General features: G+C 68.9%; 56 protein-coding genes (2 of these 56 running past the window's edge). 18 read left to right on the top strand and 38 right to left on the bottom strand.

The genetic code is table 11. The annotated features are described in order from the left end of the window. The 4 genes in view from IE302_RS19955 to IE302_RS19940 are tightly spaced (at most 39 nt apart) and all read right to left on the bottom strand, a layout consistent with a single transcriptional unit that may run on beyond the window. Window positions 1–212: the 5' portion of an epoxide hydrolase family protein gene (locus IE302_RS19955; protein WP_191256004.1), read on the bottom strand. Its footprint begins 898 nt before the window's first position; only the first 212 of its 1,110 coding nucleotides appear in the window; its start codon is at window positions 210–212; its stop codon lies off the left edge, out of view. Between the two features lie 39 nt (window positions 213–251). Next, complete coding sequence (locus IE302_RS19950) at window positions 252–1,829, bottom strand: DUF8728 domain-containing protein (RefSeq protein ID WP_191256003.1); 1,578 nt, start codon at window positions 1,827–1,829, stop codon at window positions 252–254. After that, on the bottom strand, window positions 1,826–2,797 hold the full coding sequence (locus IE302_RS19945; RefSeq protein WP_191256002.1) for a spore coat protein: 972 nt from the start codon (window positions 2,795–2,797) through the stop codon (window positions 1,826–1,828). The genes IE302_RS19950 and IE302_RS19945 overlap by 4 nt, the downstream gene beginning before the upstream one ends. Then, on the bottom strand, window positions 2,794–3,540 hold the full coding sequence (locus IE302_RS19940) for a cytidylyltransferase domain-containing protein (protein WP_191256001.1): 747 nt from the start codon (window positions 3,538–3,540) through the stop codon (window positions 2,794–2,796). Before IE302_RS19940 ends, IE302_RS19945 begins: the two co-directional genes overlap by 4 nt. 49 nt (window positions 3,541–3,589) lie before the next feature. On the opposite strand from IE302_RS19940, the gene pseB reads away from it, so the two are divergent. Together pseB and IE302_RS19930 are read left to right on the top strand one after the other, a co-directional pair. Then, window positions 3,590–4,573, top strand: coding sequence for a UDP-N-acetylglucosamine 4,6-dehydratase (inverting) (pseB, locus tag IE302_RS19935; protein ID WP_191256000.1), 984 nt, complete (start codon window positions 3,590–3,592; stop codon window positions 4,571–4,573). Continuing rightward, window positions 4,566–5,702, top strand: coding sequence for a DegT/DnrJ/EryC1/StrS family aminotransferase (locus IE302_RS19930; RefSeq protein WP_191255999.1), 1,137 nt, complete (start codon window positions 4,566–4,568; stop codon window positions 5,700–5,702). The genes pseB and IE302_RS19930 overlap by 8 nt, the downstream gene beginning before the upstream one ends. On the opposite strand, the gene pseI is transcribed toward IE302_RS19930, so the two are convergent. The 4 genes from pseI to IE302_RS19910 are packed head-to-tail and all read right to left on the bottom strand — an operon-like array spanning window position 5,699 to window position 8,349. Beyond that, complete coding sequence (gene pseI / locus IE302_RS19925) at window positions 5,699–6,754, bottom strand: pseudaminic acid synthase (RefSeq protein ID WP_191255998.1); 1,056 nt, start codon at window positions 6,752–6,754, stop codon at window positions 5,699–5,701. The genes IE302_RS19930 and pseI overlap by 4 nt on opposite strands. Window positions 6,755–6,784: 30 nt before the next feature. Further along, window positions 6,785–7,237: a GNAT family N-acetyltransferase gene (locus IE302_RS19920; RefSeq protein WP_191255997.1), complete on the bottom strand. Its 453-nt coding sequence runs from the start codon at window positions 7,235–7,237 to the stop codon at window positions 6,785–6,787. A 4-nt stretch (window positions 7,238–7,241) separates the two neighbouring features. Further along, window positions 7,242–7,682: a hypothetical protein gene (locus tag IE302_RS19915; RefSeq protein WP_191255996.1), complete on the bottom strand. Its 441-nt coding sequence runs from the start codon at window positions 7,680–7,682 to the stop codon at window positions 7,242–7,244. Window positions 7,683–7,719: 37 nt separating this feature from the next. Beyond that, entirely contained in the window at window positions 7,720–8,349 is a 630-nt protein-coding gene (locus tag IE302_RS19910; RefSeq protein WP_038507558.1) for a glycosyltransferase family 29 protein, read from the bottom strand. Window positions 8,350–8,494: 145 nt separating this feature from the next. Here IE302_RS19910 and wzm point away from each other — a divergent pair, with 145 nt between their 5' ends. The 4 genes from wzm (at window position 8,495) to IE302_RS19890 (ending at window position 13,065) form a co-directional block, all read left to right on the top strand. Beyond that, window positions 8,495–9,448, top strand: coding sequence for a galactan export ABC transporter permease subunit Wzm/RfbD (gene wzm / locus IE302_RS19905; protein WP_191255995.1), 954 nt, complete (start codon window positions 8,495–8,497; stop codon window positions 9,446–9,448). 3 nt (window positions 9,449–9,451) lie between these two features. Next, window positions 9,452–10,276, top strand: a complete 825-nt coding sequence (wzt, locus tag IE302_RS19900) for a galactan export ABC transporter ATP-binding subunit Wzt/RfbE (RefSeq protein WP_191255994.1) — start codon at window positions 9,452–9,454, stop codon at window positions 10,274–10,276. Next, window positions 10,273–11,181, top strand: a complete 909-nt coding sequence (gene glfT1 / locus IE302_RS19895; protein WP_191255993.1) for a galactofuranosyltransferase GlfT1 — start codon at window positions 10,273–10,275, stop codon at window positions 11,179–11,181. The genes wzt and glfT1 overlap by 4 nt, the downstream gene beginning before the upstream one ends. Window positions 11,182–11,343: 162 nt before the next feature. Continuing rightward, the gene (locus IE302_RS19890) at window positions 11,344–13,065 is read left to right on the top strand and encodes an arabinofuranosyltransferase AftB family protein (RefSeq protein ID WP_229907856.1); all 1,722 of its coding nucleotides are present in this window, start codon (window positions 11,344–11,346) and stop codon (window positions 13,063–13,065) included. A gap of 62 nt (window positions 13,066–13,127) precedes the next feature. On the opposite strand, the gene IE302_RS19885 is transcribed toward IE302_RS19890, so the two are convergent. The 4 genes from IE302_RS19885 to IE302_RS19870 form a co-directional block, all read right to left on the bottom strand. Further along, the gene (locus IE302_RS19885) at window positions 13,128–14,597 is read right to left on the bottom strand and encodes a hypothetical protein (protein WP_191255992.1); all 1,470 of its coding nucleotides are present in this window, start codon (window positions 14,595–14,597) and stop codon (window positions 13,128–13,130) included. A gap of 10 nt (window positions 14,598–14,607) precedes the next feature. Further along, a complete protein-coding gene (locus IE302_RS19880) occupies window positions 14,608–15,168 on the bottom strand; it encodes a DUF3558 family protein (protein WP_191255991.1) in 561 nt (186 codons plus the stop codon). Beyond that, window positions 15,168–15,650: a hypothetical protein gene (locus IE302_RS19875; protein WP_229907855.1), complete on the bottom strand. Its 483-nt coding sequence runs from the start codon at window positions 15,648–15,650 to the stop codon at window positions 15,168–15,170. The genes IE302_RS19880 and IE302_RS19875 overlap by 1 nt, the downstream gene beginning before the upstream one ends. A gap of 154 nt (window positions 15,651–15,804) precedes the next feature. Beyond that, on the bottom strand, window positions 15,805–16,569 hold the full coding sequence (locus IE302_RS19870; RefSeq protein ID WP_191255989.1) for an ESX secretion-associated protein EspG: 765 nt from the start codon (window positions 16,567–16,569) through the stop codon (window positions 15,805–15,807). A 114-nt stretch (window positions 16,570–16,683) separates the two neighbouring features. On the opposite strand from IE302_RS19870, the gene IE302_RS19865 reads away from it, so the two are divergent. Next, window positions 16,684–16,926: a hypothetical protein gene (locus IE302_RS19865; protein WP_191255988.1), complete on the top strand. Its 243-nt coding sequence runs from the start codon at window positions 16,684–16,686 to the stop codon at window positions 16,924–16,926. Between the two features lie 4 nt (window positions 16,927–16,930). On the opposite strand, the gene IE302_RS19860 is transcribed toward IE302_RS19865, so the two are convergent. From IE302_RS19860 to IE302_RS19850, 3 genes are all read right to left on the bottom strand, one after another. Next, on the bottom strand, window positions 16,931–17,944 hold the full coding sequence (locus IE302_RS19860; RefSeq protein ID WP_191255987.1) for an acyl-CoA dehydrogenase family protein: 1,014 nt from the start codon (window positions 17,942–17,944) through the stop codon (window positions 16,931–16,933). A gap of 124 nt (window positions 17,945–18,068) precedes the next feature. Continuing rightward, a complete protein-coding gene (locus tag IE302_RS19855) occupies window positions 18,069–19,994 on the bottom strand; it encodes a glycosyltransferase (protein WP_191255986.1) in 1,926 nt (641 codons plus the stop codon). 6 nt (window positions 19,995–20,000) lie between these two features. Then, window positions 20,001–20,495, bottom strand: a complete 495-nt coding sequence (locus IE302_RS19850; protein ID WP_191255985.1) for a GtrA family protein — start codon at window positions 20,493–20,495, stop codon at window positions 20,001–20,003. A 100-nt stretch (window positions 20,496–20,595) separates the two neighbouring features. Here IE302_RS19850 and dprE1 point away from each other — a divergent pair, with 100 nt between their 5' ends. From dprE1 to IE302_RS19820, 6 genes are all read left to right on the top strand, one after another. After that, complete coding sequence (gene dprE1, locus IE302_RS19845; RefSeq protein WP_308436895.1) at window positions 20,596–21,966, top strand: decaprenylphosphoryl-beta-D-ribose oxidase; 1,371 nt, start codon at window positions 20,596–20,598, stop codon at window positions 21,964–21,966. After that, the gene (gene dprE2 / locus IE302_RS19840; RefSeq protein ID WP_191255984.1) at window positions 21,963–22,718 is read left to right on the top strand and encodes a decaprenylphospho-beta-D-erythro-pentofuranosid-2-ulose 2-reductase; all 756 of its coding nucleotides are present in this window, start codon (window positions 21,963–21,965) and stop codon (window positions 22,716–22,718) included. Before dprE1 ends, dprE2 begins: the two co-directional genes overlap by 4 nt. An 83-nt stretch (window positions 22,719–22,801) precedes the next feature. After that, entirely contained in the window at window positions 22,802–23,293 is a 492-nt protein-coding gene (locus tag IE302_RS19835) for a YbaB/EbfC family nucleoid-associated protein (RefSeq protein WP_191255983.1), read from the top strand. Then, a complete protein-coding gene (locus IE302_RS19830) occupies window positions 23,290–24,780 on the top strand; it encodes a WXG100 family type VII secretion target (RefSeq protein ID WP_191255982.1) in 1,491 nt (496 codons plus the stop codon). Before IE302_RS19835 ends, IE302_RS19830 begins: the two co-directional genes overlap by 4 nt. After that, window positions 24,777–25,496 (top strand): hypothetical protein, encoded by a 720-nt coding sequence (locus IE302_RS19825; RefSeq protein WP_191255981.1) that lies wholly within the window; start codon window positions 24,777–24,779, stop codon window positions 25,494–25,496. The genes IE302_RS19830 and IE302_RS19825 overlap by 4 nt, the downstream gene beginning before the upstream one ends. Further along, entirely contained in the window at window positions 25,496–26,095 is a 600-nt protein-coding gene (locus IE302_RS19820; RefSeq protein ID WP_191255980.1) for a hypothetical protein, read from the top strand. The genes IE302_RS19825 and IE302_RS19820 overlap by 1 nt, the downstream gene beginning before the upstream one ends. A gap of 89 nt (window positions 26,096–26,184) precedes the next feature. On the opposite strand, the gene IE302_RS19815 is transcribed toward IE302_RS19820, so the two are convergent. The 5 genes from IE302_RS19815 to glf form a co-directional block, all read right to left on the bottom strand. After that, on the bottom strand, window positions 26,185–27,687 hold the full coding sequence (locus IE302_RS19815; RefSeq protein WP_191255979.1) for a hypothetical protein: 1,503 nt from the start codon (window positions 27,685–27,687) through the stop codon (window positions 26,185–26,187). A gap of 89 nt (window positions 27,688–27,776) precedes the next feature. Beyond that, a complete protein-coding gene (locus tag IE302_RS19810) occupies window positions 27,777–28,208 on the bottom strand; it encodes a hypothetical protein (protein ID WP_191255978.1) in 432 nt (143 codons plus the stop codon). Window positions 28,209–28,304: 96 nt separating this feature from the next. After that, window positions 28,305–29,264 (bottom strand): decaprenyl-phosphate phosphoribosyltransferase, encoded by a 960-nt coding sequence (locus tag IE302_RS19805; RefSeq protein WP_191255977.1) that lies wholly within the window; start codon window positions 29,262–29,264, stop codon window positions 28,305–28,307. After that, a complete protein-coding gene (locus IE302_RS19800) occupies window positions 29,261–29,827 on the bottom strand; it encodes a phosphatase PAP2 family protein (protein WP_229907854.1) in 567 nt (188 codons plus the stop codon). Before IE302_RS19800 ends, IE302_RS19805 begins: the two co-directional genes overlap by 4 nt. Then, window positions 29,820–31,046: a UDP-galactopyranose mutase gene (glf, locus tag IE302_RS19795; RefSeq protein ID WP_191255976.1), complete on the bottom strand. Its 1,227-nt coding sequence runs from the start codon at window positions 31,044–31,046 to the stop codon at window positions 29,820–29,822. Before glf ends, IE302_RS19800 begins: the two co-directional genes overlap by 8 nt. 81 nt (window positions 31,047–31,127) lie before the next feature. On the opposite strand from glf, the gene IE302_RS19790 reads away from it, so the two are divergent. Then, on the top strand, window positions 31,128–33,137 hold the full coding sequence (locus tag IE302_RS19790) for a DUF6541 family protein (RefSeq protein ID WP_191255975.1): 2,010 nt from the start codon (window positions 31,128–31,130) through the stop codon (window positions 33,135–33,137). Window positions 33,138–33,592: 455 nt separating this feature from the next. Here the strand turns inward: IE302_RS19790 and IE302_RS19785 are convergent, their stop codons facing one another. Then, window positions 33,593–34,486, bottom strand: coding sequence for an LLM class flavin-dependent oxidoreductase (locus IE302_RS19785; RefSeq protein WP_191255974.1), 894 nt, complete (start codon window positions 34,484–34,486; stop codon window positions 33,593–33,595). An 82-nt stretch (window positions 34,487–34,568) separates the two neighbouring features. Here IE302_RS19785 and IE302_RS19780 point away from each other — a divergent pair, with 82 nt between their 5' ends. After that, a complete protein-coding gene (locus tag IE302_RS19780; protein ID WP_191256302.1) occupies window positions 34,569–35,369 on the top strand; it encodes an HAD family hydrolase in 801 nt (266 codons plus the stop codon). Here IE302_RS19780 and IE302_RS19775 read toward each other — a convergent pair. The 3 genes from IE302_RS19775 to IE302_RS19765 are packed head-to-tail and all read right to left on the bottom strand — an operon-like array spanning window position 35,366 to window position 39,206. Next, window positions 35,366–36,100, bottom strand: coding sequence for a lysophospholipid acyltransferase family protein (locus IE302_RS19775; protein WP_191255973.1), 735 nt, complete (start codon window positions 36,098–36,100; stop codon window positions 35,366–35,368). The genes IE302_RS19780 and IE302_RS19775 overlap by 4 nt on opposite strands. Window positions 36,101–36,153: 53 nt before the next feature. Next, on the bottom strand, window positions 36,154–37,599 hold the full coding sequence (wsfD, locus tag IE302_RS19770) for a glycan biosynthesis hexose transferase WsfD (RefSeq protein WP_191255972.1): 1,446 nt from the start codon (window positions 37,597–37,599) through the stop codon (window positions 36,154–36,156). Further along, the gene (locus IE302_RS19765; RefSeq protein ID WP_191255971.1) at window positions 37,596–39,206 is read right to left on the bottom strand and encodes a DUF8728 domain-containing protein; all 1,611 of its coding nucleotides are present in this window, start codon (window positions 39,204–39,206) and stop codon (window positions 37,596–37,598) included. The genes wsfD and IE302_RS19765 overlap by 4 nt, the downstream gene beginning before the upstream one ends. Before the next feature lie 264 nt (window positions 39,207–39,470). Between IE302_RS19765 and IE302_RS19760 the strand changes: the two genes are divergently transcribed. Further along, window positions 39,471–41,414 (top strand): DUF6541 family protein, encoded by a 1,944-nt coding sequence (locus IE302_RS19760; protein ID WP_191255970.1) that lies wholly within the window; start codon window positions 39,471–39,473, stop codon window positions 41,412–41,414. A gap of 75 nt (window positions 41,415–41,489) precedes the next feature. On the opposite strand, the gene IE302_RS19755 is transcribed toward IE302_RS19760, so the two are convergent. Genes IE302_RS19755 through IE302_RS19725 form a run of 7 tightly spaced genes read right to left on the bottom strand, consistent with a single transcriptional unit; the run spans window position 41,490 to window position 47,948 of the window. Further along, entirely contained in the window at window positions 41,490–42,458 is a 969-nt protein-coding gene (locus IE302_RS19755) for a lysylphosphatidylglycerol synthase transmembrane domain-containing protein (protein WP_191255969.1), read from the bottom strand. 34 nt (window positions 42,459–42,492) lie between these two features. Then, window positions 42,493–43,734 carry an acyl-CoA reductase gene (locus IE302_RS19750; protein ID WP_191255968.1) on the bottom strand — a complete coding sequence of 414 codons (1,242 nt, stop codon included), beginning with the start codon at window positions 43,732–43,734 and terminating at the stop codon, window positions 42,493–42,495. Beyond that, window positions 43,731–44,783: a LuxE/PaaK family acyltransferase gene (locus tag IE302_RS19745; protein WP_191255967.1), complete on the bottom strand. Its 1,053-nt coding sequence runs from the start codon at window positions 44,781–44,783 to the stop codon at window positions 43,731–43,733. Before IE302_RS19745 ends, IE302_RS19750 begins: the two co-directional genes overlap by 4 nt. Next, complete coding sequence (locus IE302_RS19740) at window positions 44,780–46,189, bottom strand: AMP-binding protein (protein WP_191255966.1); 1,410 nt, start codon at window positions 46,187–46,189, stop codon at window positions 44,780–44,782. Before IE302_RS19740 ends, IE302_RS19745 begins: the two co-directional genes overlap by 4 nt. Beyond that, entirely contained in the window at window positions 46,189–46,926 is a 738-nt protein-coding gene (locus tag IE302_RS19735) for an SDR family NAD(P)-dependent oxidoreductase (protein WP_191255965.1), read from the bottom strand. The genes IE302_RS19740 and IE302_RS19735 overlap by 1 nt, the downstream gene beginning before the upstream one ends. Further along, complete coding sequence (locus tag IE302_RS19730) at window positions 46,926–47,165, bottom strand: acyl carrier protein (protein WP_005149592.1); 240 nt, start codon at window positions 47,163–47,165, stop codon at window positions 46,926–46,928. Before IE302_RS19730 ends, IE302_RS19735 begins: the two co-directional genes overlap by 1 nt. 57 nt (window positions 47,166–47,222) lie before the next feature. Then, on the bottom strand, window positions 47,223–47,948 hold the full coding sequence (locus tag IE302_RS19725; RefSeq protein WP_191255964.1) for an acyl-ACP--UDP-N-acetylglucosamine O-acyltransferase family protein: 726 nt from the start codon (window positions 47,946–47,948) through the stop codon (window positions 47,223–47,225). Window positions 47,949–48,106: 158 nt separating this feature from the next. Between IE302_RS19725 and IE302_RS19720 the strand changes: the two genes are divergently transcribed. Together IE302_RS19720 and IE302_RS19715 are read left to right on the top strand one after the other, a co-directional pair. Beyond that, complete coding sequence (locus tag IE302_RS19720) at window positions 48,107–49,213, top strand: DegT/DnrJ/EryC1/StrS family aminotransferase (RefSeq protein WP_191255963.1); 1,107 nt, start codon at window positions 48,107–48,109, stop codon at window positions 49,211–49,213. Beyond that, a complete protein-coding gene (locus IE302_RS19715; RefSeq protein WP_184898264.1) occupies window positions 49,210–50,169 on the top strand; it encodes a Gfo/Idh/MocA family protein in 960 nt (319 codons plus the stop codon). The genes IE302_RS19720 and IE302_RS19715 overlap by 4 nt, the downstream gene beginning before the upstream one ends. A gap of 70 nt (window positions 50,170–50,239) precedes the next feature. Here the strand turns inward: IE302_RS19715 and IE302_RS19710 are convergent, their stop codons facing one another. The 7 genes from IE302_RS19710 to IE302_RS19680 form a co-directional block, all read right to left on the bottom strand. Beyond that, window positions 50,240–50,989: a hypothetical protein gene (locus tag IE302_RS19710; RefSeq protein ID WP_191255962.1), complete on the bottom strand. Its 750-nt coding sequence runs from the start codon at window positions 50,987–50,989 to the stop codon at window positions 50,240–50,242. Next, window positions 50,986–51,495 carry a SigE family RNA polymerase sigma factor gene (locus tag IE302_RS19705; protein WP_191255961.1) on the bottom strand — a complete coding sequence of 170 codons (510 nt, stop codon included), beginning with the start codon at window positions 51,493–51,495 and terminating at the stop codon, window positions 50,986–50,988. The genes IE302_RS19710 and IE302_RS19705 overlap by 4 nt, the downstream gene beginning before the upstream one ends. A gap of 71 nt (window positions 51,496–51,566) precedes the next feature. Further along, window positions 51,567–52,151, bottom strand: a complete 585-nt coding sequence (locus tag IE302_RS19700; RefSeq protein ID WP_191255960.1) for a copper resistance CopC family protein — start codon at window positions 52,149–52,151, stop codon at window positions 51,567–51,569. Between the two features lie 242 nt (window positions 52,152–52,393). After that, window positions 52,394–53,020 carry an acyltransferase gene (locus IE302_RS19695; RefSeq protein ID WP_191255959.1) on the bottom strand — a complete coding sequence of 209 codons (627 nt, stop codon included), beginning with the start codon at window positions 53,018–53,020 and terminating at the stop codon, window positions 52,394–52,396. After that, window positions 53,007–54,203: a glycosyltransferase family 4 protein gene (locus IE302_RS19690; RefSeq protein WP_191255958.1), complete on the bottom strand. Its 1,197-nt coding sequence runs from the start codon at window positions 54,201–54,203 to the stop codon at window positions 53,007–53,009. Before IE302_RS19690 ends, IE302_RS19695 begins: the two co-directional genes overlap by 14 nt. Window positions 54,204–54,229: 26 nt before the next feature. After that, window positions 54,230–55,159, bottom strand: coding sequence for an NAD-dependent epimerase/dehydratase family protein (locus IE302_RS19685; protein ID WP_191255957.1), 930 nt, complete (start codon window positions 55,157–55,159; stop codon window positions 54,230–54,232). Between the two features lie 7 nt (window positions 55,160–55,166). Continuing rightward, window positions 55,167–56,137 carry the 3' portion of a DegT/DnrJ/EryC1/StrS family aminotransferase gene (locus tag IE302_RS19680; RefSeq protein ID WP_191255956.1) on the bottom strand. The gene runs 160 nt beyond the window's last position, so only the last 971 of its 1,131 coding nucleotides appear in the window; its start codon lies beyond the right edge, outside the window; the stop codon is at window positions 55,167–55,169.

The following is a 56,137-nucleotide window of genomic DNA, read 5'->3' as shown; positions in this document are numbered from 1 at the left end:
GGGAAACCGTTGAGGCGCTCCTCGTGGGCGCGCCAGTCGTAGCGGAGACGCCAATACTCGGCGAGCTCCTGGAGGTATCCGAGCGGCGTCCCGAGCCCCCAGCCGACGCCGTCGATCTCGTCGGGCCAGCGCGTGTTCGCCAGCCGGGCGGCGAGGTCGTCGAGGTCGCGCTGCGGGACGGCGATCGTGAACGGCGTGATTTCGTCGGTCATGCCGGCCACGGTAGGGACGATCGAGGACAGGAGCGGTCCTCAGCCTCCCGGCAGCTGGGCGCGCAGGCGATCGAGCCAGCGGTCGATGGTGTCCTCGTAGCGGCCGGGGTCGTTACGGCGCTGAGCCTCGTCGACGGACGCGGTGACGGCGGCCCGGATCCGCAGCGCGTGCTCGGGCAGCGCGAAGACCTCCTGGTAGTAGCCCTCGCGCATCTGGACGTCCGCGACCAGCTGGTAGTCCCGGGCCGCGTCGGGGACGACGAGACCGTACGCCCAGCCAGGGGTGGCGCCACGATCGCGAGCGGTGACGACGATGACCGTGGGGCGCGCGGCCTTGACGACGTCGGTCGGGTTGGCGCCGTGCGCGATGGCCTCGTCGTTCAGTCCGATGTAGTCGATCGACTTCCAGCCGCTGTAGTACGGGATGGCCCCCGCGTCCGAGACCGCGAGACTGCGCGCCGCCTCGGGCACCCCGGCGTTCGCGAGACCCTTCCCGATGGCGACGTGCGCGCGCTGCAGATCGGGACCGTAGTTGGCGATCACCGGCAGATCCGTGGATCCCGCGCCGGTGACGGCGACCCAGCCGACGGCGACGGCGCCCAGCGGGGCGGCCAGCCACCGGCTGCCGAGATGCGCCATGGCGAGCCCCGCTCCCAGGCACAGCACCGGGAACGCGTGGAAGGCGAACCGGTGCAGATAGTCCATGGTCGGCCCGGACACCGCGTAGGTCATGCCGGTCAGCAGGACGACGGAGCACAGCACCAGGCCCGCGCCGCGGCTCGCCTTCCGGAACAGCAGGAAAGCGGTCAGCACGAGTAGCGGGGCGACCAGCCAGACGGTCGCCTCCAGCCACGCCGAACCGGAGTCGAGATTGCCGAACTTGACGTAGAAGGTGTTCGGGAACAGATGCCCGAAGTACGTCCACCGCCAGCCGAAGTACGCGCCGCCGACGACGGCCACCCCGGCCACCAGCGCCCAGGTCCGGCCGCTTTTGCGCCCGAGCCACGCCCAGACGAGGAAGGCCGGGATCGTCGCGAGCACGCCTTCAGGCCGGATCATCCCGGCGAGGAGCAGCAGCACCGGCGGTTCCCAGGCCCGCACGGGGCGGCCTTGGACCAGGTTCACCCCGACGATCGCGGCACGCAGCACGACCGCGGCGAACGCGATGGTCTCCAGACCGGCGGTGACGTGGAAGTAGGACGGGACGAACAGCACCAGCGCGCCACCGGCCACGAGCGCGCCGAGCACGCCGGCGCCGCGGTACCCGGACCGGACCAGCATCACGACGATCCCGATCCCCAGTACGACGGACGTCACCTTCGCGACGGTCTCCAGCGGCACCCCGACGAGCGCGAAGGGCACGTGCCAGAGCATCCAGAGGAAGTTCGTGAAGCCTTCGATCGGGTCTTCGCCCACGTTCCACACCGGACCGTGGCCGTCGGCCATGTTCGCCGAGTACCGGAAGGTGATGAAGGCGTCGTCGATGGTGAGGAACCACGCCGCCCAGCAGCCGACGAGGAAGAGCGCGGCGAAGCCGAGCGCGACGACGAGCGGGGCCCGGCCCGATCGGGGCGACGGCGCCACGTTCAGTTCCTCTTGCTCCACCGTGGTCGTCATTTCCCCGCTTTCGCCCTCTCAACTCGGTCCAGCACTCGATCCACCCCGCGTCCGTCCACAAGAGCCATCGAAGTCGCGGAAAGACCGTTACGCACCGACGAGTCCGTCAGCAGGACTTCGAGTGTCCCGGTGGCCCGGTCGTCGAGCGCGCCCGCGCTCCCCAGCCCGGCCGCCAGCCCGAGGCCGAGTGCCGCGCGATAGCCCGCGTCCTGGTTCTCCACCAGGCGGACGACGGCGGTGGGGACGCCGAGACAGCACAGTTCGAGCAGGGTCACCCCGGCCGCGCTGATCGCGACGTCCGTGTCCACCAGCAGGTCGAGCAGCCCCGGCCCGGGCGGTGTCACCCGGAATCCCTGGCCCGGCAGCGGTTCGGGCACCACCGGCTCGCCGCGGACGAGCACGTCGGCGTCGAAAGGCAGCCTGGTGTCGCGCAGTGCGCGCAGGAGCGCGCTGACCGTTTCGGCCCATTCCGCGCCGCCGCCCAGCACCACGGTGATCCGCGGCCGCTCGCCGTCGGACCGGCCCTGGGACCGCTTCTCCCTCGCTTGCGAAACGGCCTCTCGAAGGGGCGCGTACTGCGGCCCGCGCAGCAGTTCCCCCGAGCCGTCCCCGGGCCGCGGCCCCGGTTCGAAAGCGCAGTCGACGACGATGTCCGCCTCGCGCCTGCCGAAGACGTCGTCCTCGATGGACACCAGCAGCGCTCCCGCGCCGTTGACCTCTTCACGCAGCTCACCGAGGCCGTAGTGATCGACGACCACCGCGTCGAACCCGGCGAAGGGCACGGACGGCAGCACCGGGACGGCCAGCTCGCCGAAGCGGCCGGCCAGCCATTCGGCGTTGTCCACCCGGCCCGAGAACACGACCTCCCAGCCGCGCGCGACGGCACGTTCGGCGTAGGCGACCATGCGCGAGACATGGCCGGCGCCGATCGACGGCGAGGCGTCGGCCCGGAGCAGCAGCCGGGTCATCGGGCGACCTTCTTCTGCTCGACGTGCGCGTTGAGCGCCGCCAGCTCTGGCCGCGCGCGCAGCATCGAGACCACTTCGCGCCAGTCGCCGACGCGGTCGCCGAGTTCGGCCACGAGTCCTTCGATGAGCGCCCAGTCCTCGGGGGTGTCCAAGGTCACGCGCAGGTCGTCGGCGGCCGGGCTGACGACGATCCCGGCGCAGGAGTACCGCTCCGGGTGCGCGTAGACGCCGGAGGTGACGTGTTCGCGATCGGCGCCCCGGGCCGTCTCGATCTGTTCGACGAGCACCCCGGTACGGACGAGTTCGGCGTCGAAACCGCGCGGCAGCGTGCGCAACAGCACGGTGCTCAGGTAGTCCAGCGAAGGCTGGGCACGCCACTGGGCGACGAGCTGCCCGATGAGCCGGGGGTCGAGCAGCGGGCAGTCCGCGGTGAGCCGCACCACGGCGTCGGCCGGATAGGCCTCGACGGCCACCGCGAACCGCGCGAGGACGTCGTCGAGCGGCCCTCGGGCGACCCGGGCGCCGTGGCGGGCGGCCTCTTCGGCCACCGCGTCGTCGTCGGCCTCCGTGGAGGTCGCGACCACGACGTCGTCGATTCCGGGCGTCTCGGCGGCGGCCCGGACGACCCAGCCGAGCACGCTCCGGCCCGCCAGGGGACGGAGCACCTTGCCGGGCAGCCGGGTCGACGACGCACGCGCCTGGATGACGGCGTTGACCACGTGGGGCCCGGGGGCTGGATCCATGGGTGACATGATGTCGTGCGGCAGTAGCACCGAAACGCGGAGGTCAACGATGTCCGAGCTGGATGGCTCCAGCATCCTGCTCACCGGCGGGACCGGTTCGTTCGGCAAGGCGTTCATCACCTACGCCCTGGCCGAGCTGAACCCGCGACGGCTGGTCGTGCTCTCCCGTGACGAGCTCAAGCAGTACGAAGCCCGGCAGCAGTTCGGCGACGACCCGCGGCTGCGCTGGTTCATCGGCGACATCCGGGACCGCCGCCGCCTCGAGCGCGCGATGCACGGGGTCGACTACGTGGTGCACGCCGCGGCCCTCAAGCAGGTCGACACGGGCGAGTACAACCCGTTCGAATTCGTGCAGACCAACGTCGTCGGCTCGCAGAACGTCATCGAGGCCGCGATCGACACGGGCGTGAAGAAGGTCGTCGCGCTGTCGACGGACAAGGCGTCCAGCCCGATCAACCTCTACGGCGCCACGAAGCTGTGCGCCGACCGGATGTTCATCAGCGCGAACCACTACGCCGCGACCCATCCGACCAGGTTCTCCGTGGTCCGCTACGGCAACGTGATGGGCTCGCGCGGCAGCGTGATCCCGTTCTTCCGCGCGCTCGCGGCCAAGGGCGAGTCGCTGCCGATCACGCACAAGGAGATGACCCGCTTCTGGATCACGCTCCCGCAGGCCGTGCAGTTCGTGGTCGACTCGTTCGACCAGATGAACGGCGGCGAGCTGTACGTGCCGCGGATCCCCAGCATGCGGCTGGTCGAGCTCGCGCAGGCCATCGCGCCCGGTTCGCCGATGCACGAGGTCGGCATCCGGCCCGGCGAGAAGCTGCACGAAGAGATGATCGCCCCCGACGACGCCCGCCGGACGGTGCGGCTCAGCGACCGCTACGTCGTCCAGCCGCACATCGCGGGCTGGGGCTACGAACCGCCGTCGGGTGGCGAAGCCGTGCCGGAGAACTTCGCGTACCGCTCGGACACCAACGACCTGTGGCTCGACGCGGACGAACTGCGCGACCTGGTCGAGCAGTATGGCTGAGCAGTTCCTTCCGTACGGCCGTCAGTCCGTTTCGGACGAGGACATCGCCGCCGTCACCGAGGTGCTGCGCGGCGACTGGCTGACCACCGGCCCCGCCGTCACGCGCTTCGAAGAAGACCTCGCCGAGCACACCGGCGGCACGCCCGCGGTGGCCGTCACCTCGGGCACGGCCGCGTTGCACGTCGCGTACGCGGCGGCCGGGATCGGCCCCGGTGACGAGGTCGTCACCTCGCCGATGACGTTCGTCGCGACCGCGGCGACGGCCGCGCTGCTCGGCGGCAAGGTCGTCTTCGCCGACGTCGAGGCGGACACCGGGAACCTCGATCCGGCGGCGGCTTCGGCGGCCGTCACCTCCCGGACCAAGGTCGTCGCGGCCGTGGACTACGCCGGCCACCCGGCCGAGCTGGACGCGCTGGGCGGTATCGCCCGCGACAACGGCGCGCTGCTGCTGGAGGACGCCGCGCACTCCGTCGGCGGGAGCTGGCAGGGCAAGCCCGTCGGCTCGCTCGCCGACCTCACGACGTTCTCCTTCTTCCCCACCAAGAACCTCACCACGGCCGAAGGCGGCGCGGTGATCGCCGGTTCGGACGAGCTGCTGGCGCGGGCCCGCGGTTTCCGCAACCACGGGCTGGTGCGGGACAAGGCGGCGCAGCGGTATCCGGACGAAGGCGCGTGGCACCAGGAAGTGCACGAGTTCGGCCTGAACTACCGGCTGCCGGATGTGTTGTGCGCCTTGGGAAGCAGCCAGCTCCGACGGCTCTCTGAGTTCAAGGAGCGGCGCGCGGAGATCCACGCGCGCTACACCGCCTCTCTGTCCTCTTTGGACGGCGTTTTGACACCTGCCGTGCGCGAAGGCGCGGACCCGGTGTGGCACCTGTACCCGCTGCGAGTCCTCGAAGGACGCCGTCGCGCGCTGTTCGATCACTTGCGCGCCAAGGGAATCGGCGTGCAGGTCAACTACATCCCCGCGTACTGGCACCCGGTGTTCGAAGACCTCGGATACCAGCGCGGGATGTGCCCGAACGCGGAGCTGTACTACAGCCAGGAGCTTTCGCTGCCGCTGTTCCCGGCGCTGACCGACGCCGACGTGGACCGCGTCATCGACGAGGTCCACGGCTTCTTCGGCTAGATCAGGCCCCAGGTGAGCGCGGTGCCCTTCGGGACGTCGGAAGCGAAGGTGCGGCCGAGCACGTTCACGATCTCGGCGGGTGCCAGCCCACCGGCGGGCCGGATCGAGCGGACGTTCTCCCGCGTCACCGTGTCCCCCGCGCGCACGTCCTCGACGACGTAGAGGGAACGCCGCAGCCGCAGTCCTTCCTTCTCGCTCTCGCGCGGCCCGATCACCGGCGCGCCCAGCGCCTCCCAGGCGCGGTGCGATTCGGTGACCAGCGCGGCCAGTTCGGCGGGCTCCAGGGAGAACTCGGAATCGACACCGCCGTCGGCCCTGGCCAGCGTGACGTGCTTCTCGATGGCGACGGCGCCGAGCGCGACGGCCGCCAGCGGTGCGCCGATGCCGGGCGTGTGGTCGGACAAACCGACGAGCGTCCCGGTCACGCCCGCCAGGACGGGCAGGCCGCGCAGGTTGCTCTCGGCAGGCGAGGCCGGGTAGCTGGCGGTGCAGCCGAGCACGATGAGCTGGTCGTTGCCCGCCTCACGCGCCGTCCGCACCGCGGCGTCGATCTCGGCGACGCTGGCCATCCCGGTCGAGATGATCAGCGGCTTGCCGGTCTTCGCGCACAGCTCGATCAGCGGCAGGTCGACGATCTCCGACGACGCGATCTTGTACGCGGGCGCGTCCAGCGACTCCAGCAGGTCGACGGCGGTGGGGTCGAACGGGCTGGAGAAGATCTCCAGTCCCCGGGCGCGAGCGCGCTCGAACAGCGGCTCGTGCCATTCCCACGGCGTGTGGGCCCGCTCGTAGAGCTTGTAGAGGTTCTCGCCGCCCCACAGCGAATGCGAGTCGCTGACCCGGAACGCGGGGGCATCGACGTCGATGGTGATCGTGTCCGGCCGGTACGTCTGGAGCTTCACGGCCTGGGCGCCGGTTTCGGCGATCGCGTCGACGATCTCCAGCGCCCGGTCCAGCTCACCGTTGTGGTTACCGGACATTTCGGCGATGACGAACGGCGGATGCCCGGCTCCGATGCGGTGCGCGCCGATCCGGACTTCCTGTGCGGCCATTGAACGAACGCCTCCCTGACGACGGTCTGGTCAGGACACAGTCTTACCCAACCGCCGGAAACCGTCGACGCCAGGCGCGGTCTCCGCGTAGCCGGCCCGGTCGAAGAGCGCGGCCGACGCCGCGTTGTCCTCGTGCACGGCGGCCACGACGACCCGCACCCGGTGACCGGCGGTGAAGGCTCGCTCGCCCTCCGCCAGAACAAGGCCCGACAACCCGCGGCCCCGGCTTTCCGGGGCGAGGGTGATGCTGACCTCCCAGACACCCTCGTCCTCACGATCGAACCGGACGGTGCCGACCGGGACCCCGTCGAGTTCGACGACGTACAGCACCCTCTCGGTCGATGCGAGCACGCCACGCAGCCAGGCCGAATGCTCGTCGAGTGTGATCACGCCGGTCGAGCGGGACGCCTGACGGGTACGAGGGTCGTTCCGCCAGGCGAGCAGCAACCCGGCGTCGGCCTCCGTGGCCTCGCGAGCCAGCACGGGATTACTGGGTCTGCTCGATGGTGTCGCGCTGACGGTCCTCGATCCGGCGCAGCCGGTCCTCGTACCGGGCGATCCCGGCGAGCCGGACCCGGATCTGGGCGTGCTGGCGCTGGATCTCCTGGATCAGGCTGCGTGCCTCGGCCAGTTCGGGCTTGTCGGCGTGCACCGGCAGCGAAAGCGACTCGCGCAGGTCCTCCAGCTGGGCCTCCTGGGCCGCGACGCTCGGGATCAGGCGGTCCAGCTCGGCGCGGGTCCAGCGCAGGTCGCCGCGCGCGTGCTCGAGACCGCTCTCGGCGCCGTCGAGCCTGCGGCGGTGGTCCGCGGTGGCGTGTTCGAGGTCGTTGACGCGCCCGTTGAGGTCGCGGAGCCGCTCGTCGATCCGGAAGTCGATGAGCCGGGCGATCCGGCCGATCACGCCGCTGCGGAGTTTCTGCACTGCCATGGGGTGGTTCCTTACTCGGGGTGAGCTGGGCTGCGGTTCAGCGCAGGAGTTCGGTTTCGCCGGTCTTCGTCCAGGAGTCCAGGAGCCTGCCCTCGGCGGCGATCCGGTGCTCCGGCCCGACGATGCAGGAGTCGCCGGCGGCGTGCTCCCAGTGGGTCTGGGCCGGGTCGTCGATGAACGAGAACCCGGACAGGACCAGCGTGGCGTGCGGGAAGGAGGTGCGCGCGATCCAGGCGGCCAGCGTCCCGGTCGTCGACCACAGGCCCTCTTCGCGGCTCGGCAGGCCGAGCGCATCGGAGAGCGGCAGGACGACCTCGCGGTTCGGCACCGGCACGTAGCCGAGGTCACCCGGCCACCAGCCCGGGATGTCTTCGGGCTCCCAGTGCATCCGCCCCGGCTCGACCAGCAGGTAGAGCCGTTTGCGGTAGTCGCGGAAGACGTGTTTGGTGGCGCGGACGGCGCGGTTGAACACGACGACGTGCACCCGGCTGCCGACCGTCTCGGGGCCGCCCGGCTCGTCGACCACGAAGCCGTTGACCCTGATCACGAGGTCGCAGGCGTCGATGGCCTTCGCCCGGCGAGGGTCCGGCGGCAGTGGCTGGTTCCCGACCACGGCCACCGAACGGGGCTCCGGCCGGTCGGCGTATGCGGCGAGCAGATTGACCATCAGGCTCGCGTCGCCGAGTGCAGCAGTCATGAGGGCAGAAAATACCAGCACACGCACCGCGTTCGGGTGCGAAGCCGACGGTAGCTTTCCGTGGTCGGGACGGGGTGTCCCAGCCACCATCGGCCCCATCGGTACCCTCGTTCCCGTGCATGCCACCAGCACGGTTCACGCCCCCGACGGTGCTGCGCCGACCTCGGTTCCGCCGATTTCGGACAGCAAGACCTTTTCGCGGGCGTTCGCCGACATCAAGACCGGGTTCGCCGCCAAAGAGCTGTGGGGACACCTCGGCTGGCAGGACATCAAGCAGCGCTATCGCCGCTCGGTGATCGGCCCGTTCTGGATCACGATCAGCCAGGGTGTCATCGCGCTGGGCCTGGGACTCCTGTACTCACAGTTGTTCCACATGCCGACGGCGACCTTCCTGCCCTACATCAGCACCGGGTTCATCATCTGGGGCTTCATCAGCGGCTGCCTGTCCGAGGGCATGGAGACGTTCATCTCCAACGAGGGGCTGATCAAACAGCTCCCGGCGCCGCTGTCGGTCTACGTGCTGCGGACGGTGTGGCGCCAGACCCTGATGCTCATGCACAACCTGATCGTCTACGTGATCGTCGTCGCGATCTTCTTCACCGCGCTCAACCATCCGTACTCGCTCAACACCGGCAACTGCGATCCGGGCTTCTCCGGCATCTGCCACCCCGGCATCGGCTGGTACTCGCTCACCGCGATCCCCGGCTTCTTCATGCTCGCGCTCAACGCCGGCTGGGTCACCCTGCTGCTGGGCATCATCTCGACCCGCTACCGCGACATCCCGCAGGTGATCAGCTCGATCATCCAGCTGCTGTTCTACATGACGCCGATCGTGTGGCCGGTCGACCAGCTGATGGCGGGCGGCGCCAGGGTCGACACCTCATGGGCGCTGCCGTTCGTCCACGGCAACCCGTTGTTCCACTTCATCCAGATCGTGCGCGCACCGCTGATCGGGCAGGAAGTCAGCATCAACAGCTGGTACGTGGTGATCGGCTTCACCGTCGTCGGCTGGATCCTCGCGCTGGTCGCGATGCGCAATTACCGTTCCCGCGTCTCTTATTGGGTGTGACAGATGGTCAGCATTGATGTGCACAACGCCTACGTCGACTTCCCCATTTTCGACGCGAAGACCCGCTCCATGAAGAAGAAGGTGCTGGGCAAGGTCGGTGGCAAGATCGGCACCGAGACCAAGGTGCCGATCATCGAAGCCCTGCACGACGTGACGCTCCAGCTGAAGGAGGGCGACCGCGTCGGCCTGGTCGGTCACAACGGCGCCGGGAAGTCGACGCTGCTGCGGCTGCTGTCCGGGATCTACGAGCCCACCCGCGGTTCGGCGCGGATCTCCGGCAAGATCGCGCCGGTCTTCGACCTCGGCATCGGCATGGACCCGGAGATCTCCGGGCTGGAGAACATCATCATCCGCGGCCTGTTCCTCGGGATGACCGCGAAGCAGATGGAAGCCCGCGTCGACGACATCGCGGAGTTCACCGAGCTCGGTGACTACCTGCAGATGCCGCTGCGGACGTACTCGACCGGTATGCGGGTGCGCCTCGCGCTGGGCGTGGTCACCTCGATCGACCCGGAGATCCTGATCCTCGACGAGGGCATCGGCGCGGTCGACGCGGCGTTCCTCAATAAGGCGAAGGACCGGCTGAAGGCCCTGGTGAAGCGGTCGGGCATCCTGGTGTTCGCCAGCCACTCGGACGAATTCCTCTTCGAGCTTTGCGATTCCGCGATCTGGATGGACGAGGGACACGTCAAGCAGCGCGGTTCGCTGCGCGACGTGCTCACCGGCTACAAGGGACGCGACCCGTTCGAGAACATGAGCAAGGAGACGCTGGAGCGCTTCGGCATCGAGCCGGAGACGGTGTCGACGACGAACGGCGGCCAAGGATGACCAGCGAGACCCGGCAGTTGCCCGAAGGCGCCGTCGTCGGCGTCGTCGTCACGCGCCATCGGCGGGAACTGCTCGCGGACTCGCTCAAGGTGATCGCCGCGCAGACGCGGCCGGTCGACCATCTCGTGGTGGTCGACAACGGGCCGGACAAGTCGGCTCGGGACATCGTCGAGAACTACCCGCTCCCCTTCACGTACCTGCCTTCGCACCGCAATCTCGGTGGCGCGGGCGGGTTCGCGCTCGGCATGCTGCACGCGCTCTCGCTGGGCGCGGACTGGGTCTGGCTGGCCGACGACGACGGCCGCCCGGCCGACGAGAACGTCCTCGCGATCCTGCTGGACGAGGCCGAAAAGCGGGGTCTGGCCGAGATCTCCCCCGTGGTGTCCAACATCGACGCGCCCGACAAGCTCGCGTTCCCGTTGCGGCGCGGGCTGACCTGGAAGCGGTCGTCGTCGGAACTGGGTGTCGACTTCCTGCCCGGCATCGCCTCGCTGATGAACGGCGCACTGTTCCGCGCGTCCACTTTGGACGTCGTCGGCGTGCCGGATCTGCGGCTGTTCTTCCGCGGCGACGAGGTCGAACTGCACCGGCGCCTGGCGCGTTCGGGGCTGCCGTTCGGCACCTCGCTCAAGACCGCGTACCTGCACCCGGACGGCTCGGACGAGTTCAAGCCGATGCTGGGCGGCCGGTTCCACGCGCAGGACCCGGAGAACGAGGTCAAGCGCTACTACACCTACCGCAACCGCGGCTACCTGCTCTCGCAGCCGGGCATGCGCAAGATCGGCGCGCTCGAAGTGGTGCGGTTCGGGCTGTACTTCGTCGGGGTGAAGCGGGACCCGAAGGCTTTCCTGCAGTGGCTGAAGCTGGTGCGCCAGGGCCGCAAGGAGAAGTTCTACCGCTACTGAGAGCCACAAAGGACCGAGAGTGGTCACCCTTGTGGGCGAGGAGACTCGCCGACAAGGGTGGCCATTTTTTTGTCGCACTACTCACGGCAACCTAAGTCGTCCTTCGGTCGTATTCCCGGAGACTGACCTTGCGCAAGGTCCAGACCCTTGGGGGATTTGCTCGTGGATACGACCCTGCTCGCTCCGGAAACGCCGGAAGCGAGACCCAGCCTCGGACTCAGACGTCGGTTCGACTGGAATTTCGTCAGCATCGGGCTGGTCGTGACGCTGTTCGCGGTGATCGCGTGGAACCGAAGATGGGTGTGTGACGATGGACTGATCGTGCTGCGGACCGTGCAGAACCTCTTGGACGGCAACGGTCCGACCTTCAACGCCGGTGAACGTGTCGAAGCGAACACCAGCACGCTCTGGACGTACATCGTCGCACTCGTCGGCTTCTTCGGCATAAGGCTCGAATGGGCGGCCGTCATCCTCGGGCTGCTCTTCGCGGTCGCCGGGATGGCGCTCGGCCTCGACGGCGCTCGCCGTCTGCACCCCTCGAAACTGATCGTTCCGGCCGGGGCACTCCTGCTCCTCGGCCTCTCGCCGTTCTGGGACTTCGCGACGTCGGGTCTCGAAACCGGCCTCGTCACCTGCTGGCTCGCGGGTGTGTGGTGGCTCCTGGTCCGCCACGCCACCCGTCCTGACACGCGACCGTGGGCCACGGTCTTCCTTCTCGGGCTCGGCCCGCTGGTCCGCCCCGAATTCGCACTGGTGACGGTGCTCGGGGGCGTCGCCTTGCTCATCATCGCCAAGCCGGGCTGGAAACGCGCCCTGCTCTGGATTCCCGTGGCCGGCGCTCTGCCGGTCGGCTATCAGATCTTCCGGATGGGCTACTACGGCCTGATCACGCCGAACACGGCGCTGGCGAAGGAAGCCTCGAAGGCCCGCTGGGACCGCGGCTTCTACTACATCGCCGACCTGCTCGACCCGTACCTGCTGGCGATCCCGCTGCTCACGCTGGTGGTCATCGCGGCGTTGGTGCTCCGGAAGCTGCCGCGTGCGACGACCGTCGTGGTCGTGCTGCCCGTCATCGCCGCGCTCTGCCTGCTCTTCTACGTCACCCGCGTCGGCGGTGACTACATGCACGGCCGCATGCTGCTTCCTCCGCTCTTGCTGCTGCTTCTCCCGGTGCTCGCCGTGCCGCTCAGCAAGTGGACCGCTGTGCCGCTGCTGGTGCTCGGGGTCTGGGCGCTGGTGAGCGGGGGCTGGTTGCGGGCGCCCTCGGCGGTCAACCACAAGATCGGCGCCCACTCCATCACCGATTCCCGCGTCTTCTGGCTCGACACCACGGGCAAGGCCCATCCGATCCTGGCCGAGGACGCCGCTCAAGTCCCCGGCTATCTGCCGGAACTGGCCGAGGCGAGGGCGGGCAAGGAGGGGCCTGTCGTCGCGGTGTCGCTCGGCCATCGATGGCTCGTCGTACCGGCACGGGAAGGGACCGTGGTCTCGTCTCCCGGCGCGCTCGGCTTCCCCGGCATGCTGCTGCCCTACGACACCAAGGTGGTCGACGACCTCGGGTTGGCGAGTCCGCTGGCGTCGCATTCGCTCTCGATCAAGGGCTGGCCGATGGGGCACGACAAGCTGCTCTCGGTCGCCTGGACCCTCGCGGACGCCGGCCGGGGTACTCCGGAAGAGCTGGCCGCGGCGACCGGCGGCGTGGTGGACGCGGAGGAGATCGCCTCCGCGAGGCGTTCCCTCGCGCGGCCCGAGATCCAGGAAATGCTGGCTTCGGTGCGAGCGCCGCTGACCGGAAGCCGATTCTGGGAGAACCTGGTGCACGCGGTCGGCCGGTCCGGTCTGCGCTACGACCGCAACCCGTACATCGCACAACACGGGCGCTGACCAGGAACGCATAAAGGCCCTTTCCTGCGCCACGCGCGGGAAAGGGCCTTTACGCTCGCGTCTTATTCGCCGATGACCGGCGGCGCGGTGCGCATGTCGGTGCCGAAGACCTCGTCCGGGTCGCCCTCGACGAGGTACGTCGGCCGCTGGTGCTCGGTGTCCTCGTCCCCGTCCGACTGCTGACCACGGCCACCCATGCCGCCGCCCATACCCGGGCCGCCACGGCCGGCGGCGCCACCGCCGAGACCGCCCATCCCGCGTCCCGCCGCGGCTTCGGCCGCGCCGACACCGCCGGGCCGGGCCGCGCCGGACGCCGAACCCGAACCGGGCGTGGAGCCCGAACCGCCACCGGGCCCGAAGCCGCTGCCGCCACCACTGCGGCCGCCTCGGCCGTTGTACTCCGAGTCGCCCATGCCGCCGCCCATCATGGGCGGCGCCATCGGCATCGGGCTGATCGGCATCGCGGTGTTGTTGTTGGGGCCGGGCGTGGTGATCGGCGCCGGGCCGTTCTGGAAGCCGGACGGCGTCGTGCTCGACGGGATGCTGCCCGAACCCGTGCTGCTGCCGGGACCGGGGATGTGGCCGGTGCCACCGCCGCCCCCGCCTCCGCCACCACCATTGCCGCCACCGCCGTTGCCCGGCGGGATGTAGGTGTTGCCGGGGTTGTTGCCGTGGCCGGGCTGGCCGTCACCGGGGTTTCGGGCTCCGGGCGGCACCTCGTAAGGCATCGGCCGGTTGATTTCACCCTCGCCGTCGACACCGAACTTGGGTGGCTCGGCGAACACCGGCTGCTTCGACGCGGCGTCGTAGAGAGCCTTGTCGTAGGAGTGCATCGCGGTGGCCGCTTCCCGATGCGCGTCCTGGCTCTGCTGCTGCTTCTGGATGGACTCTTCGATGTTGCCACCCAGGTTGAACGGGTTCGACGTCATCCAGCCGCCGACCTCGTCCTTCCAGCTGAAGGGGATCGGCGCGGGCATCGTGTTCTTCACGTGCGAAGCCGCGGTGCCCTGGTCGTAGATCGTCTCGGACGCGAGCTTCGCGTTCTGGGAGTTCGCGTCGGACCACTTGCTGAGGCTCTTGAAGTAGCCCTTCGCGTTACCCGCCGCGTCGCCGTCCCAGGTGCCTTCCGAAGCTTTGACCGCTTCGGTCATCGTGGTCGAGAACGTTTCGAAGGCCTTGTGGATGTCGTGGTACGCGGTGGAGACCTGGGTGACCTGCTCGACGTTCAAGTCGTTCTTGATGAACTGCTCGAGCTTCTCGTGGTCGTAACCCTGGTAGTCCGCGTTCGACGGCTCCAGTCCTTCGACGAACTTGACGTCGCCGCTCTTGGTGAGGTCGTCGACGTTCTGGTCGCCGACCTCTTTGGACTGCTGCCGGGCCTTGCCGGAGGCGATGAACTCCTGGACGGCGCCGAACAGCCAGGAGTCGGGGTTGACGCCCTCGTCCGCCTTCTGCTGGAAGTAGGCGTCCCGAGCTGCGGGCGAGAGTTTAGAGACTTCCTGCTGGCTCAGATCCGGTGTCTTGATGGTCATCTGATCCCCCTTACGCCTTGGGCAGCTTCGGTTCGACGGTGTCGGCGACCTTCTCGGCGATTCCGCAGGCCTTTTCCGGATCGGTGGACACCGAGACCACGTCCACCCGGGCCGAACCACTCACCTCGAGGGCCATCACGCACGCCTCGGGCGGGGTCGGGACGAGCACGGCCTTGCGGCCGTTCACGTTGCCGCTGGTCTTGCCGTTGCCCGCGTCGGACACGGAGTCGAGGCCCTGGGAGTCACGGATGCCCACGCTCACGGTCAGGCTCTCGTCGCTGGCGCTGGCCCGCTCGCGGGCGAACCGGCAGACACGAGCTCCGCCGGCCTCGTCCTTCTCAGGGGCCTTGAAGGTTCCGTAAGACGTGAGATCGGCCTGCGCGAGCAGCGAGCACGGATCGATCGAGGCGGTGTCCGCGCCACCGGTGGTCGGCGCGGAGCTGGAGGCCTGCGACTGCGGGGCCGAGGAAGGCGCGGTGAGCGCGGGCGTGGGCACACCCGGCTTTTCGCCAGAGCAACCGGCGACCACCAGAGCGGCCGCGGCGAGCGGCAACAGAAAGAGCTTCTTCATCATCCCTGAGCCTGGATCTTCTTGGTGGCGTCGATCGCGCGGTCTTCGACTCCCTTGTACAGCCCAGCGGCCCTGGCCAGCGCCTCATCGGCGTCCTTGACCACCTGACTGAGCTGCTGGAGCACGACAGCGGCGGACCCCGCCGCCTCCGAAGCGCCCTTCTGGTCGTGCGAGGCGACGGCCTGGCCGTACGGGTGGCTGCCGAGTTTCGGCGCCTGCCGGAGGTACACGGTCCTGTCCTTGAGCTTTTCGAGATGATCGGTCATCTCGTTCAAGGCCTTGCGGAGCGGTTCCACGCCTTTTTCGGTGATCGTGAAGCCGCCGCTCTTGGCGGCCGAGACCAGCTTCTGGGTCTCGGCGCTGACCTTGGCGATCGCCTCCTGGTTCAGCCCGCCCTTTTCGACATAGTTGGCGGCCGCCGCCCCCAAAGCGGCGATCGAGTAGTTCGGTGCCGCCTGTCCGCCGTCCGCTTCGAAAGCCATCGTCCGCCCCACTGCATCGTCTGCTCGCCCGTGCGTACCGCCCGGCAGTCTACTAGCCGAGCACTCAGCGCAACGAGGATCGCGCGGATTCGCCGATCATCGCAGTACGCTCCTGAACTGTGACGAAACGGGCGTCATCCCGGTTCCCGACGGTTCAGAACTGGCCTTCGAGCTGGGTGTACAGCTGCTGCGCGATCCTCGCGTTGTCGGCGGGAGCGTAGGTCAGCCAGCTTTGCCCGTCGGCCGCCTGGCGCGAGGTCATCATGAACCGGCCGGCTTCGGTGTCGAACCACGCCAGCGGCGGGAAGGCCTGGCCGCCGCGGATGAACACACTGAACTGGCCCACGCGCGTCTTCGGCTTCTCGAAGATCCGCTCCACCTGCCGCTGCTGCGGGTTCGAGCCGTGAGAGCGGGGTCCCGTGACCTGGGCGAAGGGGTCGTACGCGTCGTCGTTGCGAGGACGCTTCGGGGCACTCGCCGGCTTCGCGATGGTGACGGACTGGCCGGGACCGGCGGGGGTCAGCGGCAGCAGGTCCACGATCGACGCGACGATCGCGGTCGGCCTGGTCTCCTCGAACACGAGCAGGTTCTCGTCCTGGCGCACGATGACCGCGAACTGGCCGTTCGTCGCGGACCTCGCGAACAGCTGCTTGTCCTTGTCCATCTGCGCGACCGCCCAGACGGCGAGCTGCGGATTGACGAACGTGGCGAGCGCGAGTTCGACGTCGGCGTCGAGCCTGCCGCCGCGCATCATGCCGCGGCCTTCGAGGTCGCGGAAGACGGCTTCACGCACCATCGCGCGCTGGTCGGTCGTGGTGCCGATGTGCGGGATCTCGAACGGGACCGGCGCCGGGCCGAGCCGGCCGTGTTCGAGCAGGATGTCCACCGCCGCCAGCGACAACGAGAACGAATGCGGCATCGCCATTTCCCCCCGCGGGTGTCTGGTTCGTCGGGATGAACGTAGTCCACGGACCCGGTACGCCCGCAGCGAACCCGCTTGCCGGGCCGTGATCGGTGCTGGTGCCATGGATTCATGGCAGACCAGAAACCCGCGCTCGTACTCCATCTCGCCGCCGGCGGGGAACCGCTCCTCTTCGCCCTCACGAAGGAAGAAACCGAGCGGCTGACCAAGGATCTCTCGCATTTCGTCCGCACCGGCTCGGTCCAGTCGATCCAGACGAAGGACGACTCGGAGGTGGCGATCAACTTCTCCCACGTCGCCGCCGCCTACATCGACGACCTGAACCGCAAGACCCGGGTGTTCGGGCTCCACTAGTCCGCTAGTCGCGGGAGAACAGCTCCAGGAGTCCCGACTTGATCTCCGGACGGCTGGCGGCGACGAGCAGGAAGGCGGCTTCCCGGACGAGCCGCTGGGGGTGTCGTCCGGCGAGGACCGACGTGCTGCCGTTGGCCGCGACCAGCGCGCCGGCGGCACGGAACGCGAGTTCCGCGCCGGCCGCCCGGGCCGCGGGCAGGGACGGCGGGTCGGCGAGGCCCGCGTCGAGGCGCCCGCGGACGACGTCGATCTCGGCCCTGATCCCGGCGGCGACCTCGCCCTTTCCGAGGTCCTCGACGAGCCTGGCGGCGCGGGTGGCCAGGCCGAGCGGGGCACAGCCGTTGAGGCGGGAGGGGAAGGTGTTGCCCGCGACGAACTCCGCGTGCGGGGTCTTCCCGTAGACACGGTCGTCGGCGACGAAGTAGCGGGTGAAGCCGAGGTGCACGGTGGACGTGCCCTGCGCCGCGACGAGGTCGAGCGGCTGGACCTCCATTCCCGCCGCGGGCACCGCGTCGACGGCCGCGCCGATGACGGTGTCGCCGTCCCGGGCGCACAGCTGGAGCAGGTCGACGACGCCCCAGCCGCTGACGAACGGGGCCTCGCCGTCGAGCAGGTAGCCGCCCTCGACGCGTTCCGCGCGCAGCCTGGGCGGGGTCGGGATCACCGCGGCGAACGCGGCGCCCGCCTTGAGCTCACCCTTGATCAGCGCCGGGAGGTAGCGTTCGCGCAGGTCCGCGCGGTCGGTGGCGGACAGCGCGGCGACCAGGCCATGGTGCTGGACCCAGGTGAACATCGTGCTGAGGCAGCCGCCCGCCAGGGCTTCGAGGACTCCGACGATCGTCGGGAGGTCGATGCCGGGGCCGCCGGCCTCCTTGGGCGCGGCGAGGCCGTAGAAGCCTTCGGCGGCGAGGGCGTCGAAGTGACTTGAAGGCACTTCGCCCTTGAGGTCGACTTCGGCGGCGGCCGGGAAGAGAAGGTCATCGGCGAGGGCTTGGGCTCTGGCGACCGGATCCGTCATGCAAGTAAGGCTACCCTAACCTCTCCTCGCCGTGGGGTTCTGGCCCAGATGTCATGAAAGGGCCGTTCAAGACGAAAAACGTCCTGAACGGCCCTTTCATGACACTCTCTGGAGCGAGGCGGGGCTACAGCTCGTAGAGCCGCTTCCAGTTGTCCCGCGACGTCAGTTCGGGCATGGAGCGCTTGTACTGCTCCTGCACCGCCGCGCCTTCCTTACGGAGCCGCTGGATGACCTTGGCGCCGCGACGGGCCAGGTCGAACATCTTCGCGCGGTCGTACGAGCGGACCCGCACGCCTTCCTGCGAAGCGTCCGTGACGACGGCCGTGTCGAAGGTCGCGACGTGCCACCAGTGGGCCTCGTCGATCGGGATCGCGCCGAGCGAGTGACGGCTGCGGCCGAGCACCCGGTCGAGGATCCGCTTGATCAGCACCAGGCGCTGCATGCTGGGCCGCGGCGCGCTGTTGATGATGCCGATGTCGTTCGACGCGATACCCGGGACGTCGGTGGCCTTGTGCCGCTTGGTCTCGGGGTACTCGTCGCGGATCCGGCGGATCTCCTTCATCGCCGCGACACCACCGTCACGCAGGACCTCCGGCCCTTCGAGGAAGTCCTCGACGGCCTTGATCAGCGTGGCGGACAGGCCGTACTGCATGCCGAGCAGGTACCGGACCAGCTGCGCGATGAGCACGCGCGAGAGCAGGTTCAGGTTGAACGGCGAGTGCAGCGCGGCGGTGATGATCGAGTTCCGCAGGTTGAAGTAGCGGTGCCACTCGTCCCAGTCCTTCCAGTGGAAGTCGGCGTGCCAGACGCCGGCGCCCGGAAGGGTGACCGTGGGGAAGCCGTGCGCGCGGGCGCGGTAGGAGTACTCCGCGTCGTCCCACTGGAAGAAGAACGGCAGCGGGTAGCCCGTGGCCTTGACGACCTCGTACGGGATCAGGCACGACCACCAGCCGTTGTACCCGGCGTCGAGGCGGCGTTCCTGGCGGTTCGGCTTGAGGGTCTCCTCATCGACGCCGAGCAGGTCGGCGGTCGAGAGCGAGTGCGGGACCGGCTGGCCGGGCTCCAGCGTGTTCAGCCGGGCGTACTCGGCGCCGACGTGCAGCTGGTTCGGGTGCAGCAGGTTCAGCATCTGCCCGCCGACGATGACCGGGTTGACCGTGCGGTTGGAGAACGCGGTCATCCGGATCACCAGATCCGGCTCCAGCAGCACGTCGTCGTCCATGAACAGGACGTTCGCGTGCTCGGTCTCGGTGTGCCCGGCGACCTCGTAGAGGCCGCGGGTGAACCCGCCGGCGCCGCCGAGGTTCGGCTGCTTGATGTAGTGCAGCTTGTCGCCGAGGTCCTTCGCGACCTGCTCGAAGCCGTCGCGCGTCTCGACGCGGTCGGTGCCCTGGTCGGCGACGTAGATCGCGTCGAGCGTCTCCAGCGAGGAGACGTCGGCGGCGAGCGCCTGCAGGTTCGACAGGCAGTCGTCGGCGCGGTTCATCGTGCAGATGGTCACCGCGGTCGGGCGGATCTTCTCCGGCGCCTCGACCGTCCAGCGGACCTTCTCGACACGCAGCGACTGACCGCCCTCGGTTTCGAGGTCGAGCCAGAGCGCGCCGCCGTCGTAGAACTTGTCGAGCTTCGCGGTGAGCGTCACCTTCTGCTGCTTCGCGCCCGCGACGAGCTCGGCGGCGACCACCCGCGAGTCACCCTCGAGGTCGGAAGCGCCGACGGAAAGCTGGCCGTCGCCGGTGACGACGGCCTCGACCTGGACCTCGGTCACGTCGGTCCAGCGCTGCCAGTAGCTCGCGGGGAAGCGCCCGAAATAGGTGTTGCCGGACACCTTCGACGCCGGCTCGATGGCGATGCCCGCGCGCTCGCGCACGGCACTGCCCCATTCGAGCTCGGCGTAGAGGTCCTTGCTGACGATGGGGGCCGGGCCGGCGTAAAGCCCGCGCTGCGCGGTGAGACGGCCCTGCGGGGTGCGTTCCGCGAAGCGGGTGTCGTCGATAGTGCTCACCATGGCGCTCGGGGCCTCTCCGGTGACGGCGGCTTTACCGGGCATGAATCCTCAGTTCTCCTCTGTGCTTGACACGGGGCTTGACACGACTGAGCGGGGCTCACGGAAGACGACCCACTTGAGCATGACGAAGTTGATCACGGTCGCGGTTGCCTGCGAAACGACCCAGCCGAAGGTGGCCTTCCAGGCCGAGTCCGGCAGGACGTGCAGCATCGTGCGGTTGACGCCGACGGCGACGAGGAACGTCACGGCGTACAGGAGTACGAAGCTACCGATCTGACGTGCGCCTTCCTGGCGTCCACCGGCGAAGGTGAACTTGCGGTTCAGGAAGAACGCGGTCGTGGTGCCCACGATGAAGCTGAGCGCGCGGGCGATGTCCACCCACGGCGTCGCGTCCATCCCGAGGGCGCGGAGCCCCTGGTAGACGCCGAAATCGACCAGGGCGCAGAAGCCGCCGATGAGGCCGAAGCGGATGAGCTGCCCGAGCAGCCCAGGGGAGGACGGCGCTGCTGCCGTCGCACCGGCTTTCGGGTCGGTCGCCACCACTGCTCTACCTCATAAACTGCTGGGGCTGATGCGCAAAGTGTAGAAGCGAGCACTTCAGGGTCACGTTCCGGGCAGTGTTCGGCGTGGTTACCCTGGTCGCGTGACCCAAGCACCCAAGACACAGCGGCAGTCGCTCATGGGCTGGGCAAGGACGTCGCCGACCATCGCGGACGTCCTGAGCACCCCCGACGTGGAGGCCATCGCCAAGGCGGTGACCCGGGCCGGGGAGCGCGGGGTCATCGCGCGCGGGCTCGGCCGGTCCTACGGCGACCCGGCGCAGAACGCGGGCGGCCTGGTCGTCGACATGACCGTGCTGGACCGCATCCACTCGATCGACCCGGACTCCGGCATCGTCGACCTCGACGCCGGGGTCAGCCTCGACAAGCTGATGCGCGAGGGCCTGCCGTACGGCCTGTGGGTCCCGGTGCTGCCGGGCACGCGCCAGGTGACCATCGGCGGCGCGATCGCCAACGACATCCACGGCAAGAACCACCACTCGGCCGGCAGCTTCGGCAATCACGTGGTGTCGCTGGACCTCATCACCGCCGACGGGCAGGTGCGCACGATCACGCCGGACGGCCCCGAGGCGGAGCTGTTCTGGGCGACCGTGGCCGGTATCGGCCTGACCGGCATCATCGTCCGGGCCAAGATCCGGATGACCAAGACGGAGACGGCCTACTTCAAGGCCGACATCCAGCGCACGGCGAACCTCGACGAGACCCTCGCGCTGGTCACCGACGGTTCCGAGGACAACTACACGTACTCGTCCGGCTGGTTCGACTCGATCTCCAGGGGCGCGAAGCTCGGCCGCGCCGCCTTCCAGCGCGGCTCGCTCGCGAAGCTGGACGAACTGCCGCCCAAGCTGCGCGCGGACCCGCTCCGGTTCAACCCGGGAACCCTGGCCACCCTGCCGGACATCTTCCCGAACGGGCTGGCGAACAAGCTGTCGTTCTCCATGGTCGGCGAGCTGTACTACCGCAAGACCGCGAAGAACGCGCGCGACCAGATCCAGAGCCTGACCGCCTTCTACCACCCGCTGGATCTCTTCGGCGAGTGGAACCGCGCGTACGGCACCAACGGCTTCCTGCAGTACCAGTTCAGCACGCCGCTGAACGCGCACGAGCCGCTGCGCCGGATCATCCAGAAGGTCGCCGACTCCGGGCACGTGTCGTTCCTCAACGTGTTCAAGCAGATGGGCGAGGGCAACGCGGCGCCGCTGTCGTTCCCGCACCCCGGCTGGATGGTCTGCCTCGACTTCCCGATCAAGGACGGGCTGAGCCGGTTCTGCCAGGAGCTCGACGAAGACGTGCTCGCGCTCGGCGGCCGTCTGTACACGGCGAAGGACTCCCGCACCTCCGCGGAGAACTTCGCGAAGATGTACCCGCGTCTCGAGGAATGGCGCAAGGTCCGCGCTTCCGTTGACCCCGAAGGCGTTTTCGCCTCTGACATGTCCCGAAGGTTGGAACTGTGATCGACGCTGTGGGCAACCCCCAGTCCCTGCTGCTGCTCGGCGGCACCTCCGACATCGCGCTCGCGATCGCGGAGAAGTACCTGTCCGAGAAGCCGCTCCGGGTCGTGCTCGCCGGGCGTCAGTCGCCCCGGCTCGACGCGGCCGCGCAGCGCCTGAAGGACAAGGGCGCCGAAGTGTCCACCGTGGACTTCGACGCCAAGGCGCTCGACACGCACCCGGCCGTGCTGGACAAGGCTTTCGAGGGGGGCGACATCGACGTCGCCGTCGTCGCGTTCGGTCTGCTCGGCGACCAGGAAGAGCTGTGGCAGGACCACGCGAAGGCCGTCGAGGCGGCGACCGTGAACTACACGGCCGCGGTTTCGGTGGGCGTCGCACTGTCCGAAAAGCTCAAGAAGCAGGGCCACGGCAAGGTCATCGCGCTGTCGTCGGTCGCCGGTGAGCGCGTCCGCCGGTCGAACTTCGTCTACGGCTCCTCCAAGGCCGGTTTCGACGGCTTCTACCTTGGCCTCGGCGAGGCGCTGGCCGAGTTCGGCGTGCAGATCACGGTCGTCCGCTCGGGCCAGGTCCGGACCAAGATGACCGAAGGCATGAAGGACGCCCCGCTGACGGTCGACGTCGAGCAGGTCGCCGAGACCGCGGTCGCCGCCTCGCGCGCCGGCAAGGAACTGGTGTGGTCGCCCGCGCCGTTCCGCCTGGTGATGTCGGCCCTGCGGCACATCCCGAGGCCGATCTTCCGCAAACTCCCGATCTAGGGAACGCCCCCGCCGCCGCTGTCGTCTCAACCCGTGCACGGACCGGGAAGGGTCCCCCTTCCGTCACGGGTTGAGAGGAATCGATGGCTGACCAGGAAGCCAGGCTCGACGCGGCCATCCGGTCGTTTCAGGAGCAGGCCGCCAAAGCCGCGGAACTGAAGGACAAGATCGCCGGGCTGCGCGGATCCGCGCGCAACGCCGACGGCTCGGTGACGGTGACCGTCGCCCCGTCCGGCGCGCTGCTCGGACTCCAGCTGTCCCCCAAGGCGATGAACCGCACGCACACCGCGCTGCAACAGGACATCCTGAACGCGATCAGAGAAGCCACGCAGCAGGCGGCGGCCGCGATGCAGCAGACCGTCCAGCCGATCCTCGGCGATCGCGCGGAGCAGTTCAAAGAGGCGTTCAACGCCCACGTCGAACCGATCGGGCCGAGTACTCCCCCGCCCGCGGAATCCCTCGCCGGACCGGCCGCGCCCGTTCAGCAGCAGCCTGTCCGCACCCAGCGTCCGACGCGCCCCGCTCCCGCCGAGGACGACGACTTCGGCGGCCCGATCCTGCGGAGGGACTCATGACCGGCTTCGGCGTCCAGACGGAAGCGCTCACCGCGCACTCCACGGGGTCCAAAGAGGCGTCGGGGAACTTCGGCAGCCTCGCGAGCCTGCTGGAGCAGGCCAGGGTCTCCGACGACTGCTTCGGCCCGCTCGGCGAGCTGATGGCGTTCAAGTACTTCGAGGGCCTGCAGGAATGCCAGGACCTCGCCGAGCAGGCGAAGTCCTTCATGGACCAGATCGCCGACAAGACCACCACCGCGGCGAAGACCTACACCGAGCACAACCAGGGCACCGCCGAGGTCATCACCGGGCTCGGCGCCGGACTGGACGACGGCGGCAGCGGCCCCGGCAGCCTGAGCGATCTCAACAGCGCGGGCGACTCCGGCCGCAAGGGGTTCTGGGAGCAGAACGGCGGCTACGGCAGTTCTTGGCTCAGCACGTCCTCCGAGGTCGCCAGGGCCAGCAGCCCGCCGGACGTCGCGATCGCGGCCGTGCACGCGCGGATGGAACAGCTCCAGCTCGTGATGAGCCCCGGTCAGTCCTTTTTGGACAACGGACTCGGCTTCCTGATCGGGATCGTGATCAGCCCGCTGGTCGAGCTGGTGCTGGAACCCGCGATCGGCGACCCCGAGCAGATGCGCAGCACCGCCAAGGGCTGGGAGCAGACGGCGAAGTGGCTCGACGGCGTCGCCGAGCACGAGCAGAAGCGCGCCGACGGCACCAAGGAGGCCTGGAAGGGCGACGCGGGCGACGCGTTCCGCGGCCAGATGACCGAGTTCTCGGGCGGCGCCAAGGCGTTCGCGAACGACGTCCGCGGGCTGCAGCAGATCCTGGAGATCGCCGCCGACCTGTTCGACGCGTTCGTCGAGATCGTCATCGACATCATCCAGGAACTGGTGATGGGCCTGATCATCGAGTGGCTGGCCGCGCTGGCCGCCTCGTGGATCACGGCGGGCGCCTCGGTCGGCGCGGCGGGCGCGGCCACGGCCGGTCAGGTCGCGGTGACCGGCGGGCGGCTCGGGATGAAGGTCAAGCAGCTGCTCGGCAAGCTCAAGCCGTTGATCGACAAGCTCGAAGACATCCTGAAGATGCTCCGCAACGGGCCGCTCAAGAAGGTCGTCGAGCGCACCGAAGGCCTGCGTGACGGCAACTGGCTGCAGAAGCGGCTGGCCGACCAGATCGACAAGAACCCGCTCGCCAAGATCGTCACGAAGGCCAACCCGACGACCGGGGCCTCCAAGACGGCCAACAAGTTCGCGGACCGGTTCGGCGTCGGCGGCGAGGGCTCGGACGCGCTCACCACGAACCTCACCGAGGCCGGGCTGCGCGCGATGGGCATGAGCGGGACGACCAGCTTCGGCAAGGCCGCTTTCCGCGGCAGTGTCGGTAACCTGACGGAGCTGGGCGTCGAGCAAGGCGTCAAGGCCGGCTATCACGAGTCGCAGGATTCGTCGTCCGAGGAAGAGCGCCGCGCGGCGACCGACAGAGGGTTCACGATCGAAGAATGAATCTCGGCTACCCGCTCGGGGCGGCGTCGCAGGCCCTGCCTTCGCTGGATCCGGGCGAACGGTTGCTGTGGGCCGCGTACGGCCGCACGCTGAACTACGACGTACGCGGCCTCGATCCCTGGGGTGTCCCGAAGAAGAGCGTGCTGGGCAAGATCGGCTCGGGCGCGGCGAACTTCGCCGGTGACATGGTCGGCGCCGCACTGGGCGGTGGCGACGACGGCGGCGCGTCGAATCCGCCGTCACCACAGGTCATCGTGCTCGGCGAACAGGGCGGCATCGCGCACGCGGCGGTGCGGGAGCTGTCCACCAGCGGCTCGCTTTCGCGGCTGTGGGCGCTGACCAGCACGCGGCTGCTGGTGCTGGAGAAGTTCGTCCCGCCGCCGGAGCCGGAGAAACCCGCCGCGGAGAAGTCGTTCATGTCGAAGGCGATCGGCTTCGGCAAGGGCGTGGTGAAGACCGGCAAGGACATCGCCGCGATCATGACCACGAAGACCTACGGCGAGAACGCCGAGGGCGTCCCGATCGCGCGGCACGAGATGGTGCCGCGCGCCGGGATCCCGCGAGACCGGATCGCCGGTTTCGCGGTGGCCGAGCACGGCAAGAAACGGCGCCCGTGTCTTCGTGCGTCCTTTGTGGATGGTTCGGGGATGGATTTTCTCTTCGACTGCGACGATCCGCGGCAGTTCGCGTGGCTGTACTCGGTGACGGTGAGCTGATGGAGAACACCCTTCCGATCGCGAAGTCCGTCGACGAGATCGTCGAACGGGAGCTGCACCAGTTCTGGCTCGCGCCCGGCGAACGCCTGATCGTCGGCTGTCCGCCCGCGCACGGGTACGTCGGCCTGCTGCTGGGCGGCGAACTCACGCTGCCCTATGAGCCGTCGCGGGAAACCCCTGTGGTGACGGGGAAAACGCGGTGGCCGCTGCCCGCGCCGGACGTCCTCGAAGGCGACTGGACCGACGACCCGACGATCGCCTACTGGGTCGTCGCGCATTCGATGGAGCAGACCGCCGCGCGGCTCGCGGACCATCTCGCCGGCGGTCACGGCGAGGCGCGGCTGACGCTGTCCGACCGGCGGCTGGCCGTCGTGTACCCGGCGAAAATGCTGGAGGGCGAGGAAACCGACCCGTCCCGGCCGTTCCGGACCTTCGAGGAGATGCCGTCGGGCGTCGTGCGTTCGGTGACCGCGCTGTACCTGGGGCGGAGTTTCCCGGCGCGGCCGGTGCTCCAGTTCGTCTTCGCCGACGGGTCCGTGGTCTACCAGCGGGACCTGCTGGCGGTCACGCGGGCCGACCGCGCCCGCTCACGCCGCTGACCTCACGCGTTTCGTCCTCTGAATGCGGTAGTTGACAGCACGAATTACCGCATTCAGAGGACGAAATGCGGAAGTCGGCGAGCGGGGGGCTAGCGGGCCGGGAGCAGGTAGAGGCTCTGGGTGCCCATCCACGGCGAGTGGATCGTCCAGGTCGCCAGCGCGTTCGACGGTGGTTTCCGGCCGGTGGCCAGCATCAGGTCCGGGGTCGCGGGCGGGACGCTGTGGTCGAAGAACCGGAAGTTCGCCGCCAGCAGCGCCTTGCCGAGTTCGCTGCTGCGGTTCTTCGTCTCGATGATCGCCGGGTCGACCGAGCCGCGGTCGGAGAATTGGTCGACGATGTCGCAATCGCAGGCGTAGGCGAGTGCGCCGACCTCTCCCGCGCTCTCCACCTTGCGTCCCTTGGTCAGTTCGGCCAGTTGTGAGCCGATCTGCCGGTATTCGTCGGACGCCGCGTGGTTGCTGGTGATGGGCGCGAACCGGCGCGGCAGTTCGGGGGTCGCGTAGGCGAAAGCGCTCACGAGCAGGAACGCCCCGGCGAAGGCTCCCGCGCCGAGCCGGGCCCTGCCGGGGACCGCGCAAGCGGCGGCGGCGAGGAAGACCGTCGCGCCGGTGATGCTCGGCGCGTAGTACCAGTGGTACGGCGGGACGTTCAGCCAGCAGTAGGCCAGGTAGTGCGTCGCGCCGGCGATCGCGAGGGTCGCGAACGGCACCAAGCGCTTCGCCCGTTCCGAACCGCGCCGGTAGTGGAACGTCCACAGCAGACCGGCGAGCCCGCCGAGCACGAGCGGCAGGAAGGAAAGGGTCGCCGCCAGCGGGAAGTTGCGCCAGTACAGCAGCGGGCCGTTGGTGAAGCTGAACGGTCCCCACGAACGCTGCATGATCTTGATGACCAGGGTGTCCGGCACCGCCGAACCCAGCACCAGCCAGCTGAACCCGAACCACGGCAGCATCACCGCGAGCGCGGCGAACGTCATGCGCCAGATGCCCTCCCAGAACTCGCGGCGCGCGAGGAACAGCACGAACGCGATCAGCAGCAGGTCGATCCGGATCAGCGCGATCAGGCCGATCACCGCGCCCGCGGCGGCGGGACGGCGTTCGTGCAGCAGCACCATCAGCCAGACGACGGCCGCCGTGCCGAGGGCGACTTCGAGGCCGACCGACGACAGCAGCAGCGGGTTCACCAGCAGCAGGCCCAGCGCCAGCGGGGCGAACCCGCCGGGAAGACCGGTCGCGGCGCCGATCCGGCGCAGGCCGAGGACGAGCACCACCTGGCTCGCGACGAAGACGATCCCGGCGGCGAAGACGGCGTCACGGACGATGAAGGTGACCAGGCCCAGCACGAGGACGTTCAGCGGCGACGTCGCGGTGTTGGCGGTGCCGTCCTCGATCAGGCCCCAATGGCCGTGGAAGGCGAGGTTCTTCGCATACGACAGCGTGATGTACGTGTCGTCGATCAAATGCCCGCTGACCAGCACGAACACCAGGGCCGAAGCGACCGCCGCCCCGGCTGGCAGCACCCAGGGGCGGGCGAGGACGGCGGCTACCGGCAGCGCACCGGAGGCCTGGGGTAGTTCTGCGGAGGCGCTTCGCATCACGAGTACGGTACACGGTGCCGTGATGATTCCGTTATCTACCCTCCGTGGGACCCGTCACGCGTGACGGTCCCACAGAAGGATGATCTTCAGTTCCCGTCGTGACGCTGGCCGCGGTCACCGGGGCCGCCGCGGAAGTCCCGGAAGTCGCGGTGCGCACCGGGACCGTCCTGACCACGGTGTTCACGGGAAATCCCCGGCCGGTCGTCGTGCCTGCCGACGGCGAGACCGACGGCGGTGCCGATGACCCCGCCGCCGAGGATGAAGCCGAGCAGACCGACCGCGGCCAATTGCGTCGCGCGGTGCCCGGCGAAGCGACGGAATCCGCCCTTCTTGGGCGGGGCCTGCTGAACGGGGACCCAGCCGGGCGGCGGCCCGGCAGGAGCGGCGGCGGGGGTTTCGGACGGCGTCTCGGCGGTCTCGGCAGGGGGTTCGACCGGCTTCTTCGCGGTCTCGTCACCGACGGCCGGTTGCTCGACCGTCTTGTCCTCGTCTCCGGACGGCCGCTGGGGGTCGTTCATCTTCGCTCCTAGGTCGATGGGAGCGGGCGCGGTGCCCGCTCCCATCACCGAGGATGCGTGCGCAACCTGTGGATGCGCTGTGCCGGAGCTGTCGAATCAGAGATAGAACGACAGGAACAGCGTGACCACCCAGCTCGCGCCGAGCACCTGGAGCACGCGGTCCTTGAGCGCGATCTCCTCCGGCTCGCCCGCGTTGCCGCCGTCGACGTCGACGGCGTAGCGCAGGACGGCGACCACGAACGGGACCATCGAGACGACCGCCCAGACCGAGTCGTGCTCGACCTGGCGGATCTCGAACGCCCACAGGCAGTACGACATGATCAGGATCGCCGCGGACGTCGCCCAGACGAACCGCAGGTAGCTCGCCGAGTACTTCTTGAGCGAAGACCGGATCTTCGCTCCGGTGCGCTCGAAGAGCATGATCTCGGCGTAGCGCTTGCCCGCCACCATGAACAGCGAGCCGAACGCGGTGACCAGCAGGAACCACTGCGAAAGCGCGATGCCCGCGGCCACACCACCGGCGATCGACCGCATCAGGAAGCCCGAGCCGACGATGGCCAGGTCGACCACCGGCTGGTGCTTGAGCCCGAAGCAGTAGCCGAGCTGGACGGCCTCGTAGACCGCCAGCACGACCGCGAGCTGCCAGCTGGCGAAGAACGAGATGCCGAGACCGAGGGCGAAGAACACCACCGCCGAGACGTAGGCCACCGGGACCGGCACGATCCCGGCCGCGATCGGCCGGTTCCGCTTGGTCGGGTGCGCCTTGTCGGCCTCGACGTCGACCGCGTCGTTGATGAGATAGACCGAGGAGGCCACCAGCGAGAACGCCGCGAAGGCGATCAGCGCGGCGATCAGCAGGCCGGTCCGGTCCGTCGACTTCGAAAAGGCGAAGAACGGTGCGGCGAACACCAGCACGTTCTTCACCCACTGACGCGGGCGTGCCGTCTTGATGATGCCGCCGACGAGACCGCCGGCGACCTTCTTCGGTTCGGCGGCCTCGGCCACGGGTTCTACGTCGTCAGGCTTGGAATCGGCCTTCTCGGTCGTTTCACTCATCGTCGCTTCAGCTTCCTACGTATCAAGCCGCCGACTACGCCCCCAAGGGCCGCTCCGGCCAGAACGTCGGTCGGGTAGTGGACGCCGAGCACGAGCCGGGAGGCCAGCATCGGCGGTACCAGGGCCGGGACCAGGTTACGCCCGGTCAATCCGGAGTAGAGCACCGCCGCCGCCGTAGTCGAGGTCGCGTGCGAGGACGGGAAGCTCAGCTTGCTCGGCGTGGAGACCAGGACCTCGACGCTCGGATGGTCCGGTCGTGGCCGCCTGACCACCCGCTTCACCGCGATCGACGCGGCGTGCGCGCCGACCACTCCGGCCGCCGCGACCAGCCAATCCTTGCGGCGCTTCTTGTCGACGGCCGCCCCGACGAGGCCCAGCGCGAACCATCCCGCGCTGTGCTCGCCGAAGTGCGAAAGACCTCGCGCAGCCTTGACCGTGATGTCGCTCTTCAGGACGGCCTGGGCTTTGGACAGGACGGCGACCTCATTTTTTGGGGGGTCCAGGGGGGCTTGCCCCCCGGCTGGGGTCTGGGGCTTGGCCCCAGAAGACTCAAGCTCAAGCATCGAGGGACCCGTCCAGAGGCGCGCCATCGGTCAGGTGCGGCGCGATCTTGTTGTCGAACGCGGACAGCGCCGAGCCGATGGCCATGTGCATGTCGAGGTACTTGTAGGTACCGAGACGGCCGCCGAACAGCACGTTCTTGTCCCTGGCCTCGGCCTTCGCCAGCTCGCGGTAGGCCTCGAGCTTCTCGCGGTTCTCCGGGGTGTTGATCGGGTAGTACGGCTCGTCGGCCTCGCCGGCGAAGCGCGAGTACTCGCGGAACACGACCGTCTTGTCGTTCGGGTAGTGCTTGCGCTCCGGGTGGAAGTGCCGGAACTCGATGATCCGGGTGTAGGGCACTTCTTCGTCGTTGTAGTTGACCACCGAGGTGCCCTGGAAGTCGCCCGTCTCGACGACCTCGGATTCGAAGTCCACCGTGCGCCAGCTGAAGCGGCCCGCGGAGTAGTCGAAGTAGCGGTCCAGCGGACCGGTGTAGACGGTCGGGGTGCCGGCGGGGATGTGCTCGCGGACGTCGAAGTAGTCGACGTTCAGCCGCACCTCGATGTTCTCGTGCTCGGCCATCTTCTCCAGCCACGCGGTGTAGCCGTTGAGCGGCAGGCCCTCGTAGGTGTCGTTGAAGTACCGGTTGTCGAAGGTGTAGCGGACCGGGAGCCGGGTGATGATGTCGGCGCCGAGGTTCTTCGGGTCGTTCTCCCACTGCTTGGCCGTGTAGGCCCGGATGAACGCCTCGTAGAGCGGGCGGCCGATCAGCGAGATCGCCTTCTCTTCGAGGTTCTGCGCGTTCGCGGTCTCGAACTCCGACGCCTGCTTGGCGATCAGCTCGCGGGCCTCGTCCGGCGTGTGGGACTTGCCGAAGAACTGGTTGATCAGCGCCAGGTTCATCGGCAGCGGGTAGACCTGCCCCTGGTACTTGCCGAACACCCGGTGCTGGTAGTTCGTGAACTCGGTGAAGCGGTTGACGTACTCCCACACGCGCTTGTTCGAGGTGTGGAACAGGTGCGCACCGTAGCGGTGCACCTCGATCCCGGTCTCCGGCTCGGCTTCGGAGTAGGCGTTGCCACCGATGTGATGGCGCCGCTCCAGCACGAGGACCTTCTTGCCGAGCTCGGCCGCGGCCCGTTCGGCCACGGTCAGCCCGAAGAATCCGGACCCGACCACGATGAGGTCGTAGCCGGCGAAATCGGCTTCAGTAATCTTGTCGGGGTTCGTGTGCGCGCTCACGGGCGTCGAGGGTACGCAGGTCACCTCCGTGCCCTGCACCGAGCACCGGTTTTCACCTTCGACAGACACATTTAGGAAGCAGTGCCTACTCCGGACACCTTCTGGTCGTACTTCGGTGCGACCATCACGTACCTCGCCGTGCTGGCGGTCCCCGGCGGACTCGTCGGCCGTGCCGCCGGCCTGCGCGGCTGGGCCCTGGCGGGGCTGGCCCCGCTGTTGTCCTACACGGTAACCGGGCTGGCCGGTCCGTGGCTGGCACTCGCTGGCGTGTCGTACAACCCCCTCACCGTGGCGGCCGTCACGGCCGTGCTCGCCGGGATCGGGTTCGGCCTCCGCAAGCTGGGGCAGAGCCGAGGCTGGATCAAGCCGGGCGCCGAAGAGCCGCCGACGAAGTGGCACCCGCGAGCGCACTACGCCGTCGCCGCCTGTGTCGCGCTCGCCGTGGGAATCTCGATCCTCGTGGTGCTCTCGGCCCGCGGCGGGACGACGGCGGTGTTCCAGCGCTGGGACACCGTGTTCCACGCGAACGGCATCCGCTACATCGCCGAGACCGGCGACGGCTCGCTGACCGGCATGGGCACCATCAACTGGTACCCGGACGGCTCGTTCTACCCGAACGCGTATCACCTGGTCGGCTCGCTCGTGTACTCGATCTCGGGCACGACGATCCCGGTCACGCTGAACGCCATCACCATGCCGGTCGCCGGGATCTTCGCGCTGTCGATGGTCGCCCTGATCCGCCAGCTCGGCGGGCGCGCGGTGTTCGCGGGCTGCACCGCCCTGGTGGCCGCCGCGGCGACCACCGGCGCGTACGAGTCGGTGTCCAGCGGGCTGCTGCCGTTCGCGCTGGGGATCGTGCTGACGCCGCTGGCCGTGGTCGCGCTGGCCCGGTTCCTCGCGCGGCCCGGTCTCGACACCGGCTACGTGCTCGCGCTGACCGCCGTCGGACTGCTGGCGGCGCACTCGTCGGCGCTGTTCGGCGCGCTGCTGTTCGCGTTCCCGCTGGTGGTGCAGCGCTGGTACCGCGCGCTGCGGCGCAAACCGCTCGACGGCGTGCCGGAGGGCCGCGGCGGCTGGCGGGTCATCGGCGGCGACGTCGTCAAGATGGTGCCGGTGATGGTCGGCAGCGGGCTGCTCGCGGCGCCGCACATCCTGGGCGCCCTGAAATTCACTTCGGGTTCATACCCTTATTACGCGTGGGGCTCGCAGCTGCCGGTGCTGAAGTCGCTGGGGCTGCTGGTGACCTTCCGGCAGGTGCTGAGCGCCCCGCAGGTGTGGCTGACGGTGCTGCTGGCCATCGGTGCGCTGAGCCTGTTCCGGCTCGGCCGGATGCGCTGGGTGGGGCTTTCGGCGATCGGCTTCTCGGCGCTGTTCGTGCTGGTCGCGTCGTTCGGCGCGGAGCCGTGGGTGATCTCGCTGTCCCGGCCGTGGTGGAACGACCGGTACCGCCTGATGGCACTCGCCGCGATCCCGCTGTGCCTGCTGGCCGGGCACGGGATGGCGGAGCTGCAGCGCTGGTTCGCGAAATGGGCGAGCGGGCGGTCCTGGGTGAAAAGCCGTCCCGCGCTGCCCGCCCGGCTCGGGCTGGCGACCGCCGTGTTCGTCGTGGCCGCGTCGGCCGTGCTGACCAAGGGCTTCTACACCGAGTCGAACGCGCACGCGGTGTCGTTCCTGTACTACAACGGGCCCGAGGGCGAGGTCACTCCGCCGGTCAGCGCCGACGAGCTGGCGGCGATGGAGCAGCTGACCAAGATGAACATCGGACCGGACGAGAAGGTGCTCAACGAGCGCTTCGACGGGACGGCGTGGCTGTACGCGATCACCGGCATCCACCCGGTCGCCGGGCACTACGACCCGGGCGTGCCGCCGCCGGACGCGAAGTATCTGGCGCTGCACTTCCGGGACTACGACACCGACCCCGAGGTGCAGGCCGCGGTGAAGCGGCTGAACATCAAGCATGTGCTGATCGGGAGCACGCCGATCAAGATCGGTGAGCTGCCGGCGCCGGGGCTGCGGGATCTGGACGGGCTGAACTTCCTGAGGAAGGACTTCAGCAACGCGGGCGCCTCGATCTACACCCTGACCCGCTGACCCGCTCCCTTCGCCCACTCCCCACGTGCAATGAAGGGGCCTTTCATAGCAAAATTTGCTATGAAAGGCCCCTTCATTGCATCCGGGACCAGGTCAGACTCAGCCGAACGGGTCTCCCCAAGGGCGCCCCGCGCCCGACGGAGACTTCACCGTCGCGCGCCCTCTTTCGGCCGAAGGCCACGGAAACATTTTGCGGGGCGCCTACCCCGAAACCGCGAGCTCCACAGCAGTCCAGCGCCCCGCGAAATTTTTCCGTCAGCGCGCGATTAAAAGACACAGCTCGCGTGGTCGCGGACTGCCCCTGCCGCGACCACGCGAGCCTCAGTCCCCCATTCACCCCCGGGGTGACCCATGAGGGGCAGTCCTCCAGGACCGCACCCACTCGCTGTACTCATCCATCAGACGACCGCTAGGCGGATCTGGTTGAGCGGACCCGCCAACGTCACCCGATCGGCCTAGGAGTTTCTTCCTTGGAGTACCGGGAGTACGTCGCTGACGACCTCTTCGAGCGTGGACTCGCGGCCGACGTAGTAGTCCGCGGACCGCGGCCAGTGCGTGACGATGTCGGTGAAGCCGAGTTCACCGGCCCGCCCGGCCGCGTCGGTGAACGCGCCCACGCTGGAGAGGGAGAAGACCGGCGCCGAGTCGAGGCTCAGGAATCGCTGCACGCCCGCCTTGTCCCGGCCGACGGCGTCGAGCCGCTCGTCGAAGGTCTTCACGAGTCCCGCGATGCCCTTCCACCACTCGTCCTGGGTCTCCGCCTTGACGCCGGTGGTGACCCAGCCCGCGCCGAACCGCGCGGCGAGCGTCATCGTGCGCGGGCCGTTCGCGGCCACCAGGAACGGCAGCCGGGGCCGCTGCACGCAGCCGGGCAGGTTCCGCGCGCCCTTGGCCCGGTAGTGCTCGCCCTCGAAGTCGAAACCGTCGGTCATCAGCAGTCCGTCGAGCGCTTCGACGAACTCGGTGAAGCGGTCCGTGCGCTCCTTGACCGACAGTTCCGGGCCGTCGAGGACGGCGGCGTCGTAGTGGGTGTGCGGGACGCCGGCGCCCACACCGAGGATGAACCGGCCGTCGGAGATGTCGTCGAGGGTGGTCAGCTCGCGGGTGAACGGCACGGGGTGCCGCGCGACTGGCGACGCGACGAAGGTGCCCAGTCTGATCCGCGACGTCACCATCGCGGCCGCCGTCAACGTTGGCATCGCACTGAACCACGGGCCGTCGACGAGGGTCCGCCAGCCGAGGTGGTCGTACGTCCAAGCGTGGTCGAAGCCGTATTCCTCGGCGGCCCGCCATTTCGGCTCGGCCGCCCACCAACGATCTTCCGGAAGGATCACGATGCCTACGCGCACACGGGGGAAGGTACTGGTCCAGACCGACCCTTCGCCCGATGGGCGGATCTTCGGCGACAATGTGCCGGTGGAAAAACCCCTCTTGATCGCCTCAGACGTCGACGGCACCCTGCTCGGCCCGATGGAGGCCCTGACCCGACGCACGATCGACACCGTCCGGCGCGTCACCGAGGACGGCGTCCCGTTCGTGCTGGTCAGCGGCCGTCCGCCGCGCTGGATCGCCCCGATCGCGAACCCGCTGAACCTGACCGGGTACGCGGTCTGCGCGAACGGCGCGGTGCTGTACGAGGTCGGGACGGACCGGATCGTGGCGGTCCACGGCATGCTGGAACCGACGTTGCTGCACGACGCCGTGAGTGCTCTTGATCACGCTCTTCCCGGCTGCCGGTACGCCGCCGAGCGGATCGGCGAGTCCGCGCTCGACCCGGAGATGCGCAATTTCGTGATCGAACCGGACTACCACAACCCGTGGGGTGACAACGAGGGCACGCAGGCGCCGCGGGCCGAGGTGCTCGGGCATCCGGCGATCAAGCTGATGATCAGCAGGCGCGGGATGACCTCCGACGAGATGGCGCGGGCGGCGCGCGAGGTGCTCGAAGGGTCGGTCGACATCACCTATTCGACGAACGCCGGCCTGATCGAGGTCTCCGCGCACGGCATCACGAAGGCGACCGGGCTGGCCGAGGTCGCCGAGCGGCTGGGCGTCCCGGCCGAGCGGGTGATCGCGTTCGGTGACATGCCCAACGACATCGAGATGCTCGGCTGGGCCGGGCACGGCGTGGCGATGGCGAACGCGCACCGCCACGTGCTGGACGTCGCCGACGAGGTGACCGCGCCGAACTCCGAGGACGGCGTCTCGCAGGTGCTCGAACGCTGGTTTTAGCGGCCTTCGCGGTCGAGCTTGGCGGCCTCTTCCGGCGTCGGCGCGGTGCCGCCGAGGTGCGCGGGCAGCCACCAGCGCTCGTCGTCGGAGCCGGGCTTCTCCGGGTAATCCGCCTGGACGCGGTCCACGAGCGCGGACATCCGCACACGAAGGTCCTTCGAAAGGACTTCGGCGTCCTCGTCGGCCTTCGGGCGCATCGGCTCGCCGACGAGGATCGAGATCGGGACGTGGCGTTTGGTGAGGTCCTTCGGGCGGCCCTTGGTCCACAGCCGCTGCGTGCCCCACAGCGCCATCGGCACCACCGGGACGCCCGCTTCGGCGGCCATCCGGACGGCGCCGGACTTGATGTCCTTCACGGTGAAGGACCGGCTGATCGTGGCTTCGGGGAACACCCCGACGACCTCTCCGGCCTTCAGGCGCTCGACGGCTTCGCGGTACGAAGCGAGCCCCGCGCCGCGGTCGACGGAGATGTGGTGCATGCCGCGCATGAGCGGTCCGGCGATCCGGTTGCTGAAGATCTCCTTCTTCGCCATGAACCTGACCAGGCGTTTCGCCGGCTGCGCGCCGAGCCCGCAGAAGATGAAGTCGAGGTAGCTCACGTGGTTGCAGGCGATGACCGCCCCGCCCGTGGCCGGGATGTGCTCGGTCCCCTCCACCCGGATGCGGTTGTCCAGCACCCGGAACATGAGCTTCGCCGCCATGATGACGGGCGGGTAAACGAGTTCGGCCATTCGTCCAGGTTACGCTACCGTAGGGTAACCAACCTACGGTCGCGTAGGTCACATCACTCCGCGCGCTCCTGACGCGCGAAGGTCACCAGTGCCAGGACGACGCCGAGAAGCGTGCAGAACAAGGCGATCACCTGGTGTTTGACGTTCTCCAGACCGTCTCCCAGCGCGGCCAGCGCGAACTGCCCGGCGGCGACGGCGAGCAGGAAGCCCAGTGCGACGCCCACCGCGTCACGCCGTGTCTTCCAGCCGCGCCAGGCGAGCAGGAACCAGATCGGCAGCAAGGCGAAGAAACCCAGCGGCGCCACGAGTTTCGTAAGGGCCGACATCACCGGGACGCGGTGCTCCTGTGCCTCCGGGGCGAATCCGGCCGACTGGTCGAAGCTGCCGAGGTAGGGCGGCCGCGCGGTGAGCAGGTCGCCCGCCGCGCGGTCCAGGATTCCGACGGTGCGCCAGGGATGCGTCGCGAAGTACTCGACGACGTTGCGCCTGCTGATCTGTTCGCGATATTTCGGGTACTCCGGATCCATCGTCGCGGGCTTCGGATGCCACCAGCCGTTGCCCGCGTACTGACCGAACGAGGCGGGCAGTCCCAACGCGGCCAGGTCGGCCCCGGTGTCGTGCCGACCGTCCACAATGGTCAAGAAGATCGTGTTGAACATGTTGATCTCGCGCGAATCGTCGCCGGGCCGCGCGGCAAGTGAGCCGTCGGGCAGCTTCGCCGGTTCGACGGTCTGCTGCGCGTACGCCGTGCTCCCGGCGAGCGCGCCGATGACGAACACCACGGGAAGCCAGCGCTTCAGGCCGCGAATGCCGTCCGGGCAGACGAGCAGCGCGGCGAGCGCGAGCAACGGCAGGATCATCAGCGTCTGGACCTTGGCGTTGACCGCGATGACGCCGCCGAAGAGAAGCACGGCCAGCCCCGCGTAGCGCCACCATCCCGGTCGCGCGGACACCAGCAGACCGCCGACGGCGAGCAGCAGCCCGAGGAACGCGGCACCTTCGCCGAGCACGGACGCGAAGTAACCGAAGAACGCGGAGTCCGCGACGACCAGCAGCAGTCCCACGGCCGCGAAGCCGCGAACGCGACGCGAGTACGGCAGTCCGACGACGATCAGCGCGACCGCGGCGGCGGCGAGGACGCTGGTGAGCACGCCGAGGACGACCAGGCTGAGCGTCGATTCGAGGCCGAGCAGCCCGCCGATCGACCGCGCCAGCCGCGCGAACCAGCTCTGGGTCAGCAGGTACGTGGCGTCGCATTCGCCCGCCGGCACGGTGTAGGACAGCCGTACGAACGGCTCCGGCTTGCCCTTCCACGGGATACCCGCGCCGCACAGGACGCGGAAGCCGTCGCCGTTGTCGGACATCCCGACCGGCCGCGGTACGAGGAAGCGGACGAGCAGCACGGTGAGCGCGGCGGCGAACACGCCGAGGCCGAACAGGCGCGGGCTCGCTTCGAGCGCTGCCGGCCGGCTGGGGGAAACGCGTTCGTCGACACTCACGAAGGGCACGGTACGTGGCGGAAATCGGGTGAGAGGTCGAGGGCCGACCTCACCGAGCGCTCGACGTCCGCCCGCAGGAACACGGTGAGCCAGGACGTCGTTCCTTCGCGCAAGAAGGTCGCGGCGCGGTACCTCAGCGCGTACGCCGGGTCGATCGCGCAGGACTGCTTCACCGAGTAGCCGCTGTCGGTGACGACGGCGATCGTCGGATGCCTCCGGGTGACGACGGCCTCGCCCGCTTCCTCGGTCTGGCCGCGGACGCCGACGATCTGCAGCTGCGTCCCGGCGTGGTACGACAGCACGCCGGGGGCGGAAGTGCTGACGACCGAACCGGGCGGCAGATAGGCGTCGAGCCAGCGGCCGATCTCCTCCAGCTGCGCGCCGTGGTCGTGCCAGGCGCGCACACGGGCCAGCATCTCCGGGCTGAACACCGAGACCAGCACCGCGAGCCCGGACAACGCCAGCGCGGCGGCGGGCATCAGCCGCCGGCCCCGCGGCCGCGGCCGCGGGCTCGGTTTCGCGGTCGCGGTGAGCACGCCGTAGACCGACACGGCCGCCACCGACAGCAGCGGCGGGATCGGCGCGAGCAGGCGCCAGGCCGGTCTCGCGTCGCCGCCGAAATAGACCACGAACCCGGTGATCGCGACGGCCGTGACGAGCATCAGCCAGGTCAGCGATCTGGCCTCGGCCTCGTGCGGGGTCCGGCCGCTCCGGCGCAGGAGCAGCGCCACGGCCGCGACCAGGCCGAGCAGCAGGAACCCCTGGTGGACCACCGAGAAACCGGACAGGTACCACCAGCCGCGGGCGATCCGGTCCGGGACGTCGAGGTCGAAGGGGATGACGACGGACGTCGGCAGGACGTGGTCGTAGTAGGTCATCCGCCACGCCGTCCACGGCGCGACGAAGACGAGCCCGCCGAGCAGCCAGCCCGCCGGGGACCACCAGCTGTAGCGACCGCGCAGGGCGGCGAGGACCAGCCAGCACCCGACGAGGATCGCCAGCAGGACGCCCGCCGGGCGCGTCATCATCGCGAAGGCGACGAGTACGCCCGCGACGACCGGGCGCCGGGCCGCGAGCGAGGCGAAGACACCGAACACGAGCAGCACGAACAACGGCGTCTCGGTGCCGGACCCGCCGTACGCGGCGAGGCCACCGGCGCCCGCGACGAGGACCGCGGCGGCCACCCCGCAGGCCGGGCGCGGCTTCCCCGAGGCCCGCTCGACCACCCGGTTCACCGTCACGTGCGCGAGCAGGACGGCACCGAGGGCGGCGAGGATCCCGAGCACGATCGCGGAGGTTTCGATATCGGCACCGAAAGCGGCCTTCGGCAACGCGATCACGATCATCCACAGGAAATTCGCGTAACCCTCGATCCGCTCGCCGGTGTTGAACACCGGACCATTGCCGTCGGAGATGTTCTGGGCGTAGCGGAATGTGATGTACGCGTCTTCCGCGATGGTCGAAAACACCAGCTGGTGCAGCAGGGAGAAACCGAGGGTGAGCAGCAGCGCGACCGCTCGCCAGTTCTTGTCCTCGCCGATCTTGGGCCAGGCCACCAGGACGAAGATCGCCAGCACGCACCAGGCGACGACGACCGCGATCACCACCTGATCCACACCCTTCCGGGCCGAGCCGCTCCCCTGACCAAAAGACTACGGTCAAGTATCGAACGCCGCGCCAAGGTGTTTCTTTCGGCGCAGTCAATTGACACGAATGGGTGAGTCGAGTGTGCGCGGAGTAGAGGTCGTTCCGCCGAATTCCCCGGCGGGATGTGACTCCTTCGGGTAACGCCCCTCGGCCGTTAATCTGGTTTCCCATTCCGTTCCGCACCTCGGGGGTTCCGTGCGGATTCCCCACCCCGAGGAAGCGTCGTGCCCACCCACACCTCCCTGCTGACCGACGTCCTCACCGTCTGTGTCGCTCTGCTCGTCATCGGCCTGCCCGGTCTGCTGACCGGACTCGCCGCCGGTCTGCGCGGCTGGGTGCTCGCGGGGATAACGCCGTTGCTGAGCTACGCCGTCGGCGGTCTCGCCGGGCCGTGGACGGCGGCGCTCGGTCTCCCGTTCGATCCGGTGACCTACGCGGTCGCGACGATCTTGTTCGCCGGTGTCGCCTATGGCCTGCGACGGCTCACGCTGCGCCGGTGGCCGCCCGCGCCGGAGGAACCGCTGTGGGGCCGGTCCGGGCACCTCGCCGTCGGGGCGTGCGTGCTGCTCGCGGCCGCCGTCGGGATGTACGCGGTGGTGCGCGGGATGGGCAGGCTGGACGCCATCCCGCAGGGGTTCGACGCGGTGTACCACGCGAACGGCGTCCGGCAGATCGCCGAGACCGGCGACGGCAGCCTGTTCGGCACCGGCGAGGTCAACTGGTACGGCGACGCGGCGCCGGTGTTCTATCCCAACGCGTACCACCTGCTGGCGTCCGTGGTGTACCTGCTCAGCCCGGCGAGCATCCCGCTGACCCTGGACGTGAACACCGCCCTGCTGCCCGCTTTGCTGGCGTTGTCGCTGGTCACGATGGTGCGCGTGTTCCGGGGACGCGCGGTGTTCGCGGGCGCGGTCGCGCTCGTTTCCATCGCGCCGGTGATGGGCCTGTACGAATCGATGAGCAGGGGACCTTTGCTCCCGTTCCTGCTCGGCCTCGCGCTGACCCCGCTGGCCGCCGTCGCGGTGAAGCGCTACCTCGACCGCCCGGCGCCCGACACCGGCTTCGTCCTGCTGATCGGCGCCGTCGGGCTGCTGTGCGTGCACTCGTCGGCGTTGTTCGGCGCGATCCTGTTCGCCGGTCCGCTGCTGCTGCAACGCTGGATCGCGCCCGGCGAACGGTGGCGGCGGATCGGGCGGGACCTGCGGGCGCTGGCGATCGTCGGTGTCCTCGCGATCGTCGTGGCGGGGCTGCAGCTGTTCGGCGCGATCGGCCTCGCGAACGGCGAGGTGCCGTATCGCAGCTGGCCGGTCGAATGGCGGGCGACGACGGCGCTCGGCGCGCTGCTGGGCTTCCAGCACTACGGGCCCTACCCGCAGATCTGGCTTTCGGCCGCGTTGCTGCTGGGCTTCATCTTCTTTTCCCGGGCGGGCGGGCTGCGGTGGATCGGCGTGACGGCGTTGATCACCGGACTCGCCTATATCGCGGTGACGTCGTCGGAGCAGCCGATCGTGCTGGCGCTGTCGCGACCGTGGTGGAACGACCCGTATCGGTTCATTTCCATGGCGGCGATCCCGCTGTCGATCATCGCGGCGCACGGCCTCGCCGAAACCCAGGCGTGGCTGCGGGACACCGTGACACTCAGGAAGGTGCCCGCGTTCGTCGTCGCACTGGCGGTGTTCGGCGGGTTCGCCTTCCTGAGCAACGGTTTCTACGCGCGGTCCAACGCGGACAAGGTCGCGCCCGGCTACGCGAACACGCCCGGGATCAACCCGCACAAGCTGCCGGTGAGCCCGGACGAGGTCGTCGCGATGGAGAAGCTCGCCACGTTCGCGAAACCCGGCGAACGCGCGGTCAACGACCGGCTGGACGGGACCGTGTGGACCTACGCGATCTCCGGCGTCCGCACGACTTCCGGGCATTTCGACGAGACGCTGCCGCCGTCGGACGCGCGGCTGCTGGAGTCACGCTTCCGCGAGTACCCGGCGAACCCCGAGGTGCGGGCGGCGGTGGCGCGGCTGAACGTGCGGTGGGTGATCCTCGGGCAGTACGGCTACCCGACGGGTGCCCCGCGCCAGGCCGGGCTGCGCGATCTGGAGGGCCTGAACTTCGTGACCGAGGTGTACCGGAACCCGGACGCCGTCATCTACCGCCTCAACCCACGCAATTAGTCGACTAATTGCGGGCTACCAACCCGCGTCGGTCGCGGACGTAACGACCGCAATTAGTCGACTAAATGCGCAGGGTCAGCGGGAAGTCACGAGGCGGGCCGAGAGGGCGGCGGCGCCGGCGGTGATCAGGTCGGCGACGGTGAACATGACGCGCGAGGCGATGGCGAACGCCGTCGCCTGGACGACGGTGAGGCCCGACGCGGTCAGCACGGCGACCTGCGCGACCTCGCGGACGCCGACCCCGCTGGGCAGGATGAACGCGAACGTCCCGACGGTCATCGCGACCGCCATCGCGCCGACGCACAGCACGAAACCGCTGAAGCCCGGGGTGCCGACGGAGTTCGCCAGCAGCCACAGGTGCACGCCCTGCAACGCCCACGCGGCGGTCGACGAACCGAAGACCTTCCCGACGACCGACCAGCTCAGCCGGTGGTCCAGCGGCGGGCGGCGCAGGATCCGCAGCACGAGCGACGTGCCCCAGGTGAGGACGCGCGGGTGCAGCATCGCGAGGCCGACCGGGATGAGCACGAACAGCCACAGCGCCCGCGGGCTGTTGCTGAATACCGCGGGGGCCGCGAGCAGCGAGACGACCAGCGCGGACACCACGCCGACGCCGAGCTGGATCAGCGAGCCGGTGAAGATCCGGGCCCTGGCGAGCCCGGCCTTGCGGCCCAGTTCCATCTGCAGCAGGTACGCCCACACCGAACCCGGCACGTACTTGCCGAGCGAGCCGACGAGGCAGATCTGCGCGCCCCTCGCGTAGCCGATCGGCTTGCCGAGGTCGTCGACCATGACCTGCCAGCCGTAGGTCGAAACCATGATCGCGGCGATGAGCGCGAGCAGGCTCAACGTGGAGGATTCCCACGCGACCTCGGACAAGGTCCGCCAGAATTCACCCCAATTGGTGACGAGTGTCTTCGCCGCGAAACCGACGACCAGCAGGATCGCGACCCAGCGAACGACGTCGAGGATCTTCGCCTTCGTGGATTTCGGTTGTTTAACACTTACCGAAGTGTCCTCTTCGGGCGTTTCGACCGTCGTCACTGAACCTCCTCTGCTGTACCTCTGTCGCCGCTGGTCAGGCCTGTACGGTCACCAAGCGGCTGAACTCGGTCAGCAGATCGTAGCCGTCCCAAATCGCGGAGAACGTCAGGGCCGATCCGAAGGGAACGACACGGTCGACGCCGCGGCCCGCCAATTCCGTCACGAATTGCGTCAATTCTTCTTTGCTGAAGCCGAATTGACCGACGGTTTGATCTTTGCGGAGCACGATCGGGACGAGGTCGGAAAGCGTGTCGACCCGCGCGTTGGCGAAAGTGCCGGCGCCGAGCCATTCGCGCGGCAGGATCGCGGGGTCGGCCAGCTCCAGCGTCGCGAGGCCGTTGCCCTGGAACTCGATGCCGTCGACGAGCCCGTCGACGGCCGCGCCGTACGCCGAGACTCGCTTCTGGACGGCCATCGCGGGCTCGGTGACGTGCTGTTTCGTCGCCAGCACCTCGGCGAGCAGCTTCCGGAACTCCTGGCCTGCTTCGCGGGCGCCGTCTTCGTCGCCGACCCAGAACACCGCACGCGGCGACGAGCAGGCTGCCTGGTCGAACCAGTACGAGTCGTTGTAGAAGCCTTCGGCGGCACCGCGGCGCTCGGCCTCGGAGGCGTTCTGCCAGCCGCGGACCGACGCGACCGCGAACGACGACCGGTCCGGGAAGGTCAGGTCGCGCGCGTGCGGCGCGAGCGGGTACTTGCGCAGCGCCGCGACCGAGGCGTCGCCGCCCCAGATGACCCTCAGGTCCGCGGCGACCGAAAGCGCGCCGCTGATCGCGTCACTGCGGTCGTAGGTGACCATGCGCTGCGTCGCGGTGATCGCGGCAGCGGTGTCGGCGTCCACTTCGGACAGTGCGGCGTTCAGCGCCTCCAGCACCGTTTCGGCCGCACCGGCCGAACGGGAGGACACGCGGACGACGTTGTGGTTACCGGCCAGCGCCGAAAGCGCCCACGAGTACACGAAAATCGTGTCGACGTTGGCGGGCGGCACGTGGAAGACGAGCCCGCGCGGGAAGCGCAGCGCGTCGCCGGAAGTCTCCAAAGTGGACAGTGCCTTGGCGATCTCTCCCTTGCGCAGGAAGAAACCGAGCGACGCCAGCTCCGGGAAACGACGGGCCGTCGCGGGCGCGAGCAGCTTGCGCGCGAACTTCGTCAGGAACTCGACGACACGCGGGTCACCGACGCGCAGCCGTCCGCCGACGGGCTCGGCACGCAGCTCTTCGACCAACGAGGAGACCTCGATCGCGTCGCCGAGCGGAAAACGCTGGTCGAGTGTCATGCCGCCGCCCCCTGGAAGGTGTCCGAGCAACCGCGGGCCTCGGCCTTGGGCAGCCTGCCCATGACCGAGAAGTGCTTGCCCGGCCAGTCGCCGTCGTCGATCCCGTTGTAGACACCGAGGTCCTCGGTGAGCAGGACGTGGCCGGGGTACGACCGCGGCAGCGTGCTGACGACCTCGATCACGCCCGGCTCGCCGACCGGCTGCTCTTCCCAGGTCTCCGGGTTCCGGATCACGACGTCGGCGAAATCGGGGCAGTACAGCGAGTTCCCGGACGGTCCTTCGAGGAACACGGTGCCGATCTGCTCGATCATCCCGTAGTAGTTGTGGATCCGGGTGAGCCCGGTGTCCTCTTTGAAGCGGCGGCGGAACTCGGTGTTGTCCACCGCGCGGTCGATCAGTTTCTTCCAGCCGCCGGAGTGGATCAGGATCCCGTTGGACAGGTCCAGCTCGTGCTCACGAGCGACCTCGTAGAGGTACTGCCACACCATGAAGGTGAAGCCGAAGATCAGGAACGGCTTGTCGCCGTACGTCGCCAGGAACGTCTTGACCGCTTCGACGTCCGGCTGGTCGTTCTCGTCGAGCACGTAGGTGTGCTTGCGGCCGAAGTTCGCCATGCCCAGCACCCCCGCGCCGCGCGCGGAGAACGAGCGGCGGTTCTTGATGATGCCGATCGTGTCGACCATCAGCATCGGCAGCCGCTCGCCGCCGAGGACTTCCTGCAGTGTGGCGCCGAGCTGCTTGGTCTGCGCGCCCGCGGCGTCCTTGTCCAGGTAGATCCGGGACGCGCCCGCGCCGGTGGTGCCCGACGACGTCAGCGTCTTGAAGATCTCGGACTCGGGGATGCTGCGCAGGTCGTGCGTCTTGAACATCCGCACCGGCAGCCACGGCAGGTCCGCGATGGAGGCGAACGACGCGTCCCGCGCGATGCCGAGCGACGAAAGGATGCGCTCGTAGCCCTCGGAGTTCTCGCGGTGGTGCGCGGTGAGCTCGGCGAGCTGCGGAAGCAAGTGCTTCTCCCGCTCCGCCTGCGAAAGCGTGAACACACTCATACCTGGGCCTCCAGCGACCGGTAGTCGATCTTGCCGCTGGCGAGCAACGGCACGGTGTCGATGGGGCGGACGTCGAACCCGCTCGTGTGCAGGTGCAGCCGCTCGGACAGCGCCTTCGCGGCGTCCTTGCAGATCGCCTTGGCTCCGTCGCCCTCCGGCACCTCGGCGAACAGCACGACCTTGTCCCCGGCCGGGACGGCGGCCACGACGTCGATCCCCACCGAGGCTGAACGCACGGCGTGCTCGAGATCATCCAGGCTGACGCGGTTGCCGAAGACCTTGCCGATCCGCTTGAGGCGGCCGGTGATGTAGAGGAACCCGTCTTCGTCGAGGTAGCCGAGGTCTCCGGTGGCCAGGACGCCGCCGTATTCGTCGCCCGCGGCCAGCCCGGCCTCGTCCTCGGCGTAGCCCATCATCACGTTGGGCCCGCGGTAGACGACCTCGCCGACGATCTTCGGGTGCGTGGTCTCGGAGCCGTCCTCGCGCCGGACGGCGAACGAGCCGCCGGGCAGCGCGGGCCCGGCCGAACCGAGCTTCTCCGCGAGCCGTTCCGCCGGGACGGTGGTCATCCGCGGGGCGGCCTCGGTTTGCCCGTACATGACGAACATCCGCCCGCCGACCTCGCGGATCTTGTCGTTGAACTGGGCGACGAGGTCGTCACGCAGCTTGCCGCCCGCCTGGGTCAGCGTGCGCAGCGTCGGGTACTTCGCCGGGTCGAACTTGAGGCGCCGCAACATCTCGTAGTGGTACGGCACGCCCGCGAGCGAGGTGACCTTGTGCTCGTTGACCGCGTCCCAGAACCCGCGCCCGAGCACGCCGGACGGCTCGATGACGACGGTCGCGCCGCGGACGAGGTGGGAGTTCAGCACGGACAGGCCGTAGCTGTAGTGCAGCGGCAGGCTGGTCGGCGCGATCTCGTCGCGGTCGATGCCGAGCACCTGCGCGATCGCGTCCGCGTTGGAGAACACAGCGCCGCGCGAAAGCCGGACGAGTTTCGGGTTGCCGGTGGAACCGCTGGTCGGCAGCAGGATCGCGAGATGCGGATGCGGTTCGACCCCTTCGGCGGACTCCCGGACCCAGTGGCCGTCGGAGACGCCGTACCCCTCGGGTGCGGGCGCGTCCGGCGCGGACAGCACGGCGGCCGGGCGGAAGCGCTCGATGAGCCCCGCCAGGACGTCGGCGTCCAGCGCCGGGTCGATCAACGCGATCGCACGGCCCGCCTCGAAAGCGCCGAGGTAGTTCAGCACGCTTTCGAGGTCCACCGACATCCGCGCGAACAGCGCGCCCGGCGGCAGCTGCCCGAGCGCGGCCCCCACGCGGGTGACCTCGGCGTCGAGTTCCTCGCCCGCGAGCGTCTTGCCGCTCGTGACGTCGATGAGTCGTGCACCCACACCCAACAGGGTCATTACAGAACAAGTCCTCCGTCGATGCCCAGCACCTGTCCGGTGATGAACGAAGCGTCGTCACTGACGAGGAACCGGATCGCGTTCGCCACGTCCTCGGGCGTCCCGAGCCGTCCGAGAGGCGTCTTGCCGATGTTCTCGGCCTTCGCGTCCTCCGTCAGGCCCGAGGTCAGGTCGGTGTCGATGACGCCGGGCGCCACCGCGTTGACCCGGATCCCGGAGCGGCCGAGTTCCTTCGCGGCCGAACGGGCGATGTTCGCCACCGCCGCCTTCGAGGCCGCGTACACCGTCTGACCGGCGCTTCCGTGCTCGCCGACGATCGAGGCCAGCACCACGATGGCGCCGGTCTTCTTGCGCATCATCGCCCTGGCCGCGGCCTGGACGGTGTGCAGCGTGCCGGCGACGTTCGTGCTCAGCGTGGTGTCGACGAGCTCCTCGCGGATCATGCCGAGGAGCGCGTCCTCCATGATCCCGGCGTTGGCGACCACGATGTCGAGCTTGCCGTGCTCCTTGGCCACGCCGCGGACCAGCGTCGACACGGCCTTGGCGTCGGTGACGTCCAGCGCGAGCCCGCTATCGGCCCCCGCCGCGGCCGCCGCTTCCTTGGCCTTCGCCTCGTCGCGGCCGGTCAGCACCACGGTGGCGCCCGCCTCGGCGAGCGCCCGCGCGGTGGCGAGCCCGATGCCCCGGGTGCCCCCGGTGACCAGGGCGACCCGGCCTTCCAAGCTGCCGTCCAGCATCACTTGGACTGGAGGTCGGTCACCATGTCGACGGCGACCTTGAAGCTGGACATGTCGATCACCTGGTCGGTGTCGAATTCCACATCGAACTCGTCCTCGATGGCCGCGACCAGCGCCATGTGACCGACCGAGTCCCACGCCTCGATGTCGCGGTACTTCAGGTTTTCGACGTCGACCTCGCCATCGAGGTCCAGCGCCTCGACGAAGACCTCACGCAGCTTGCCGGCGACTTCCGCCATCGTTCGACTCCTACCTCTCTGAGAACGCGCGATCTCTGCGAGCTCCCGCTCACCTACTCACTCGCGCGGACGGGCGTCCCACGCCTTCACCAAGGTAGAGAGGTCGCCGGGCAGCCGGTCGGCCAGCCCGTCCTCAGGGAGACCGGCCTTACCCTTCAGCCACGGTCCCAGTGCCTCGATGGTGGCCTCGTCCAGGCCACGGCGGGACAACCCGACGGTATTGACGCCTGTCACCCGTGCGGGGTTGCCGACGGCGATGGTGAACGCGCCCACCTCCTTGCGGACCGCGGAGCTCATCCCGACCATCGCGCCGGGGCCGACCACGACCCGCTGGTGCAGGATCGCGCCCATGCCCAGGTTCGCGCCGGACCAGATGTGGCAGTGCCCGCCGGTGATGACGTTCGAGGCGACCGTGACGGCGTCCTCGACCAGGCAGTCGTGGGCGATGTGGGAGCCGCGGAGGAAGTAGCCGCCGTCGCCGATGGTCGTCGTGCGCCAGGTGCCCTGGTGGACGCTGACGTACTCGCGGATCCGGTTGCGGCTGCCGATGACGACGCCGTGACCGTCGTGATCGGGATCACCGTTCGGCGCGGTCTCCCAGGCGGCGGGGTGCTCGCGGCCGCGATCCTCGCCCGGGGTCCCGATGGTCACGTGCGGGCCGATCCAGTTGCCGTCGCCGACGCGCGTGGGGCCCACGATGACCGTGAACGGCCCGATCACGTTGTCATCGCCGAGCTCGACACCCTCGCCGATGATCGCTGTCGGGTGGATGCGGTTCACCACGTGAGATCCGTTCGTTGTGGCTGGGAGGCAGCCTGGGGTAATGGGCGCTTCGGCGGTCCCGGTAACGTGTGGCCCGCGCCAGAGAGGGCGGCCGGGCGCAGAACCGGCGGCTCACTGTACCGGACGCACCAGAACGCCCAGTCGAGAGAGACTTGCAGATGATCCCCATTACCGTGGTCGACGTCCGTGACGCGGAGGACCTCGTCGTCGAGGTGCTGCGATCCGGCGCCATCGCACAGGGACCGATGGTCAAGCGCTTCGAGGACGCGTTCGCGAGCGTTTCCGGCACGAAGCACGCGATCGCCGTCAACAACGGCACCACCGCGCTGGTCGCCGCCATCCAGGCGCTCGACCTGCAGCCGGGGGACGAGGTCGTCACCTCGCCGTTCACTTTCGTGGCCACGCTGAACGCGATCCTGGAAGCGGGCGCGACCGTCCGCTTCGCCGACATCCGGCGCGACGACTTCGCGATCGACCCGGACGCCGTCGCCGCCGCGATCACCGACCGCACCAAGGTCCTCATGCCGGTCCACCTCTACGGGCAGACCGCGGACATGGGCAAGCTCGCGCCGCTGGCCGCCGAGCACGGTCTCAAGGTGATCGAGGACTCCGCGCAGGCCGTCGGCGCGTCGTTCCAGGGCAAGCGGGCCGGCTCCTTCGGCATCGGCTGCTTCTCGTTGTACGCCACCAAGAACGTGACCACCGCCGAGGGCGGCGTGATCACCACGGACGACGACAAGCTGGCGGACGACCTGCGCGTGCTGCGCAACCAGGGCATGCGCGCCCGGTACCAGTACGAGGTCGCCGGGCACAACTACCGGATGACCGACCTGCACGCCGCCGTCGGCATCCCGCAGCTGGAGAAGCTGGATCAGCTCACCGCCGCCCGCCAGGCCAACGCGAAGCGCCTCTCCGAAGGCCTCGCCGGCACGCCGGGCCTGGACGTCCCGCAGGTCCTTCCGGGCCGCGAGCACGTGTGGCACCAGTACACCGTGCTGGTCGGCCCGCACGCCTTCCTCTCACGCGACGAACTCGCCGCCGCCCTCACCGAAAAGGGCATCGGCAACGGGATCTACTACCCGAAGATCGTCTTCGACTACGACTGCTACCGGAATCACCCGCTGATCCCCGACGCCAAGGTCGAGGACTTCCCGGTGGCCGCTTCCGTCGCCGCGCAGGCGCTTTCCCTGCCGGTGCACCCGCACCTTTCCGAGTCCGATCTGGACACCATCATCGAAACGGTTCGCGAGGTACTCGGCGCATGACGACGCACAAGATCGCCCTCATCGGCACCGGGAACATGGGCTCGCTGCACGCCCGTGTGCTCGCCGCGAACGAGCGCGTGGACCTCGTCCGCGTGATCGACCCGCGCGAAGAGGCGGGCCGCAAGGTCGCCGAGCGCTACGAAACCCAGTGGACGCCCGAAATCGGCTCACTGTCCGATGTGGACGCCGTCGTGCTCGCTTCGGCCACCGAGGCGCATTACGAGCTGGCGCAGGAGATCCTGGGCCAGGGCAAACCGTTGCTGGTCGAGAAGCCGGTGTGCAACAGCCTGGAATTCTCCAAGGAGATCGTCGGGCTTTCGGCGAAGAAGGACGTCCCGCTGATGTGCGGGCTCCTGGAGCGCTACAACCCGGCCGTGATGACCGCGCGGGCGCTGGTCAACGAGCCGATCCACCTGATGGCCCGCCGCCACGGCCCCTACGCGCCGCGCATCAAGACCGGTGTCGCGTGGGACCTGCTGGTGCACGACGTCGACCTGGCGATCCAGTTCTTCGGCGGCGCTACCCCGCAGCGGGTCGCCTCCGGCGCCGGCTACTTCCACCCGAATTCGGTCGAGGGCGCCGAGGACACCATCGAGACGGTGCTGTCGTTCGAGTCCGGCCTCGCCACGGTTTCCGCGTCCCGCCTCGGGCAGCGCAAGGTCCGTTCGCTGTGGGTGTCCGAGCTGGACCGCATGATCGAGATCGACCTGCTCCGCCGCGATGTCACCATCTACCGGCACGTCTCGCACGACTCGGTCACCCCGGACGGCCTCGGCTACCGGCAGCAGACCGTCATCGAGATCCCGGAACTGGTCACCGCGCGCGAGCCCCTCGCGACCCAGCTGGACCGGTTCCTGGAGCTGCTCGAAGGCAAGATCGACGCCGACACCGAGCGCGACCTGATCCTGCCTTCGCACGCCGTCGTCGACCAGGTGCTGACGCAGGCCGCGGCCTGACCTTCGCGCATTCAGTCCTCTGGATGCGGTACTTGCACACGCAACTACCGCGTTCAGAGGACTGAATGCGTTATTTGGTGAGGCGCTGGCCCTTCGCGTCGTAGGCGACGAGCGGGGTCAGGACGTCCGACGACTCCACCTGGCCCGGGTCGAACCAGAAGATGACGACCGACGGGTCTTCGCTCCAGGCGGCCGTCTTCGCCTCGACCGGCTTTCCCCGGACCGTGCTGGTGATCCGCTTCGCCGGACCGGCGAAATAACCGAACACGGGGATGAACGTGCCCCGGACCAGGTCACCGCCGTCCACCGCGTGAAAGCCGAACGAGCGGTCGGATCCCTTGAACTCGTTGGTGGCCAGGAGCTCCTCGTAGCTGCCGTCGGCGTTCCGGTAGGCGGTCTGCAGGCCGAACTCGATGCCCGGCATGGTGGACTCGTCGATCGCGAAGGCGTAGATCACCAGCTCCCGGCCGCTCTCGCCCTTCGTCTGCAGGGAGACGACGCTGCCCAGCGGTCCTATGCCCGCCGACGGGTCGGTGGGCGCCGGCAGCGCCACGGAAGGCGGCACCGACGAAGGCTGCACCGACGACGGGGCGCTCGCGGCCGGCGGGAGCGGGCTCTGGGCGGGCTCCTTCAAGGCGACCGCGCCGACGATGACCAGCACCGTCGCCACGGTGGCGGCGACCCCGCCCGCGCCGGTCGCGAGACGGCGACGACGGCGGATCCGCCTGCCCTTGGTCATGATCGCGCCGAGGTCGGGCTCGGCGAAGTCCTCGGCGGGCGGTTCCCGCAAAGCCGAGCGCAGCGTCTCGAGGTCGGTCATCGTCCCAGCCCGCCGATCAGTTCCGTTCCGTCCTCCGCGGTGATCCGCAGTTTGGTCAGGGCGCGGGAGTTGGTGCTCTTCACGGTGCCCACGGAGACACCCAGCTCACCGGCCACATCGGATTCCTTCAAGTCGAAGAAGTGCCGGAGCACCACTACGGCTCTCTCCCGGTCTGTGAGCGTACGCAACGCGTCAAGAAGCCATTTCCGCTGGACAACGGCCCCGGCGACGTCCAGTCCGCTCGGCCGCTCGGGGATCTCCTCGGTGGCGTTCTCGCGGATCGGGCGCCGCCAGCCGTCGATGACGTGGTTGACGAGGACCTGCCGCGCGTAGGCGTAGGCGTCCTTGCGCCGTACCCGCGACCAGGCCGCGTACGTCTTGGCGAGCGCCGCCTGGGCGGCGTCCTCGGCCTGATGGCGGTCGCTGGTCAGCAGGTAGGCCGCATGCTGAAGACGGGTCGACGAGTTCCGCACGAACTCGACGAACTCGTCATCGCCGCGAGCCACCCTGGTCCTCATCTCCGTTCGACGGTTGACCACCTGAAAGGTTGCCTCGACCGCTGTCGTTCCGTGAAGGCTCAGTCCTTCCGACGAGTGAACCGGAGCGCGACGACGATACCCGCGGCGACCACGGCCACCGCGAGGACGATCCACACCCAGGTCGGCAGCAGGTCCTCGGGAGTGGTCTCGCCGGTCTGCGGGGCCGGGGCAGCACTGCTCACCGCAGCCTGGCCGCTCGGCTGGGCCTGGCTGCTCGCGGGAGACTCGCTGCTCGGGGCTTGGCTGGGGGCGACCGGGTTGCTGAGGTTGAACTTCACCGAGCCGCTCGCGGCGTGCGAGTCCTCGAACGTCACCTTGTAGCGGAGGGTGTACTCGCCCGCGGGCCCGACGGCCTGGACGGGCGCCGTGACGACGGTGCCCGCGACCTCCGCCCGGCCGACCGTCCACGACGCGTTCTCGGGTCCGGTGATCTGGATCGGGTTCTCGGCGAGAGTGACCGGGCCGGTGAAGGTCAGCTTGATCTGCGTCGGCGGCGTCGCCAGCGACGCGCCCCTCGCCGGGTCACTGCTCTTCAGCTCCGAATGGGCCAGCGCCGGGGTCGCCGATCCCAGCAGGGCCAACCCGGTGACCAGCAACGACGCACCGAACCGCTTGAACCTCATCTGCTTTACCCTCCGGCCGGGAAACTCGCACGCTGAGCCTAGTAGTCGGCTGCGGAGGGGCGGTGGTTCCCGTCCGTGTGGGGTTCGTGAGTGGTGAGGCTGGTTCTGCTGAGGAGTAAGTCAAACGTGTCGTGGCGGGTGGCGCGGGGTCGCCCCGAATGTGGCATTGGGGACACTCAACGTCCCCAATGCCACATTGGGCGCACACCCCGACGCCACGACATGGTCGCCTTGTCTCTGAGCTACTCCGTGAAGTCGCCCGCCGGGGCGCCCCACGAGGAGGAAGCGTCTCCCCGCTCCTCCGCCAGCGCGCGCCGCCGCGCGTTCTCGCCGCGCACCCGCTCCACTTCGGACTGGATGTACTCGTCGTCGTACTTCTGGAACACCCGGGCCGGGTTGCCCGCCACCAGGCTGCGCGGCGGGACGTCCTTGGCGACCACGGAATTCGGCTGCACGGTGGCGAAATCGCCGATCGTGACGCCCGCCATGATCACCACGAGACCGCCGATGAAGCAGCCCTTCCCGATTTTCACCGGCTTGCGTTCGATGAGGTCGCTGCCGGAGTGGTTCTGCAGCGTCATGTTCGCGAGCCAGCTGGAATGCGTGAAGATCAGCGTGTTCAGGCCGATGCTGGTGTGCTCGCCGATCTCCAGCCCGCCGCTCGCGTCGAGCGCGGCGCCCTCGCCGATCCAGCAGTGCTCGCCGATCGTCAGGTTCTCGGGGCTGATGATCTTGACCCGCTCGCGGACCCGCGTCGACTCCGGCAGTCCGTAGAAACGAGCGCGCTCGGCGTCGTTCATGTACTGCGAAACGAGCTCGGTCAGGATCTGCGGGCGCAGCCGGTTGCTGCGCTCGTCATCGAAGAACATCGGCCTCGGTCACCAGTTTCTCGAAGGTGCGCAGGTGTTCCTCCGCGACGACGTCGAGGCCGAAGTTGGCCCGCACCATCGCGCTTTCCCGCTGTGCCACCGAAGCCCGCTTCTCCGGGTCGTCGAGCAGTTCGATGACGGTGTTCGCCACCGCCTCGCTGTCGTCCGGCCGCACCAGCAGGATGTTCTCGCCGTTGCGGAGTTCGATGCCCGGGTAGTTGTCCTCGGTGACGGAAGCGATGGTCGCGGTGCCCGAGAGCATCGCCTCCAGTGACGCGGTGCCGCAGCCGCCGTTGAGGTCGTGCGTGACGATGTCGGCCGCAGCGAAGTACGAAGGCACGTCGGCCTTCGGCACGGCGCCGGTGACGATGATGGCGTCCGCGACCCCGAGTTCTTCCGCCCGCTTGAGGAAGACGTCGTGGTACACGCGGCCGACGACGACCACCTTCACGCCGGGGTGCTTGTCCAAAATGGACGGCAGCGCCTCGACCAGCGGGAGCCGGTTGCGGAGCGGGATCACGTGCCCGAGCGAGACGATCACCGGACCGTCGCCCAGGTTGTGCTCTTCCCGCACGTCCTTCGTCAAAGGTTTCTCGAAGTTCCCGGTGTCGACGGCGATCGGGAAGTAGTCCGAGTTCGCGTCGCTGGTGCCGTAGCGCTCGACGCAGTAGTCGACCCCGAGTTTGTCGAGGATGACGTACCGCGGCTTGAGATACCGCAGGATCGGGTTCACCAGCACCTTGTCCAGGAACCGGAAGACGCCGCCGTACAGCTTGTTCTCGCTGATCAGCAGCGTGTGGATGGTCAGCAGCATCGGCAGCTTGTGCCGCCGCGCGTACCGCCCGGCCAGCCACGACAGGTCGAAGAACTGCCCGTGCAGGTGGATCGCGTCGGGCTTGAACTCGTCCAGCAGCTTCCGCAGCCGCCGCCAGTTCCCCGGCCGCAGCGAGGCGAAACTCATGTCGAAGTCGATCGACAGGCCCAGCTGCGGCATCTTCACCGCGGGCAGGCGGACGACGCGGTAGCCGTCCTTCGTCTCGTCGGCCGGGGCGTCGGCGTAGGCCGCGGTGATCGCGAGCACCTCGTGCCCGCGCGCCGCGTACTGCTCGGCCAGGGACGCCGCCATGTGCGCGCTTCCGCCCACCCTCGGCGGGAAGAAGTTGTTGACGACAGCGATGCGCATGGGGCGGCTCTCCCCCGGCCCGGCGGTCACTCGGAGGCCTTCACCAGTTCGTACATGCCCTCTTCGACGGAGATCTTCGGCTCCCAGCCGAGGACCTCGCGGGCACGGCTGATGTCCGCGGCGCGCCGCGAGACCAGCACGTCGCGCTCGTTGAACAGCGGCTCGACGTTGACGCCGACGGCGTCGATGAGGATCTTCGCCAGCGTCGCGATGGAGGTGTCGATCCCGGTGCCGATGTTGATCGGCACGTTCGCCTGCTCCGACTCGAGCGCCGCGACGACGGCGCGGGCCAGGTCCGTGACGTGCACGAAGTCCATCGACTGGTCGCCGCGGCCGTCGATGATCGGCGGCTGGCCGGCGCGCAGGCGCTGGATGAAGTGGTTGATCACCGACGTGTAGTAGGCCTCGATCTTCTGGCCGGGGCCGTACACGTTGAAGAACCGCAGCGCGTTCCAGGACAGGCCCTTGGTGCGCTCGTAGAAGCCGAGCATGTCCTCGCCCGCGCGCTTCGAGATGCAGTACGGCGTGAGCGGCTTGAGCTCGTCGTCCTCGTGCATCGGCAGCCGCTTCGGGTCGCCGTAGACGGACGCGGTCGAGGCGAACACGACCCGCTCGACCCCCTCGTCCGCCGCGGCGGCGAAGACGTTGTGGTTGCCGACCATGTTGATGTCGATCGACTCGTGCGGGTCCGCGACCGACTTGTTGATCGACACGGTCGCGAAGTGGATGACGTGCGTGCAGCCGCGCATGGCCTCGCGCACGGCGCCGCCGTAGCGGACGTCCTTCTCGACCAGTTCGACCTTGCCGGTGGCGACGAACTCGTTGATCCGGGCGCGGTCGCCGCGGGTCATGTTGTCGAAGACGCGAACGGTGTAGCCGCCCTCGATCAGCATCGGGATGACGTGCGCGGCGATGAAACCGCCGCCCCCGGTGAAGAGGACCTTCTTGTCGGGCATTTCTCTCCTAGCTCGGCAGTGCGGCGCTGACGGTCCCGATGACCCGGTCGACCTGGTCATCGGTGAGGTTGGCGTGCATCGGGATGGCGAGATGACGGGCGAAGAGGTCCGCCGAAACCGGCAAGGTCTGCTTCTTGCCGTAGATGGGCTGGAGGTGCGAGGCGTAGGTGCCGAAGTTGCACTGCACGCCCTGCTCGCGGATCCGCAGCGCGAGCGCGTCGCGGTCGATCTCCGGGGCCACGGTGAGGATGTAGGCCTGCCACGGGTGCTCGCGGTCCGGCAGTTCCACCGGGACGTCGAGACCGGGCAGGTTCTCGAACGCCTCGTGGTAGCGCTTGGCCACCGAACGGCGGGCCGAGAGCAGGTCCGGGAGGCGGTCGAGCTGGACGTTCATGATCGCGGCCTGCACGTCCGAGAGCCGGAAGTTGTAACCCAGCTCGTGGAACTCCGGGATCGGCAGCGCGCCGGAGCCCTCACGGGTGATGGCGGGCTCGATGCCGTAGGTGTGCAGCTTGCGCGCGTGCGCGATGAGGTCTTCGCGGTCCGAGACCAGCGCGCCGCCTTCGCCCGCGGTGATGCCCTTGCGGCCGTGGAAGGAGAACGCGGCCAGGTCGGCGAGGCTGCCCGCCGGGCGGGTCTTGTAGGTCGCGCCCGCGGCGCAGGCGGCGTCCTCGAAGAGCCACAGGCCGTGCTTGTCGGCGATGGCGCGGTACTCGTCGAAGTCGCCCGGCTGCCCGGCGACGTCGACGGCGAGGATGCCGACCGTGCGCGGGGTGATCAGGGCTTCGATCGACGCCGGGTCCGCGCTCCACACGTCCGGGCGGATGTCCGCGAACACCGGCGTCGCGCCCGCCTGGAGCACGGCGTGGCCGGTGGCGGGGAAGGTGTAGTCGCCGACGATGACCTCGTCGCCCGGCTTCACGCCGAGCACACGCAGCCCGAGGAAGAGTGCCGACCCACAGTTGCTGGTGGTCAGGG

The organism is Amycolatopsis oliviviridis (assembly GCF_014654365.1).
In the GTDB taxonomy this organism is placed as follows: Bacteria; Actinomycetota; Actinomycetes; order Mycobacteriales; family Pseudonocardiaceae; genus Amycolatopsis; species Amycolatopsis oliviviridis.
This window is presented reverse-complemented; position numbering and strand designations above follow the sequence as displayed.

Bases quoted from the DNA above. Each gene is read 5' to 3' on its own strand.
- IE302_RS19810 (WP_191255978.1), bottom strand. From the start codon at position 28,208: ATGAACGACCCCCAGCGGCCGTCCGGAGACGAGGACAAGACGGTCGAG.
- IE302_RS19915 (WP_191255996.1), bottom strand. From the start codon at position 7,682: ATGGCAGTGCAGAAACTCCGCAGCGGCGTGATCGGCCGGATCGCCCGG.
- IE302_RS19910 (WP_038507558.1), bottom strand. From the start codon at position 8,349: ATGGTCAATCTGCTCGCCGCATACGCCGACCGGCCGGAGCCCCGTTCG.
- IE302_RS19805 (WP_191255977.1), bottom strand. From the start codon at position 29,264: ATGAGTGAAACGACCGAGAAGGCCGATTCCAAGCCTGACGACGTAGAA.
- IE302_RS19930 (WP_191255999.1), top strand. From the start codon at position 4,566: ATGGCTGAGCAGTTCCTTCCGTACGGCCGTCAGTCCGTTTCGGACGAG.
- IE302_RS19715 (WP_184898264.1), top strand. From the start codon at position 49,210: ATGACGACGCACAAGATCGCCCTCATCGGCACCGGGAACATGGGCTCG.
- IE302_RS19735 (WP_191255965.1), bottom strand. From the start codon at position 46,926: ATGCTGGACGGCAGCTTGGAAGGCCGGGTCGCCCTGGTCACCGGGGGC.
- IE302_RS19825 (WP_191255981.1), top strand. From the start codon at position 24,777: ATGAATCTCGGCTACCCGCTCGGGGCGGCGTCGCAGGCCCTGCCTTCG.
- IE302_RS19870 (WP_191255989.1), bottom strand. From the start codon at position 16,569: ATGCCGCATTCGTTCTCGTTGTCGCTGGCGGCGGTGGACATCCTGCTC.
- IE302_RS19720 (WP_191255963.1), top strand. From the start codon at position 48,107: ATGATCCCCATTACCGTGGTCGACGTCCGTGACGCGGAGGACCTCGTC.
- pseI (WP_191255998.1), bottom strand. From the start codon at position 6,754: ATGGCCGCACAGGAAGTCCGGATCGGCGCGCACCGCATCGGAGCCGGG.
- IE302_RS19710 (WP_191255962.1), bottom strand. From the start codon at position 50,989: ATGACCGACCTCGAGACGCTGCGCTCGGCTTTGCGGGAACCGCCCGCC.
- IE302_RS19800 (WP_229907854.1), bottom strand. From the start codon at position 29,827: ATGCTTGAGCTTGAGTCTTCTGGGGCCAAGCCCCAGACCCCAGCCGGG.
- IE302_RS19835 (WP_191255983.1), top strand. From the start codon at position 22,802: ATGGCTGACCAGGAAGCCAGGCTCGACGCGGCCATCCGGTCGTTTCAG.
- IE302_RS19745 (WP_191255967.1), bottom strand. From the start codon at position 44,783: ATGAGTGTGTTCACGCTTTCGCAGGCGGAGCGGGAGAAGCACTTGCTT.
- IE302_RS19815 (WP_191255979.1), bottom strand. From the start codon at position 27,687: ATGCGAAGCGCCTCCGCAGAACTACCCCAGGCCTCCGGTGCGCTGCCG.
- IE302_RS19950 (WP_191256003.1), bottom strand. From the start codon at position 1,829: ATGACGACCACGGTGGAGCAAGAGGAACTGAACGTGGCGCCGTCGCCC.
- IE302_RS19860 (WP_191255987.1), bottom strand. From the start codon at position 17,944: ATGACGGATCCGGTCGCCAGAGCCCAAGCCCTCGCCGATGACCTTCTC.
- IE302_RS19855 (WP_191255986.1), bottom strand. From the start codon at position 19,994: ATGCCCGGTAAAGCCGCCGTCACCGGAGAGGCCCCGAGCGCCATGGTG.
- IE302_RS19730 (WP_005149592.1), bottom strand. From the start codon at position 47,165: ATGGCGGAAGTCGCCGGCAAGCTGCGTGAGGTCTTCGTCGAGGCGCTG.
- IE302_RS19875 (WP_229907855.1), bottom strand. From the start codon at position 15,650: ATGGCTTTCGAAGCGGACGGCGGACAGGCGGCACCGAACTACTCGATC.
- IE302_RS19700 (WP_191255960.1), bottom strand. From the start codon at position 52,151: ATGAGGTTCAAGCGGTTCGGTGCGTCGTTGCTGGTCACCGGGTTGGCC.
- IE302_RS19775 (WP_191255973.1), bottom strand. From the start codon at position 36,100: ATGGCCGAACTCGTTTACCCGCCCGTCATCATGGCGGCGAAGCTCATG.
- IE302_RS19690 (WP_191255958.1), bottom strand. From the start codon at position 54,203: ATGCGCATCGCTGTCGTCAACAACTTCTTCCCGCCGAGGGTGGGCGGA.
- wzt (WP_191255994.1), top strand. From the start codon at position 9,452: ATGGTCAGCATTGATGTGCACAACGCCTACGTCGACTTCCCCATTTTC.
- IE302_RS19865 (WP_191255988.1), top strand. From the start codon at position 16,684: ATGGCAGACCAGAAACCCGCGCTCGTACTCCATCTCGCCGCCGGCGGG.
- IE302_RS19685 (WP_191255957.1), bottom strand. From the start codon at position 55,159: ATGCCCGACAAGAAGGTCCTCTTCACCGGGGGCGGCGGTTTCATCGCC.
- IE302_RS19830 (WP_191255982.1), top strand. From the start codon at position 23,290: ATGACCGGCTTCGGCGTCCAGACGGAAGCGCTCACCGCGCACTCCACG.
- IE302_RS19820 (WP_191255980.1), top strand. From the start codon at position 25,496: ATGGAGAACACCCTTCCGATCGCGAAGTCCGTCGACGAGATCGTCGAA.
- IE302_RS19695 (WP_191255959.1), bottom strand. From the start codon at position 53,020: ATGTTCTTCGATGACGAGCGCAGCAACCGGCTGCGCCCGCAGATCCTG.
- IE302_RS19945 (WP_191256002.1), bottom strand. From the start codon at position 2,797: ATGACCCGGCTGCTGCTCCGGGCCGACGCCTCGCCGTCGATCGGCGCC.
- glfT1 (WP_191255993.1), top strand. From the start codon at position 10,273: ATGACCAGCGAGACCCGGCAGTTGCCCGAAGGCGCCGTCGTCGGCGTC.
- IE302_RS19940 (WP_191256001.1), bottom strand. From the start codon at position 3,540: ATGGATCCAGCCCCCGGGCCCCACGTGGTCAACGCCGTCATCCAGGCG.
- IE302_RS19885 (WP_191255992.1), bottom strand. From the start codon at position 14,597: ATGACCATCAAGACACCGGATCTGAGCCAGCAGGAAGTCTCTAAACTC.
- IE302_RS19750 (WP_191255968.1), bottom strand. From the start codon at position 43,734: ATGACACTCGACCAGCGTTTTCCGCTCGGCGACGCGATCGAGGTCTCC.
- IE302_RS19880 (WP_191255991.1), bottom strand. From the start codon at position 15,168: ATGAAGAAGCTCTTTCTGTTGCCGCTCGCCGCGGCCGCTCTGGTGGTC.
- IE302_RS19740 (WP_191255966.1), bottom strand. From the start codon at position 46,189: ATGACCCTGTTGGGTGTGGGTGCACGACTCATCGACGTCACGAGCGGC.
- pseB (WP_191256000.1), top strand. From the start codon at position 3,590: ATGTCCGAGCTGGATGGCTCCAGCATCCTGCTCACCGGCGGGACCGGT.